Genomic DNA, 56,780 nt, shown 5'->3' with positions numbered 1-56,780 from the left:
GATAAGGAAAAGATAGAGTTGAGGGGTGTTTCTATTTCGGAAATGGATTTGGAGGATATGTTTTTAATTATAACCGGAGGTAATATACATGCGTAGTATCATGAAATTTATTAAATCATTTTTTTTAATGGAAATCCGAAATAGACAAGCAGTGATTACAGGAACTCTTTTGCCGATATTAATGCTTATTTTGATGGGAACGGCTGGTTCTTCGGAGAGCAGGGAGGGAATGTCCTACATGACATATATCCTTCCTGGTATCTTAGGTATGTCGTATGCTTCAACAGGTTTGATAGCATTTCCGATTATGTTATCGAGTTATAGAGAAAATGGATTTTTGAAATTTATAAAAGTAACTCCCGTCAAAATTTCAAAGATAATTTTTTCTTTAATCATAACTCAAATAATTTTGATGTTTTTGCAAACGTTACTGGTATTAGTTTTTTGTAATTATATTTTAAAATTAGGCCTAAAATATAGTTTTCCCAATATAATCTGGCTTTCTATAGTTCTTGTACTGAGTGCGATTTCTCTAGTATTGATAGGTTTGATTATAAGTATCCTATCTAAGAATGTAAAAAATACTTCGGTTTTTGGAAATTTAGGTAATCTACTTTCAACATTTTTAGGAGGAGCATTTTTTCCGACGGATGTCTGGCCACAATTTTTACAGCCATTAGTTAAAGTTAATCCTCTAACACATATGATTGCGATGTTAAGAAGTAGTTTAATTTATAATGATTTTGTGTTATCTGATATTTGGAACTATACGTTTTATCTAGTTCTTATGATTGTAGTATGCTTTGTTATTTCATTTAGATATTTTACTTATGAAGCTTAAGTAATTATGTATTTGTTTTTGACTCTTAGATAAAACAATGGCCTAGATATATAATAGATTTTTTATAAAAGAATTGTAGCAAGTTCGAAAGAACTTGCTTTTTTATTTATAGCATATGTCCTTGCTAAGATATCCTATCTTTAATGACAATGGGTATAACTGATTAGAAAAGTATTTTTTAATTGGTGAAACTATGATTAGCGGTGAGTACACCAATATATAATTGTTAATTGATTGTCTGAAATTTTGAAACAAAATCACTATATTTTCACTCTTATTAGTGAGGAGAAATTCTCGAGCTGAAAAATAAGTGAGAAATAGCTATGGTTGAGATAAGAAGCCCTCCATTTATGATACTTAAAAATAAATATAAGTGGAGGAATTAATGAAATATTGCATATTTGTTAGAGGTAAGAAGGTATCTGTTAGCGAGGAAGTGTATAAAGGTTATTGGAAACTTGTTAATCATCAAAAGTACTTGAATAGAAAAGATAGAAAATTCGGTGTATTGAAGCGATTATTTCACCAGACCAATTTGAACAAGTTGCTCGATTAAAAGCTAAGAAGGTTACCCATAAAAAACACTCTCAGCCTCCTAAAATTCCTAGTATTTTGACAGGCCTGATTCGTTGTGAACACTGTGACCATTCTTTAATTGGGCACTACAATCATCAAGGTTACCAATATTTTTCCTGTCGCTATTGTAAAGGACAAGGAGAAAAAATGAAGTCCTGCCGAGTAGATAGGATTGAACAATCAATCAAGGAGAAGCTTGGACAAGAGGTGGTTAAGTCCCGCCCAAAAGCTTCTAAGACTAGAGTTCTTAGAGAGATTGAGCGATTAAAGAGACAAAAACTATCCTTTTTCCAAGACTACAAGGATAGCCTGATGACTAGGGAGGATTACATTACTAAGAAAATGGTAATAGACAAAACTGTTAGGAATTTAGAAGAACAGCTGAAAGAAGTTAATACATTTCAGTTGTTGAGTAATGATAGGTTAACAAAAGAAATAGTTAGCACTCACATTGAAAAAGTAGTTGTTGACTGCCTCGGATTTTTTACAGTTATCTATAAATAGTTGAAGAGGAGACTTGAATCGTATCAAGTCTCTTTCTTGATAGGTTGATTTGTGATACAATTAGTGTGAAATCTAGTAAATAAATAGTGTCAGTTACTTGACATAAGAGGGTCATATTGAAGAAGGTGAAAATTTCCATGACTCTGTTGTTCGCGAAGTTGAGGAAGAAACGGGTTTGACCATTACAAATGCTCGCTTGGTTGGTGTCAAACATTGGCCTGACAAGGAAGGCCATCGCTATCTAGTTTTTCTTTATAAGGCAACGGAGTTCACTGGAACGCTACATTCAACGGAAGAGGGGGAAGTGCGGTGGGTCAAGAAATCGGACCTTCCTCAGATGAATTTGGCCTATGACTTGTTAGAAATCCTGAAGGTTATGGACAATCCTGAATTGTCTGAGTTCTTTTACACACAAAAAGGAAGCGATGGGGATTGGGATAGGAATTTTAGGTAGGGGTGCTTGATTTTTTGAGTTGACGAAGACTTGAATATAGTATATACTATACTTGTTAATATATAAAAGGCAAAGGGGCCTGTTGTTCGCAATGAAGCGGAAGTTTTGGAACAACGGGCTAACTTTGCCTTTTTATTTCTAATAGTATTTTAGGAAATTGAATTTCTCCTTTGACAATAGCTTGAGAGGATGATTGTATGGGACTTGAATCAAAAAAAATTATGTTTGTAGGTCCAGTAGGTGTTGGGAAAACGACACTGACACAACGTTTGAAGGGGCTTGATATCACCTATTTTAAAACACAAGCTATCCAATTTTATGATTCTATTATCGATACACCTGGTGAATTTTTACAACATCGGCGCTATTACAATGCTTTATCTGTAACAGCTGCAGAGGCGGAAGTGATAGGTTTACTAGCTTCGGCAACCGCTACTATGCAAACATTTCCTCAGGGGTTTTCATCTTTATTTAATAAACCAGTGATTGGCATTATCACCAAGGTTGATTTAGTAACAGACCCTAGCGGCCTTGAGAAAGCTAGAGCACAATTACGTGCAGCAGGTGCCAAGGAAATCTTTGAGGTATCTTTAGAGGATAATACAGGTATTGAAGCGATTCAAACCTATTTGACAAAGGAAAGTTGAGGTGATGGGATGAAGGTAGAACATGGAGGAAATATGAATCAGCTTGCCTCTGATTTTGGTTTTCGCCCAGAGGATTGCTTAGATTTTTCTGCCAATATCAATCCATTAGGTCTTTCAGAAAAAGTAAAATCAAAGATAATAGAAACTTTAGATAGCTTAGTTCACTACCCTGATGTGACCTACTCACAGTCCAAGGCAGCCTTGGCTGAATACCATTCTTGTCCGACCCAGCAAATCCTTCTATCGAACGGTGCGGTAGAAATCTTTTATGAATTGGCTAGGTATGTAAAGCCACAAAAGATATTGCTATTAAGTCCGACATTTATGGAGTATGAAAAAGCATTTCGGCAGCAAGGTTCTGAGATTATCTACCATATACTTGAGGGAACTTATTACAGTTGGACTTTTGAATCCATCTTACCTAACTTGGAAAAGCTGTCATTTGGAGATTTGGTATTGATTTGTAATCCAAACAACCCAACAGGGACCTTGGTACCAACGGCTACATTATTACTGGTAGCTGAATTTCTAAGGCAAAAAGGAGCCTATTTGGTCCTTGACGAAGCCTTTATGGATTTTCTTACTGATATTGATTCCTATTCCATGGTAGCTCATTTGAATGAGTATCAGAATGTCATTGTTGTTCGGTCTTTGACAAAATTTTATGCTATTCCAGGCTTGAGGTTGGGGTATGCCTTATCAAGTAATATTGATTTGATTGCTGCTATTGATGAAATGCGACCACCTTGGACCATCAATGCTTTGGCAGATTCTTTAGTACCTGTTATTCTCAAGGATGACCAGTATCACCGTGCCACAGATGAGTGGCTCAAGAGTGAGCAGGAATTCCTTTATAAAGAATTGACTGCTTTGCCCGATTTGAAAGTCTTGCCACCGACTGTCAATTACATTTTCTTTGAATACGAGGGAAATGACAGTCTGAGAGAGCTTTTAATACAAGAAAAAATATTTATTCGTTCCTGCCATAATTACCACCATCTAGATGACCACCATTATCGAGTAGCCATTCGGTCAAGGGAGGAAAATGAACGATTGATTCAAGCTCTGCAATCGGTTTTAAGAAGGTGTGATGGCCATGTCTAGGAGCCATTGGTATTCATGCCCAGGTTCATGCGGGGAGTTGTTTCAGGGTGTTAAGGATGGTCAGGAATTTCTATTAACCTACGGTATCAATCGTAAGTCTTATGCTAGACTTGTTAGAGAGGAGGAAGAAACGGATTGTTCACCAGGAGAGAAGGTTTGTAAGGTTTTGAAGCAATTTGCACCTTTAAAAGATGGGTGGAAGCTTGAAAAGAAATCTACTCTTCCAATTGGGAAGGGAATGTCCAGCAGTACAGCGGATATGCTTGTTGGTTTGCAAGCCTTGGCAGTCTTTCAAAATAGGTATTTGACCGCAGAAGAATTGACAACATTTTGTTGCCAGATAGAGCCAACGGATTCGATTGCCTTTGCTGATTGGACAGTCATCAATCCCTTGACTGGTCAGATACTGTTTCAGACAGATTGGAAACCAGAACTTTATGTCTATATTCTAGAACCTAGAAAGACTGAGTGGACAGTAGATTTGGCTAGAATGACAGAATGTCCTACTTATCCAGTCCAAGCATCAGAAGGATTATTGGAAATGTTTCAGCAGGTATGTCAGTCAAAAAATGAACTTCTTTTGGGTCAGATTGCGACAACAAGTGCCCTATTAAACAACACTCGGCTACCTAAGCCTTATTTGGCGGACATAATAAGCCTAGTGAATCAAATAGGGTTACTTGGAGTTAATGTTGCTCACAGCGGAACGGTAGTGGGAATATTGATGACAAAAAGTCAATTACCATTGATATCAGTTATCGAAGCAAATTTTTCTAAGGGAGAAATTGGTAAGTATTATGACCAACGCTATCTTTCAAGGATTTGTTTTGAAGGTGTTAAAAGGGTGAAAGGAGGTTAAGGTGGTAGACTTACATGAGATATTGAGGGAGATCAAGCCTCTAGATAAACATGCAATTGAGAAGGGGAAGAAGATTTGTGATCAATTAGCCAAGCCATTGGGTGCTCTTGGTAAAATGGAGACCATCTATGCGCGCTTATTTGCCATGTTTCATGGAGACATTGACCTTTCTAAACAGATTGTAATGGTCTATGTAGCTGATAATGGTGTGGTTGAAGAGGGAATTTCTGCCAACCCACAGGAAACGACCTATGTCGTAGCCCGTAATATGTTAGAGGGAAAAACAGGTTTATGCGCCATTTCAAGACATGTAGGTTCAGATGTCAAGGTAGTGGATATAGGGTGCATGAAAGATGTTCATACCGACCAAGCTTGTAAGGTCAGGAGAGGGACAGGCAATATCTTGAAAGAGCCGGCTTTGACTAGAGAGCAAGCTGTTGAAGCCATAATGGTTGGCTACAGGGAAACCCTATCCTGTATTCAGAAAGGCTACAAACTTTTTGGTACAGGAGAGATGGGAATTGGCAATACGACCACATCGGCAGCAGTGATTAGTGCTCTTTTGAATTTAGAAGCTAGTCAAGTTACGGGCTACGGTGCAGGGTTGACAGAAGGAATGAAATCCCATAAAACACAAGTGATTGCTTCAGCGGTTGCTCGCCATGCTCCCTACAAGGATGTTCTGGACATTGCTGCAAAAGTTGGTGGATTAGATATGCTAGGTATGGTAGGGACTTACTTGGCCTGTGCCCATCATCAACTTCCCTGTGTAGTTGATGGTCTAATCTCCATCACTGGTTTGCTAATTGCCAGTCAATTAAATAGTCATGTTTTAGATTATTGTTTTGCTTCCCACCTTTCCACAGAGCCAGCCTATCGTTTGGTTTGTGAGCATCTGGGACTAGAACCCATGCTCTTGATGGATATGAGATTGGGTGAGGGATCGGGTTGTCCTCTAGCCTTCTTTTTAATGAGCAATGCAGTTTATACTATTGAAGAAATGCCTACATTTTCTGAGGGAAAATTGAGTAGGGATGATTACATCGACATTCGTCAATCAAAATAGAAAGTGAGAATACAAATGCAGTTATATACAAAAACAGGTGACAAAGGACTAACTAAACTGGTTGGTGGTCAGAGTGTCGCAAAAGATGCGGAGCGTGTCAATGCTTACGGTACCATTGATGAGTTAAATTCTTGGATTGGTTATATCGTTACTAAAATGGACCCCGCAGATGCTTTGAAAGATGAATTGTTGCAACTCCAGCATTATCTTTTTGACTGTGGTTCGGATTTATCAACTCCGCATGGTGTCTATCCTTACAAGGTTGACAAAACCATGGTTGATTGGATTGAGGAGCGCATTGATACCTATGCGGATATCCCACCAGCGCTCGAAGTTTTTATCTTACCAGGAGGACATGAAATTGCAGCCATGATCCACATAGCACGCACTATTGCTAGACGTGCGGAGCGCCATATTGTAGGCACCATGTGGACAACGGAAATCAATAAGGAGGTCTTGGTCTTTGTAAACCGTCTTTCAGACTATTTCTTTGCCTTGGCGCGTGTGATCAATTTTACCCATCAGCAACCAGATATTGCCTATGAAAGAGGTGCAAAGGTCTTTCATAATATCACAAAAGCTGATGTGGAGCGTTGGGCTAAGGCTAGAGAAGAAAGATAAGAGCATATTTTGAAATCGTTTATATTTACATATTGACATAATGCTCTGGATAGTGTAGAATGATTTTGTAAATAAAATCATTTGACACAACGGCGTGTTAATATCAATAAATGTGAGCAACGGGGCTACAAAAAATAGTGATATTTTTTGTGGCCTTTTTATGTTTTAAAAAGGTGGCAATACATGAAACAATTTATGTTAGCAGGTGTTTCTAGTGGGGTTGGAAAAACAACAGTCACTCTAGGTATTTTAAAAGCCTTGACTGAGAAAGGCTTACGTGTGCAACCTTACAAGGTCGGTCCAGACTATATTGATACCGCTTATCATAGTCGAATAACGAAGAGGGTTTCTCGGAACTTAGACAGCTTTATGATTCCTGATAAGGCCGCCTTGGACTGGTCGTTTAGAAAGTGGCATAAAGATGCTGACATTGCCCTTGTTGAAGGGGTAATGGGTCTATTTGATGGTCTTGGTACGGATAAAGACTGTGCATCATCGGCTGCGATTGCTAAGAAATTAGATATCCCTGTTGTCTTGATTATCGATGGGAAAGCAACTTCAACATCGGCAGCGGCTATGGTTCATGGTTTCTCAACTTTTGATCAGGATTTGACAATTGCTGGAGTGATTGTCAATCGAGTTGCTTCACAAACTCATTATGAATTGATAAAAGGCGCTATTGAACGCTATACAGATGTGGAAGTATTGGGCTACTTTCCAAAAAATGTTCAGGTAGAATTGCCCTCGCGCCATTTGGGGCTAGTTCCAGATGTTGAAATGGAAAACTTGGAGAAACATTTTTCTATCTTAGGTCAATTGGCTCAAGACCATATTGACTTAGACCGCTTGCTTGAGAAGGTAGATATAGCAGGTGAAGAATCGTCAAATCCATTCAGCATTCCGAAACAATTCCCTCTAAAAATTGGCTATGCTCTTGATGATGCCTTTCATTTCTACTATGAGGATAATTTGGATTTGTTAAGGGAATATGGGGTGGACTTGATTCCCTTTAGTCCCCTTAATGACAAAGAATTACCTGAAGCAGACGCTTACTATTTTGGAGGAGGCTTTCCAGAGGTCTATGCAAAAGAGTTGATGGAAAATCATTCTTTCAGAAAGTCTGTTTTGCAGGCCCATCAAGAGAATAAATCTATCAACGCAGAATGTGGAGGTCTGATGTATCTAGGTAAAGAACTGCAAACTGGAGAGGGTTCTTATGACATGGTAGGGATATTTGATGGTATCAGTGTTATGACAGACCGGCTAAAAAGCTTTGGTTATTGTCAAGCTAAGACTCAGGTTAGGAGCTTGTTTGGTCCAAAGGATACGGTTGTCAGGGGTCATGAGTTTCACCATTCTGTATTTCAGACTAATGAACCGACCGTTTTGCAACTAGAAAAAGTTCGAGATGGCCAAGTTGTTTCTAGCTGGACAGGTGGCTATCAAACTGGTAAAACCTTTGCTAGCTATCTGCATGTTCATTTTTATCAAAATCAGGCTTTGTTGGAAAATTGGCTTCAAAGTATTTGTGAGGGATAGCTTATGTATTTACTAGCTATATTCATTGCGGTTCTGTTGGATTGGTTGCTGGGGGATCCATATAGTTGGCCTCATCCAGTCAAGCTAATTGGGAATTTTATTAGCCTATTTTTGAAAGTTCAGCCTAATAGTCCAAAAGGAAAATATGTATACGGGTTCTTCTTGTGGTTGGCTACGGTTGGTCTGACAGCAGGTATAAGTTACCTCTTGCTCAGAGCATCTGCTCGCTTTTCGCCAGTGCTTTACTGGGGAATTTGGATCTATCTAGCCTATACGACTTTATCGACAAGGTGTTTAGCAATGGAAGGCTTAAAGGTCTTAAAAACCTTGAAAACGGGGACTATCGAAGAGGCTCGTTATCAGGTCAGCATGATTGTTGGGCGAGATACTAGTCAACTGACAGCGGAGGAAATCAGCAAGGCCACCATTGAAACAGTGGCTGAAAATACCAGTGACGGCGTTATTGGACCATTGCTATGTTTGTTTATTGGTGGTCCAGTTTTGGCCATGGCTTATAAGGCAGTCAATACCTTGGATTCTATGGTTGGATATAAGACGGAAAAATACCGGCAAATTGGTTTTGTGTCAGCCAAGCTGGATGATCTAGCAAATCTGATACCTGCGAGGATCACGTGGATTTGCTTGATGATTGCTAGTCATATTCTAGAATTGGATAGTAAAAATGCATGTCTAATCGGCTTTAGGGATCGTTACCAACATGCCAGCCCTAATAGTGCCTTTTCAGAAGCTGTAGTGGCAGGTGCCTTGGGTATTCAACTTGGTGGCGCCCACATTTACCATGGTGAGTGGGTTGACAAGCCGACCATTGGTGATGCGGTTCGTCCTGTTGAGTTTACTGATATTCAAACGACGATTCAAATGCTCTATATGAGTACAACCGTTTCATTGTTGCTATTTAGTGCCGTATATTTGTTACTGACGATTATTTAGGAGACTTACATGACCTATATTCAAAATCCATCCTCTATTGAGGAAACAAGCTTTAAAATTATTCAATCGATTATTGATGAGGAGCATCCAGATTATCAATTTCAAACGGAGATGGAGGAGTCTATCATCAAGCGAGCAATTCACACTTCAGGCGATTTTGATTATCTCTATACTTTAAAATTTACTCATGATGTCAATCAAAAGATTGTAGAAGTATTGAAAAACAAGGGGACCTTGGTGCTGGATTCCAGTATTTCACTTAATGGGATAAACAAACGCGTTTTAGATCAAATGGGGGTGAATTATACCTGCTTGATCAACGATGAAGATGTTGCTCGACTGGCTAAAGAAAAAGGTATCACACGGGCCATGGCTGCTGTTGAAGTGGCAGCCAAAATTCCAGGTCAAAAAGTTTTTGCCTTTGGCGGTGCTCCAACAGCCCTATCCTACTTATTAGAATTGGTTGAGGCAGGGCAGATGGAAGTTGATGCAGTTATTGGTGTCCCAGTTGGCTTTATCAATGTTGAGGAATCTAAGTCAGACTTGCTTGCGTCACCTCTTCCTGCTATTGCGACCCTTGGTCGAAAGGGTGGTAGTACCATTGTTGTGGCTATAATAAATGCCATCATCTACCAGTTAAAAGAAGTCTTGACTGGTGATTATATTCGTTACTCAACACCGACAAGTAAATAGGAGATGACTATGGTCTATATAACAGATGCCCATAAAATTGAAGCAGCAAGTTACCAAAAAATTCAGGAAATCATCACTGAGCAACACTCTGGGGTTGTGTTCACAGACCCTTACCAGGAGGCAGTTTTAAAGCGAGTTGTTTTTACCAGTGCTGATTTTGATTACCTGTATAATATACAGTTTTCCAATCATGCCATTGAGGAAATAGTGAAGGTCTTGAAAAATAAGGGAACCATTTTCACTGATACGACTATGGTTTTGGGAGGTTTCAATAAAAAATTATTGGATAGGCTTGGTGTCGCTTATCGTTGCTTGGTGAATGAACCAGAGATTTTTAAAGAAGCCAAGGAAAAGGGAATTACGCGATCAATGGCTGCAGTAGAGCACGCGGCAAAAGTTGAAGGGCCGAAACTCTTTGTTTTTGGGAATGCTCCAACGTCTATATTTAAGGTCTTGGAAATGGTCGAGGCAGGTCAAATGGAGTCTGTTCCAGTCATCGGTGTTCCAGTTGGATTTGTTGGAGCTGCAGAGTCAAAATTGCAACTCCATGAAAGTTCCTTGCCGGCTATAGCAGCACTTGGTAGAAAGGGTGGCAGTACCATTGCAGCAGCAATCGTAAATGCTATTCTTTATCAGCTAAAATCTGAGGATAGAGAAGGGCAACTCTTCTCGCTTTCAGGAAATAGTTTTTGTCAAGGTAAGTAATATGGACGAATATGTATATGTTGATGGAAAAAAATTAAAAAGAGGCTTTACGACTGGGACCTGTGCAACAGCAGCAACAGTCGCAGCCTTGAACATGATTTTACAACAGGAAATCGAGGAGAAAGTTACTGTAAAAACAGCTTCAGGTGTCCAAGTTACTATGGATGTTCACAAGCCTTCCTTTGGTGAACAAACAGCTACGGCGGCTATTCAAAAAGATGGAGGCGATGATGCCGATGCAACCCATGGACTCTTGATTTTCTCAACAGTTACCTTATTGCCTCATCAGACAGAAATTGAAATTGATGGAGGTGAAGGTGTTGGCAGAGTTACAGAGGTTGGTTTGGCCAATGCAGTCGGTATGGCAGCGATAAACCCAACCCCGCGAAGGATGATTGAGGAGCATGTTCGTGACTTGATAGGTCCAGATTGCGGGGCTAAGGTCTTGATATTTGTTCCTGGAGGTGAGGAAGTTGCCAAGGCGACTTATAATTCGCGGCTAGGCATTCTGGGAGGTATTTCCATTTTAGGTACCACAGGGATTGTCAACCCCATGTCTGAAGATAGTTGGAAGGCTGCTATTACAGTCGAGTTGTCCATGCTTTATAATAAGGGTTATCGTTCTGTTGTCCTATCGCCTGGAAAATATGGTGAAGCCTTTGGAATGGATGGTTTAGGCCTACCCAAAGAGCAAATTGTCAATATGAGCAATTTTGTGGGGCATGTTCTCAAAGAAGTTCAGAGAATTGGCTTTACAAAGGTGCTGATGGTTGGGCATATGGGCAAGTTAGTCAAGGTTGCATCGGGAACCATGTCTACGCATAGTAAGGATTCTGATGGACGTATTGATACCTTAATAGCTAATTTAGCCCTCATGGGTGCTCCTTTGGAAATGTTGCAGAAGGTCAATGCTTGTTTGACAACATATGCAGCAGCGACCATTATCAAAGAATATGGATATGAAGGTATTTATCAGATTCTAGCAGACAAGATTAAGGCTAAGACAGAACGCTTGCTCAAGTACCGTCAACCTGCGGTGACCATTGATGTAGTCTTATTTGGTACGGAAGATGGCTACCTAGCTTCAACCAAAAGCTTAGCGGAAATTCAGGAGGAGTGGTCATGATAGATGTGATTGGCATTGGACCAGGAAATCCGGCCTATTGTCTGGTTGGTCAATTGGAGCGTTGTGAGCAGGCAGACTATATTTTGGGGAGTGAACGTCATTTAGAAGTCCTTCCTGATAGGCTCAAGGAGAAAGGGGTTATAGCTCCTAAAAAACTGAAGGACTTAGAAGCCTTATTAGCAACATATCCCGTAGAAGCTTCTATTGTTTACTTGGTTTCAGGAGATCCCTTGATTTACGGTTTGGGCAAGTGGATGTCTGAAAAATTTCCTGGTCGTGTTAGGATATTGTCAGGGATTAGCTCCATGCAATACTTAGCTAGCAAGGTATGTTTGCCTATGAATGATGCTTATTTGACTAGTAGCCATGCTAAACTTCCAAACTTTGATTTGATCATGAGTTTGCCCAAGGTCTTCATGGTGACAGATGCCCATGTTGGTCCCTATCAAATTGCTCAGGAGGTCCTCAAAAGGGGACTTAAACGGAAAATCATTATCGGTGAACATCTGAGCTACGAAGATGAGGAAATCAGTATTCTAGCAGCGGAAGATGTTGTTGACCGTGATTATAAAATGAATGTGGTGGTAATTGTAGATGAAGGATAGTGAATTTATTCGAACCAAGGTCCCTATGACCAAATCAGAGATTCGCGCCATTAGCATTGATAAACTAGATTTAACACATGCTAAACGGATGCTGGATGTAGGATCTGGGACTGGGAGTGTCACGATTCAAGCGGCTTGTAGTTACCCTCAGTTAGAGGTGGTAGCTGTGGAGCAAAATCCTGATGCCTTGGCCCTAACCAGACAGAATATTGAAAAGTTTCAGTGCCAAAACATCACTCTGCATGAAGGGAAGGCACCGATTGAACTACAGGGTCCATTTGATGCCATTTTTGTCGGAGGGACTGGTGGAAACATGCAGGAAATTTTTGACTGGTGTCAGAAACTTCTCCTTCCTGGAGGCAGGTTAGTCTTGAATTTTATACTTTTGGAAAATGCCTTAGAGGCAGCCCAGATTGCTGAAACAATGGATTGGGAAGACCTAGAGCTCACCTCAGTACAGGTTGGCAACTGGACCAGTTTAGGAAAAGGTCATTATTTTAAACCACAGAATCCAACAATTGTGGTTTCTTGTCAAAAAGCTATAAAGGAGTAAGTAGAATGTCGAAGGTACATTTTGTTGGTGCAGGTCCTGGTGATGTGGAACTGATTACCTTGAAGGGTTATAAGCAGTTATCACAGGCAGATGTTGTGATTTATGCAGGTTCCTTGGTTAATCCAGCTCTCCTGGATTACTGCAAGGAAGGTGCAGAAATTTATGACAGTGCTGGGATGCATTTGTTGGAAATTATTGATGTCATGGAAGCAGGCGTTAAGGCAGGCAAGGAGGTTGTCCGATTACAGACTGGCGATTTCTCTATTTATGGCTCTATCCGTGAACAGATTGAGGAGATGAAGAAGCGAGGGATTGCATTTGATTGTACCCCAGGTGTCAGTTCCTTCTTAGGAGCTGCTTCAAGTATTGGAACAGAATACACAGTGCCTGAGGTCTCTCAAAGTGTCATCATTACCCGTATGGCAGGTCGGACACCTGTTCCGGAACGTGAATCTTTACGAAGCTATGCCCAGCATCGTACTTCAATGGCTATTTTCCTGTCTATTCAAGGCATTGAAAAAGTGGTGGAAGAATTGGTTCAAGGTGGCTATCCTACCACTACACCTGTTGCGGTCATCTATAAGGCGACTTGGCCAGAGGAGAAAAAGGTTTTTGGCACACTCGAAACGATTGCAGAGAAGGTCAAAGAAGCGGATATCAGTAAGACGGCGCTGATTCTGGTTGGAGATTTTCTAGGTCAGGAATTCTATTATTCAAAACTTTACCATGAAGAATTTGAACACGAGTATCGCCATGGGAAAAGTAGCCATGCCCAGTAAGGTTGCCCTTGTTGCCCTAACAGAAACTGGCAAAGAAACGGCTCTAAGGTTGAAAAGCAAGTGGGCACGTCCCTGTCATATCTATAGCCTAGCTAAATTGGCAGATAATCAGGTGACAGGTTTTGATAAGCGTCCTACTCAGGCAATAGCAGAGCTCTTTCAACAAGTGGACGTTCTGGTCTGTATCATGGCGACCGGAATTGTTGTCCGTGCCATTGCCCCTGTTGTTCAGGACAAAGCAGCAGACCCAGCCGTCATAGTCCTAGATGAAAATGCGACAAATGTCATTAGTCTACTAAGTGGTCATCTGGGTGGAGCCAATGAAGTGACTAGGGAAATCGCTACTCTTCTGGAAGCTAATCCAGTCATTACAACGGCAACGGATGTTCAAAATGTTGTTGCCCTGGATACCCTTGCCAAATCCGTCAATGGTTGGCGATCTGACCTACGCCCCTTGGTTAAGGAATTTAATGGCTTGTTAGCAAATCGGGAAAGGGTCTATTTTTACCAAGAAAAACCTTGGATAGAAGATGTGCGGGGCTTAAGCCTTCTTGAAGCCAATCAAGTGGAAGAAGTCCTAGCTGGAGATGCCCCTCTTATTCTCTTGCAGACAAAGGAAATGACCAGCAAACGTGAACATCTTGCTGTCATTTATCCTAAGCCCTATGTACTTGGAGTTGGGGCACGAAAAAATGTATCCTCTGAGATTTTTTATCGGAACTTTCAAGCATTTTGTCAGGAACAAGGAATTGAGCAAACCGAAATTGCGAGGATTGTCAGTATTGATGTCAAGAAGGATGAAGAGGCCATTTTGGATTTAGCAGAACGACTATCTTGTCCTTTTGATGTATATAGCAAGGAGGACTTAGAGAAGGTTGCTGACAAGTATCCTTGTTCGGATTTCGTGAAAAAAACAGTTGGGGTAGGAAGTGTGGCGCTTGCTAGTGCAGACCTTGCCAGCGATGGCCAGGTTCTAACAAATCGATTTGCAAAAGATGGGTGTACCTTTGCTTTAGGTAAAGTCCCTGTAAACTAATAGATATAAAGGAGAATGCTATGCTCTATGTGATTGGCTTAGGTCCAGGTAAAGAGGAACTAATGTCTGGAGAAGCCCTCAAGGCTATCGAGGATTGCGAAATTATTGTTGGTTATTCAACCTACATGCGTTTGATTTTGCATTTGGTAGAAGGTAAGGAATTAGTGGCGACAGGTATGCGGAAAGAAATTGAACGCTGCCAAAAAGCGATTGATTTGGCTTTGGAAACAGGTAAGAATGTCGGTGTTGTATCCAGTGGTGATGCAGGTGTCTATGGCATGGCTGGTTTGATTTTAGAGTTGATTGGAGAAGATTCTGACTTGGAAGTCAAGGTGATTCCAGGTATTACAGCTAGCTTGGGTGCTGCAGCAATTATGGGGGCTCCTTTGATGAATGACTTTTGTCATATCAGTCTCAGTGACTTGATGACCCCCATGCCTGTCATCGAAAAACGTCTCCATGCTGCAGCTCAGGGAGATTTCGTCATCTGTCTCTACAATCCCCGTAGTAAGGGGCGGCCAGACCACTTGTCCAAGGCTCTTTCAATCATTGCAGAGTACAAATCACCAGATACCATTGTGGGCATTGGTAAGGACATCGGTCGAAAGAAAGAGGAGTATATCTTAACGACGATTAAAGATTTAGATGAGTCCTTGGTTGATATGACAACCATTGTCATCGTTGGAAACAAAGAAACCTATATTAAAAATGACCGTATGGTTACACCTAGAGGATACACTCTATGATGAAATTACTTTTGGGAGGGACTTCGGACAGCACAGAAATTTTGGCTCTGCTAAATGATCTAGGTATCGAGGTAACAACTTCAGTAGTGACCGACTATGGGAAGCATCTAGCTTCAAAATTTGGTCAACCTGTCATTCAGGGTCGATTGACTGCAGAGGATATGGTCCGCTTTGTCCAAGAACACAAAGTGGATGAAATCATTGATGCCACCCACCCTTTTGCAGATTTGGTTTCCAAGGAGGCGATGAGAGCAGCAGAGCTTGCTGGCATTTCTTACTTGCGGTATGAGCGGAAGGAAACTGGTGACTTGACAGGAGCACTAGTGGTACATTCCACAGAAGAAGCTATATCCCTGATAAAAGAAAAAGGTTACCCTACTGTTTATCTAGGAACTGGAAGTAAAACCTTGCCACTCTTTGTTAAGGGTTTACCTGATGTGCGAATTGTGGCCCGTGTTCTTCCAACTTCTGAGGTTTTGCTGGCTTGCGAGCGATTGGGCATGGTTGCGGATCAAATTGATGCCATCAAGGCACCCTTTTCTAAGGAATGCAACAAGGAACTGATTTTACGGTCCAAGGCTCAAGCCTTTGTCTCCAAAGAAAGTGGCAGTATTGGTGGTATTCGTGAGAAAATCACAGGTTGTCAAGAATTGGGTGTTGATTGCATTATCATCGCAAGGCCTAAGGTGGATTATCCTAAGAAGGTGTCTTCCGTAGAAGAACTAAAAGATTATTTACAAATAGAAGCATTTCAAAACGAATGCCCAATAGTTTAACAGTGAAAGGAGTTAGAATGACAGGATTTGTAAGTTTGCTAGGTGCGGGACCTGGTGATGTTGAACTGATAACGGTCAAGGGGGCTAGAAGATTGCGAGAAGCAGATGTTTTGGTTTATGACCGTCTAGTCAATCAGGATTTGTTTTCCTATCTATCAGATAAGTGTCAGCTGATTGATGTTGGAAAAAAACCAGGAATGCCTTGTATTCGGCAGGAAGAAATTGAGAAGATTCTCATTGAGCAAGCTAGGGAAAATAAGCGGGTTGTCCGACTGAAAAGTGGAGATCCTTATATCTTTGGGCGAGGTGGTGAGGAAGCGCAAGCCTTGGTAGAGGCTGGAATTCCTTTTGAAATAGTTCCAGGAGTGACATCAGCCATTGCAGGTGCCACTTATGCTGGAATCCCAATGACTTTTAGGGATAAGGCAACCAGCTTCCATGTCTTTACAGGTCACTTGCAGGATGAAATGGAAAGTCTAAACTGGGCAGCCATTAGTCAGCTCAAAGGTACTTTAGTCTTCTTAATGGGAATGAAACATCTGTCAGTCATCACACGAGAACTTGTTCATCATGGATTTTCCAAGGATACACCTGTAGCGATAGTAGAATGGGCAACCCATCCAAGCCAGCGTTCGATAGACGGAACCTTGGCTACCATTGAAGAACTGGCCCTGAAAGAAGATATGAAGGCACCATCTATCATTGTAGTTGGGGATGTAGTTTCATTTAGAAAGGAATTGAATTTCTATGAACATCTTCCTTTGCATGGTAAACGAATCTTTTTACAGGATTCAACAACCGGGAAATTGCCAGTCTACTTAAAAGATGATGGAGCGACCTTGGTTAAATTCCCAAGTCGTACACAGGTTAATAAGCTTTCCTTTGATTTGCCAGATTGGTCTAAAGTTGATGGAATGGTATTTACTGATACGCAGAGCTGGATTTTATTCTTATCTCGTTTGAGGGAGGATGGAATTGACTTACGCAGCCTTTCCCATATTCAGTTTGCAGCCATTGGTCACCATACGGCTAAGACATTGGAAGAAGCAGGGATTTTATTGGTAGCAAAAGGAACACAAAGTAAGGATCCTTCTATTAAGGACTTACTGGAAAAGACTGATGCTTCTTGGTATTTGGTGGCTCCAGAACACAAGCTGGCAGATTTGAGAAGCTTATATGACTACCCTGTTCTTGTCACCCATAGTCTTGCATTTGATAAGGAATTAAGACCTCAAGATTGGACCAATCTTGACTGTGTTTGCTTGCCAAATTCAGTTGCTGCGGCTAATTTTGTGACTCTTGTGGAAGAAACAGGATTAGACCTTCAAGAACTGCCAATTATCGTTATGGGAGAAACAACACGAGATAAACTGGTGGAAGCTGGCTATTCAAATATTGTTGAAACGGACCAGCCGACTATTTTGGCGATTCGAGACAAGTGCCGTGACATTCTGATAAAGGAGAATCTATGACAAAAGCTATTTTATTGGTGAGTTTTGGTACAACTCATCCAGAAACTAGACAAAAAACGATTGGAGCTTGTGAACAGGCCATCAAGGAGGCCTTTCCGCAGTATGCGGTTTATCAGGCTTATACTTCTACAGTCGTTTTGAGACGTATCAAGGAAAATGAGGGACTAGAGATTCCAACTGTTAAACAAGCTCTGGAACAAATGAAAGACGAAGGAATTCGTGAAGTTTACATTCAGCCATTACACATTATTGCGGGGTCTGAATTTGAAAAAATCTTGAATCAATCAAAAGAATTTCAATCTTATTTTGACATCATAAAAGTTGGTCAGCCCTTGCTCCACAGTGAAGATGACTATCAGCAAGTCAAGCAAGTTCTGATGGACCAGTACGGCCATTTTGGTGAAAAAGCAGCTACTGTTTTAATGGGCCATGGAAGCCAACACAATGCCTTTGTGGCCTATGCGGCATTAGATCATATGTTGACTGGTAGTCAGGTGCACATTGGTTGTGTGGAAAGCTATCCTCCTGTTGAGCAGATTGAGGAGAAATTAAAATCTAAGGGAATCAAAGAAGTTCATTTGGCCCCCTTCATGCTGGTAGCTGGTGAACATGCGACCAATGATATGGTGTCAGATGATGAAGATTCTTGGAATACCTATTTCAGTCAACGGGGTTATCAAGTGATTCCACATTTGATTGGTCTAGGAGAGTATCCAGCCATTCAAGATATGTATATCCAACATCTACACAAAATCATTGACTAGGAGTAGATTATGGCACGATTTTATGGAATTGGGATTGGTCCTGGTGATAGTGAGTTGGTAACAGTAAAAGCCAGTCGTATCCTTGGAGAGCTTGATATTCTTTATACTCCCGAAGCCAAGAAAGGCACCAAAAGTTTAGCACTAGAAATTGCAAGTCCCTATGTTAGTGAAGACTTGACCATCAAGCAACGGCATTTTCCAATGGTAAGGGATAAGTCACATAAAGAAGGTCAGTGGCTAGAAATCGCTGAGGAAATTGTTGAAGATGTTCGAGCAGGTAAGAATGTAGGCTTTATCACTCTCGGTGATCCCATGGTTTTCAGCACCTATAGTTATCTATTAGATATTATCGGAAACCGTATTGAAACCAAGACCATACCTGGAATAACCTCTTATAACAGTATCGCTGCAGAAGTAGGCTTGCCCTTGGTCATGGATGAGGAATCCTTTGCAGTTGTTCCAGCAACTGCCGGTGTTCACCACTTAGAGGCTGTATTAGCAACACATGAAACGGTTGTTATCATGAAGGTGGCCAATCATCTTGCTGAAGTGCTTCCCTTGTTAAAACAGTTTGATCTGCTTGAAAAAACGATTCTTGTTAGTCGTTCTAGTACAGAACAACAAGAGATTCGTCGTGGCATTGCCAATCTTTCTCAGGATGAAACATTATCCTATTTCTCAACTATGTTAGTCAAAAAACATTAAAAAATTAAAGGAGAATAACATGAAAAAGTTATTGAATCTTTTAGCACTTGTTGCTTTGTTGACCCTAGTTACAGCTACGCCAGTAGCAGCCATGCACATTATGGAAGGTTATTTACCTCCTGCTCATGCCTTGCTCTGGTTTGCTATCTTCGCTCCATTCTTCCTATATGGATTGTACCAACTAAAAAAATCGGTTCAGAGCAATCCTGAAAGCAAGGTTGGCTTGGCTTTGTCAGGTGCCTTTGTCTTTATTCTGTCAGCCCTGAAAATTCCATCTGTAACAGGTTCAACATCTCATCCAACAGGTGTCGGCTTTGGTACAGCTATGTTTGGTCCAAGTGTCATGGTAGTTTTAGGAACAATCTGTTTGCTTTTCCAAGCTCTTTTCTTGGCTCACGGTGGTTTGACAACTCTGGGAGCAAATGGATTTTCAATGGCAGTCGTAGGCCCATTTGTCGGTTACTTTGTCTATAAATTAGCTCTGTCTATGAAAGTCAATAAGCGCGTGGCTATTTTCCTCTGTGCCTTTGTAGCTGACTTGGCAACGTATTTAACTACTTCGCTACAATTATCATTGGCCTTTCCAGATGCACAAGCAGGTGTCGTTGGTGCTGCAATGAAATTTATGGGTGTCTTCATGGTTACACAGATTCCAATCGCTATCATTGAAGGTCTTTTGTCAGTAGTATTGTATAACTTGGTTGTAGCCAATGCTAAAAAAGAAGAAGTAGGGGTATTCTAAGATGAAAAAGCAAAATATTTTCTTGTTATTGACCTGTGTCTTAATTGCTGTTGGTGCCTTCTTCTTAGCGCCTAAAGACGCCGAGTTTGGGGGTTCGGATGGCGGTGCTGAAGTAGCCATTACAGAGGTTAATCCAGATTATGAACCATGGTTCGCTTCAATTTATGAACCAGCTAGTGGTGAGATTGAGAGCTTACTCTTCACTCTACAAGGTAGCATTGGTGTGGGTATTATTACCTATGTATTGGGTTATCACAAGGGAAAGAAATATGTTAATCATTGATCAATACGCCTACCAGAATCGATTGGTAGGGCTATCTCCCAAAGTAAAATTAGGGATTTACCTATTGTTGCTAGGAATTTCTTTTACAGGAATTCCTAGCCTGCAATGGGCCCTTATTGCTGGTCTATTTCCAGTAACCTGTTATGTAGCTAAGTTAAGCTGGAAAACATATGCAAAATGGCTCTGCTTAACCCTGCCTTTTGTTTTTATCAGTTTAGTAACCATGGCCGTGAGTTTTCAAGAATCTCCATCAAAGGATCTTATTCTAGCCTTACCTTTGTGGAAGGGCTATGCAGTTATCACTCGTGCTAGTCTAGATCAAACCATTACTGTGTTTGTGAGAAGTTATGCTTGTTTGATGTCTACCTACTTTTTTGTTCTCACTGTACCATTTAGACAGTTGATTGACTTGTTAAGAAGTTTTCGTATTCCAAATGAATTGTTGGAAGTAATTGTCTTTATGTATCGCTTTATCTTCATGTTTTTGGAAGAATTTCTTGTCATGCGAGATACACTTGATTTGAAATTTGGTTTTGGAACAGTCAAGCAGAGCTATCAAACTATGGGTTTGTTGGCTAGTCAATTATTTACTAGATTGATGAGAGCAAATCGACAGATCAATGATATGTTAGAATTTCGCTTTGATCCTTAGGAGGTTATCATGCTAAGTGTGGAGAATATCAGTTACACCTATAATCTAGACTTTGGAAAGGTCCTCGAAGATGTAACTATGGACTTTGATAAGGGGCAAATCGTCGGTGTTTTAGGAGCAAATGGCTCTGGTAAGTCTACTCTGATGAAAGTTATCATGGGCCTCTACCAACCACAAGATGGAAGGGTGTATTACCAACAGAAATCGCTTGTCTATTCTAAAAAAGCACTGTATGCCTATCGCCAAGAGGTCGGAATTGTTTTTCAAGACCCTGAACAACAGTTGTTTTACTCAGTGGTGGAAGATGATGTGGCCCTGGCCCTTCGTAATCTCTCCTATCCAGAGCCAGAAATAAAGGAGCGTGTGGATAAGGCGTTAAAAGATATGCATATCGAACATTTGCGAAATCGCCCTGTTCACTATTTGAGTTTTGGTCAGAAGAAAAAGGTGGCGATTGCAGGTGTTTTAGCCTTACAACCCAAGTATTTACTTCTGGATGAACCGACTGCAGGGCTGGATCCGCGTGGTCGGAATCATATGATGTTTCTGATGAAAAAATTGGCCAAGCAAGGAACAAAAATTATCTTGACCAGTCATGATATGGATTTGATGTATGATTGCTGCGACTACGTTTATCTACTTGATAAGGGGAAATTAGTCTTGGAAGGCGAAGTAGGCAGTGTCTTTTTAGAGGAGGAAATCTTAGAGAAGGCACGCCTATCTTTACCTTGGCTAGTAAAATTACATCTAGCAATGGGCCTCCCATTGGCAGAGAATGAACAGGATTTTTTTGAAAGGTTAGGAAAAGACTATGGCAAAATCATTGATGATTCAAGGAACAGCTTCGGATGCCGGTAAGAGTATTATCGTAGCAGGGCTATGTCGTATTTTTAAGCAGGATGGTCTGCGGGTTGTGCCCTTTAAATCACAGAATATGGCCCTTAATTCTTATATCACCAAAACAGGTCAAGAAATGGGACGGGCCCAGGTCTTTCAAGCGGAGGCTGCTCAGGTTGAACCAGATGTTCGGATGAACCCTGTTCTTCTCAAACCGACCTCAGACCGAAAATCTCAGGTTGTTTTCATGGGCCAGGTCCTAACGGATATGGATGCGGTCGAGTACCATGAATTTAAGCAGGAGCTACTTCCCAAGATCAAAGAAGTTTATGAGGAACTGAGTGCTGAAAATGATATAATATTGCTTGAGGGAGCAGGTAGCCCAGCTGAGATCAATTTGAACGACCGAGATATTGTTAATATGGGTATGGCTAGATTGGTTGATGCACCGGTTATCTTGGTAGCGGATATTGATAAGGGTGGTGTCTTTGCTTCGATTTATGGGACAATCATGCTCATGCCAGAGGAAGATCGCCAACGAATCAAGGGAGTAATTATCAATAAATTCCGAGGTGACGTTGCCCTGCTTCAGTCAGGAATCGACATGATTGAGGACTTGACTAAGGTTCCTGTTTTGGGTGTGGTCCCCTATGCCCAGATCAACATCGATAGTGAAGATAGTGTTGCCCTAGTTCAAAAAAGCCGGAAATATAATCCTCAAAAAGACTTGGATATTGCCATTATCAATCTGAATAGGATGTCCAATTTTACAGATTTTAATAGTCTAGAAATGCAGCCTGACGTGTCTGTTCGCTATGTCAGACCAGGTGATGAGCTTGGTCACCCAGATCTCGTGATTTTACCAGGAAGTAAGAATACCATTGAAGATATGGTCTATTTGGTCGAGTCGGGCTTGGATAAAGAAATTCATCGTTGTTTCCAAGAAGGAAGTGCTATTTTTGGTATTTGTGGTGGCTACCAGTTATTAGGTCAGCAACTCTCCGATCCACTTGGTGTGGAGTCTAGCATTGGGGAAATGGCAGGTCTAGGACTATTGGAAACAACTACCATCTTCCAAGCCAATAAGTGCACCACTCAAGTCCAAGCTAAGCAGGGGGACTACTGCTTAGAAGGCTATGAAATTCACATGGGGGAAACCTATTTGGCTGACGGTGTCCAACCATTTTCAACCATTGTCCTCCAAAATGGAGAAGAGACGGAACGCCAGGACGGAGCTATTGGACATGGTGGTCAGGTTCAAGGGACCTATCTACATGGTATTTTCGACAATCTGGCATGGACCCGTGATTACCTAAATCAATTAAGAATTAGAAAAGGCTTGCCAGCTCTTGATCAGCAAGTAGAAGCCATTCAGACCATAAAGGATAGAGAATATGATAAGTTAGCAACTATTTTGAGAGAATCTTTGGACATGGTAGCTATCTATGATATCTTAGCTTGACCGTTAGGAAGGGAAAATGTATGCGAATTTATACCGGATATGGAGATAGCGGGAAAACCCGCCTTTATGGTGGTGACCGAGTTTCCAAGACCCATGAGCGCGTGGAAGCCTACGGGACTATGGATGAACTATGTTCCCTGCTTGGAAGAATTGTTGCGGAGATGAGGGAATACGCAGAACTGGACGACCTTCGACTGGAGTGCGAGCAAATCCAGCAGCAGCTCTTTGATTGTGGCAGTGACCTAGCTACACCGAGGGAATTGCGGCCCTACAAGCAGGAAGAAGCTACTGTAAATTGGCTGGAAGAACGTATGGATGCCTATATGCACCAGCCACCTCAGTTAGAGAAGTTCATTATACCAGGTGGGCATTTGATTGCCAGTTCTCTTCACATGGCAAGAACGCTTACCAGAAGGCTTGAACGTCGGATGGTAGCCTTAATGGAGATAGAAGAAAAGGTAAATCCAGTCGGTCTGGTCTATATCAACCGTCTATCAGATTACTTTTTTGTCCTAGCTCGCCTGGTTAATTTTAGACTAGGGGTAGCTGATACGGTTTATGAACGCAGCTCTAAGATTTTTCGAAGTCGGAAAAAGGAGGCATGAGCATGTATCCTGTTATGATTAACATAAAGGGAAAAAAGGTTGTTGTAGTAGGTGGAGGCAAGGTTGCCTCCAGAAAAATCAAGGGCTTACTAGATGAGGGAGCCCTGGTCACAGTGATTAGCCCGGACCTACATTCCAGTATTGATGTAAGTCAAGTGATCTGGCTTGCCAGGCCCTATCAAAAAGGAGATTTAGAGGGTGCAAGATTAGCCTTTGCCTGTACCGACCAAGCCAGTGTCAATCTGCAAGTGATGGAGGATGCTGGACCTAGTCAACTGGTCAACAATACTGGTGACAAGAACCATTCAGATTTTTACAATGTAGCAATGGCCAAGGGAAAAGGTTTTTCTGTCATGATTTCAACAAATGGTGCTTCAGCTGCTTATTCAAAGGCTATCCGCCAGAAAATAGAAGCATTGTTAGAAGAGTTAGAATGAAAAGGTTAGTACGTTATGGACCTATTATATGTTGGATTGACCCATCAAAATACGCCATTTAGTTTGCTGGAGAGGGCACATTTTTCCGATGATGAAGTAAATCAGGCCTTACAAGCACTGAATCAAGAGAAAAGTATTTTTGAAACGGTCATTGTATCGACCTGTAATCGAACAGAGCTGTATCTAGTGGTGGACCAGCTCCATACGGGGCGCTATTACGCCAAACGCTTTTTATTGAATTGGTTCCAGCTAGAAGCGGAAGAATTGGAATCCTGTCTTATCTTTAAAGAAGGTACTCAGGTTTTAGAACACCTGTTGAGAGTGTCCATTGGCCTGGAATCGAAGATTTTAGGAGAAACTCAAATTCTAGGTCAGTTGAAACGGGCCTTTGCCAGAGCTCAGACAGTTGGGACGACTGGAGTTATCTTAAACCAAGTCTTTAAGCAGGTCATGACCTTTGCCAAACGAATGCATGAAGAATACCGCATCAATGCTCGACCGATTTCCATAGGCTTAACAGCGGTACAAATGCTGGAGCAGACGGATTTTGACTATTCTGGAAAAAGGGTAGCGGTTATCGGCCTGGGTGAAATCGGCCAATTGGTGACCAAGTATTTGCTGAAAAAACCATTTGAGCAGATTCGATTGGTCAATCGGACGGTTTCCAAAGCCCAGTATTTTCTGCAGGACCAACGTGTGCAGGCTTTTGGATGGGACCAGCTGGAAGAAGCGGTTGCGGTTGCGGATGTTGTATTTTCAGCTGTAAAAGTAGGTGGCTACATTCTCTTTCCAACCATGCTAAAAGAAAGTGTTATCGCCTTTGACCTTTGTCTACCTAGGACCGTTCATCCCAGTGAACAGATGACCCTCTATACCATCGAGAATCTCAGCAATCAACTGGAAGTCTATCATGAAGAAAGAAGAGAAATTGCTGAACGGATTGTTGATGAAATTGAGGGAGAATTGGTCAAATACCAAGAGTGGCAAGCGCAGTTGGGGATTGTTCCGCTTATTCGTGAATTGAGGGAAAAAGCCTTGCAGATTCATGCCACAACCTTAGAAAGCATCAATCGGAAGATACCTGATTTGACCGAAAGGGAACAGAAACAAATTTCCAAACACATGAAGGGAATTGTTAATCAGTTGATTCGAGAGCCCATTTTACAACTCAAGGAAATGTCTGTCGGAGAAACTTCAGACTATGACATTGCTTTGGTTTGTAAACTTTTTGGCTTAAAAGCAGACAGATTAGGAGAAGATTATGACAAAAATTAGAGTGGGAACTCGGCAAAGCCAGCTAGCACTAACTCAGACCAATATGGTTGTAGATGCCCTTAAGGCCTTACACCCCGATGTTGAGTTTGAACTGGTTCCCTACAAGACGACAGGTGACAAGCTGGTCCATGTCAGTCTTCAGAAAATCGGTGGAAAAGGTGTTTTTGTTAAAGATATTGAGAAGGCACTGGTGGAAAAAGAGATTGACATTGCAGTCCATAGCTTGAAAGATGTTCCTGGGCTACTAGCTGAGGGATGTGTGATTGGGGCCAGTCCTGAGCGTGAGGATGTGCGTGATTGTTTGATTTTCAAAGAAGCTGGTGTGACCTTGGCTAACTTGCCAGCTGGATCAGTAGTGGGGACTAGTAGTCTTCGCCGTCAAGTTCAGCTTGAGGCTGTTCGGCCTGACCTAGTCTACAAGTCTCTTCGTGGAAATATCGATAGCCGTATCCAAAAGGTCCGAGACGGCCAGTATGACGCCATTGTCTTAGCAGTTGCGGGAATCAATCGGCTTGGCTGGACCAGCCAGGCTGACTTGGATATTGAATATTTGGACGAATCCATTTATCTTCCTGCTATTGCCCAGGCAGCTCTGGGAATTGAATGCCGAGCGGATGACCAGCAAGTCTTGGATATCTTATCAGGCATAAACCATCCTGAGACCGAAAGCTGTGTCGGTATTGAGCGAGAATTTTTACGAGGAATGGGTGCCGATTGCACCTTTCCAATTGCTGCCTTGGCCAAGCAAGTTGGAGCCGACTATCAGTTAGAAGTCATGCTGGCCGACAGTGAGAAGATCTGCCACCGAATCAAACTCTCTGGTTCAGACGGCTTCCAGTTGGCCAAAGAGGCCGTGGAGAAACTCAATCAGCTAGGGGTTGAGCCAGCAAGATGACAGCGACGATTGTAGTAACAAGAGATGGGGCTATAGATGTGGACTTGCAAGCAGCTTTTGAAAATGCTGGCTTCCAGCTAGTAATTGTTCCTCTGATAGCTTTTCAGGCCCATCCTCTGCCTCAACAAGTCCAGCAAGAGTTGGAAAATTCTGATTGGCTGTTCTGCACCAGTGCGACAGCTTTTGAGTGCTTTCTGCCTTATCTCCCCTCTGCCATACAGATTGCCAGTATTGGCGAGCAGACCAGTCGTTCCATCAGGGAAGCAGGACGGCAAGTGACTTTTGAGTCCACTAGTCAGTATGGAAAAGATTTTGTAGAGGAGTGGCTGGCCCTTGGCTTAGAAAGGCAAACGATCTTGCTGCCTCAGAGTCATTTGGCCAATCCTCGTATCGCAGAGCGTTTGAGGCAAGAAGGGCATTCTGTGCTGGCTTGGGAGATGTATGACACGGTTGCCCATCAGGCAGGTCAGGCTCAGCTGGCTACTTATCTGAATACGGATAGGGTTATCTGGACCTTTGCTAGTCCATCTGCCTGGCACAGTTTTACAGAGGTAGTAAAAAAGCTCCCTGCCAGCCATAAAATAGCAGTCATTGGAAGGACAACAGCTCAGGCAGTGATGGACTCTGGCTATGAGGTAGACCTAATGCCAGACAGGCCTTCTATCACTGCCATGCTAGAAACCATAATGGATAAGGAGAAACGATATGGTATTTTTTAGACACAGACGTCTGAGAAGGACAGAAGGGATTCGCGATTTAGTAAGGGAAACCCAACTACTGACCACAGACTTGATTTATCCTATTTTTGTGAAAGAAGGTCTTGAAGACAAGCAGGAAGTAGCATCCATGCCAGGAGTTTATCAATTCCCCTTGCATCAGTTAGTGGATGAAGTAGCAGAAGTAGAAAAATTAGGGCTAAAGAGTATCATTCTATTTGGCATTCCCAAGGAAAAAGATGAGATTGGTAGCCAGGCCTCTTGTGAAACAGGCATTGTTCAGGAAGCGATTCGCCTAATCAAAGAACACTTCCCTCAACTTGTTGTGATCGCAGATACTTGTCTGTGTGAATTTACCAGTCATGGACATTGTGGTTTGTTAAAAGGTCAGGAGGTGGACAATGATGCTTCCTTGACACGCTTGGCAGAAGTTGCTATTAGTCAAGCAAGAGCGGGGGCGGATATCATTGCTCCCTCCAACGCCATGGACGGCTATGTCCAGGCTATTCGTCAGGGACTGGATCAGGCAGGTTTTGAAGATATTCCCATCATGTCCTATGCCATTAAGTTTGCCTCTAGCTTTTACGGACCGTTTCGCGATGCTGGTGAGAGTGCTCCAAAGTTCGGCAATCGGAAGACCTACCAAATGGATCCAGCCAATCGTTTAGAAGCCTTGAGAGAAGCCTTGAGCGATGAGAAAGAGGGGGCTGACTTCCTTATGGTCAAACCAGGTCTAGCCTTCTTGGATATACTGCGGGAATTACGGCAGGAAACAAAACTTCCCTTAGTTGCCTACAATGTCAGTGGAGAATACGCCATGATTAAAGCTGCAGCTCAAAATGGCTGGATTGATGAGAAGGCAGTTGTCCTTGAGACCTTGACAGGATTTAAGCGGGCAGGTGCAGACTTGATCATCACCTACTTTGCCAAAGACGTAGCCCGCTACTTAAAAGAGGAAGGATAAGATGATGCAGACTCAACAATCTAAGTTCGCATTCGAACAAGCCCAAGCCGTTTTTCCAGGCGGAGTCAATAGTCCAGTTCGAGCCTTTAAGGCCGTGGAGGGAAATCCAGTATTTATTGACAGGGCCAAGGGTGCCTATCTCTATGATGTGGATGGAAATCGCTATATTGACTATGTCCTGTCCTGGGGACCAATGATTCTAGGTCATGCAGAAGATAGAGTTATTGAAGCGGTCAAGTCAGCCGTGGAATGCGGTACCAGTTTTGGAGCTCCAAGTCCCTTGGAAACTCGTTTGGGCCAGCACCTGCAGGAGAGAATTCCCTATTTGGAACGGCTGAGAATGGTCAGTTCGGGGACGGAAGCTACCATGAGTGCTATTCGATTGGCACGTGGAGTAACCCAGAGGGATAAAATCGTTAAATTTGTCGGCTGTTACCATGGTCACAGTGATTCCTTCCTCGTTCAAGCAGGGTCTGGGGTTGCCACCTTTGGCTTGCCAAATTCCCCTGGCGTGACAGAAGCAACTGCTCAAGATACTATTACGTTACCTTATAATGATAAGGCTAGCCTTCAGGCCTGTTTTGAAGAAATGGGCTCAGAAATCGCCTGTGTCATTATCGAAGCTGTGGCGGGAAATATGGGGTTGATTCAGGCAGACAAGGCCTTTATTCAAGCCATTCGTGAGCTCACCAGTCAATACGGTGCCTTGTTTATTATTGATGAGGTGATGACAGGTTTTAGGGCTAGTTATGCTGGAGCTACGGGTTTGTATGGTGTGGAGCCAGACTTGTTGTGCTTTGGTAAGGTTGTTGGCGGAGGATTCCCAATGGCACTCTTTGGAGGTAAGAAGAAATACATGGACTATATCGCTCCCATGGGGGCGGTCTATCAGGCAGGTACCTTGTCAGGAAATCCAATTGCTATGACAGCTGGCTATGAAACCTTGGTGTCCTTGACACCGGACATCTTTAAGGATATGGAAGAACGAACTAGTCAGCTTTGCCAAGGCTTGAAAGATTTGGCTGTCAAGTATCGGATTCCCTTACAGGTTGTACAAGTTGGCACCATGTTTGGCTTTTTCTTTAACGAGTATCCTGTTCGGAATTTTGAAGATTCCAAAGCTAGCGACCAGGAAGTCTTTGCTCGTGTCCATGCAGGCTTACTCAAACAGGGGATTTACCTAGCACCTTCCCAGTATGAATCCAATTTCATGTCCGCAGCTCATACCAAGGAAGATATTGATCACACCTTGCAGGCCTTTGATACTGTTTTTGGAGAAATATATGGGTAAAATTGTCTTGGTAACTGGAGGAGCTCGAAGTGGCAAATCGCAGTTCACTGAAGAGCAGCTCTGGAAGAAAGATCGTGTTTGTTATATAGCGACAGGAATGAGTTCAGGCACCGACAGTGAATGGCAGGAGCGAGTCCGACTTCACCAAGAACGCCGGCCAGCGTCCTGGACGACACATGAACAGTTTGCTGATCTTGGATCCTGGTTGAAAGACCAAACCTACGACTACTACTTGCTGGACTGTGCCACCATGTTGACCACCAATCTCCTCTTTCAGCTGGTTGAAACTTACTTTCCTGAGAAAATAGCCATGGAGGATGCCAACTTCCTAAGCAAGGAAGAACAGGCTTTTATCAGCCAGCAAATCCATGCTCAATGGCAGGACATCCTACTTGCTCATGGGGCAACAGAGAGTCAGCTCTACATTGTCACCAACGAAATTGGACTGGGTATCGTTCCAGATACCAAGTTGGGACGGTATTTCCGCGATCTACTTGGACAGGTAAATCAGTTTTTAGCGAAGGAGGCGAGTGAGGTTTATCTGGTGATTTGTGGCCTTGCTCAACGCTTAAAATGATAAATGCACTGATTATTTACACACAATTTTTTAGCCGAATTCCTATCAACAAGGAAGTGGATATTGCTCATATCCAAAAAGGAGTTCCCTATCTGACCCTATTTGGTCTCTTGCTAGGTAGTATAACAGGACTGTTTTATTTTCTAGCTCAGCTAGTTTTACCAGGGATAGTCGCATGGTGTCTTAGCTTTCTCTTTGATGTCTTGCTGACGGGAGGATTTCACTTAGATGGCTTGGCAGATACTGCAGATGGACTTTTTTCCTCGCGAAAAAAGGATAGAATGCTGGAAATCATGAAGGATAGTCGTATCGGTAGCAATGGTGTCCTGGCCTTGATTCTTTACTATGCTCTGATGCTGGTGGTCTATCCCTATCTTCCTGAGCCGACCTGGTTTATAGTGGCAGCCTTGGCGATGATTGGGAAGGCTGGCCTAACCCTGCAACTTTATCACATGCGCTATGCACGGGCTGAAGGTGGTACGGGTAATTTTTTCTCAGGTACGACAAGTGGTCAAATTTTCCTTTCTCAGCTCTTACCACTAGTCAGCCTGGTTTATGTCTTTAGTTATAAAGGCTTGCTTGCATATGGACTCGTCTTGTTTGGTTCCCAGGTCTATCGGCGATTTGTCTATCAAAAAATAGACGGCCACACGGGTGATACTTTAGGAGCCTTTGTAGAAGTGGCTCAACTCCTATTTATTATTGGGTTAATCATATGAAAATCTACCTTATGCGTCACGGTGAAACCGATTTGAACAAAAAAAGATGTTTTTACGGAAGCTTGGATGTTTCCATCAATCAAAGGGGGAAAGAGCAGGCTCAGATCTTACATACTCTGATGCAGGATATTCCTGTTGACAAGGTCTATGTCAGCTCTTTAAGGCGCAGTCATGAGACAGCCCAACTTGTCTTTCCGGCTAGTATTCCAATTCCATTAAAAAACTTTGATGAAAAAGGTTTCGGATTGTGGGAAGGCTTGACTGCTGACCAGATTCAAGAACAATTTCCGCTGGAATGGGAGGCCTGGTTAGCTGCACCATTTACCTACAAACCGCCAGAAGCGGAAGCTTTTGGGGAATTTCAAGACCGTGTTTGGAATGAAGTTGACAGATTGGTTAATGAACACCCAAGGCACTCACTGGCTCTTGTTGCTCACTTAGGTGTTTTAAGGCTGATTTACCAACGTTTAGTAGATCCATCGGCATTATTTTGGGATATCGATTTCCCACAAGGGACTGTGACAGTTGTAGAAAAAGAAGAAACAGATGTTACTGCATATCTTTTAGAAAAGAGGTTGTAGATGATAAAAACAATTCATGATTCTGTACAGCTGACAGATCAGCTGTACACTAGAAATCGAGTGGTACTGGCTCCAATGACCTTGAGTGTCTGTCAACCGGGAGGCTATGTATCACAAGACGATATTGACTTTTACACTCGTCGTTCTGGCCAAGTAGGCATGGTCATTACAGGTAGTGCCTATGTCCATACGCAAGGGCAGGCGTTCAGGGATAGCTTTAGCGTCGCGGAAGATGATAAGATTGACGGCTTGGCCCGCTTGGCTCAAGCTATCAAAGACCAAGGAGCTTTGGCGGTCTTGCAAATTTATCATGGAGGCCGCATGGTTCCTCCAGTTCTAATTGAAGGAAAACCAGTAGCCCCTAGTGCTGTTATTGGCTCGCACGGCAATGTTGTGGAGCCACGTTCTCTGAAGAATCTGGAAGTAGATGAAATCTTACAAGCCTTCCTTGATGCAACCAGAAGAGCCATCAAAGCTGGTTTTGATGGAGTGGAGCTACATGGGGCCAATACTTATTTAATCCAGCAATTCCTTTCACCTCATTCCAATCGACGGCAGGATAAGTGGGGAGGCAGTCTGAATAACCGTATGCGGTTTGCCAAGACTCTGGTTAAACAAGTGAAAAAACTAGTCAAAGAAGAGGCGGATAGACCATTTTTGGTTGGTTATCGTTTCTCCCCAGAAGAGATTGAAGATCCAGGTATTGACTTATGGGATAGTTTACAGCTGATAGAGCAACTGATTTTGTTGGGCGTTGACTATTTACATCTGTCATTAAGTCATGTTTTTCGACCTTCTCTTCGCAATCCTAAGGCAGCGGAGCCTATTATTTACTCGGTCATAAAAAAAATCAATGGGCGAGTTCCATTGATTGCAGTTGGCGGTATTCAGACCCGTCAAGATGTGGAAAGGATTCTCGCAGAAGATATACCGCTCTTCTCTGTAGGTAAGGCCATGCTCTTAGACCCAGACTGGCCTATCAAAATTTCTCAAGGACGAGAACAAGAAGTCATAACCCGCTATCGAGATGATCTACAAGAAGAATTGAAGCTCCCGACAGCATTTGTCAATTCCCTACGAGATTATTTGGAAGGGAAACAATAATTTCAAGAAATAAGCAGCATAGAGGAGAAAAAGGTGAAGAAAACGTTTGAAACACGCAAGTTATATTTTGGCTTTCCAGTATTCTTTCTGGGGTATAAAGATGATGTGCACGGCTATAATATGACGACCTCCAGTTCAGTCTATTCCTTGGGGAGCATGATGGTTATTGGCATGAGAACAAAGGGAAATGCAGTGACTGAAATCAGCAAACATGGTCACTTTACTGTTAATATTCCTAGAGAAAACTTGATTGAACAAGTAGAAATTGCGGGTTTTAATAGTCGAAAAGATAAATTTTCTTTGACAGGCTTGACCTATTCCATTGGAGAAACTGTCGATGCTCCCTTGGTAAACGAATGCCCCATTTCAATCGAATGTGAAGTCGTTGAATTGGTGGAGTGTGGCAAATTGACCAATATCATCGGAAAAGTAACACGTAGAGTGGTAGAAGAAGATCTACTTGATGAAAATGGTGATTTTAAGGGCCATGAGTTTTCACCTATCAGCTATATCGGTGATGGTTCAGGTCGACACTATCGCTACTATAGTGAAGATTCCTTAAGGATGGGGACTCTGATCAAAAAACGAAGAGAAGCAGAAGCAAAGTTGGATTAGAACAAGAAAAAACCACCTTTGAAAAATCAAGGGTGGTTTGTAGTTTATGTTAAGAAAGCATTTATACATCCTTGTATAGTCTGTTAAGCATCATTGATTAACTGTGGCTTTCCCGATTATCGGCCCTGCTCCATTGCAGTAAGGTAGTTTTTCTACCTTTAGAAAATGAAAGGTACTTCACGTAGAGCCAATAATGGAACATGCCGCAGTCAATGCGCTCTCCAAACTGACAACACACCTTACATCGAGGCGTGACATCTACTAAAATTTGAAACCAAAGACCTGACTTAAAGCAAAGCTTATCACAGTGGCGGGACCGCGTTGGATTTGCACCAAACTTCCATGCTTTCAAAAGTACTAAAATCAATTTCTAGCATTATTATTATAACCTATCTTCGCCAGTTTGACAACAAATTTGTATCAAAATGATGGAAATTGAGAAGCTCTATCCATCCATAACTCGCTTTGCTATAGGAGAGCATTTTGTCATTCATCAAGGCAGATTTTGATGGAAATATAAAAAGAAGATGAATGCTGGGTAGCTTGAAAACTAGTCATAGATAGAAGTACTGAACGAGGGGCACAGGTTCATAGGTAGTCATTTAGGTAAGGGTGCAAGGAGCAAAAAAAGTTAATAAAAATACCAAGAAAAATCATTATTTCTATTGATATGTTAATGGCTTTATGTTATAATTTTTTCGTGGTACAAAGGCGTACTTATCAATAAGCAATGTAGCTATATGAAATGACTATGACTTAATGGAGAGTTCTAGTCTTGTTTTCATATGGCTTATTTTTATGGAAAAGTTACATAGAAAGGAGAAGAAATGTACAAGATTTTCTATAAAACAGAATTGTGCATAGGAGAGGGTGCTCTAGAACAGCTAAGAAGTTATAAGAATGAGCACATCTTAGTTGTTGCAGATCCCTTCCTAAAACAAACTGGTCAGTTGGATAGTGTATTAAGTTATCTGGATTCAAGCAATCAGAGTCATGTTTTTGATGATATTGTACCAGATCCACCGATTGAAACCATTATTGCTGGGATTCAGTCTGTGGGAGGTCAAAAAATCAGTATCATCCTTGCGATTGGCGGTGGTTCGGCTCTTGATGCAGCTAAGGCTATTTACTATTTCGGTAAAAAAATGGCTGTGTTTACAGATGTGACTTTAATTGCTATCCCAACAACCAGCGGTACTGGTTCGGAAGTGACGGAATTTGCCGTCATTACTGACAGGCAAAAAGAAATCAAGTATCCCTTGGTTTCTAGGGAAATATTACCAGATGTAGCTATTTTAGATTCCTGTCTAGTATCATCTCTACCAGGAAACATTACAGCAGATACGGGGATGGATGTCCTGACCCACGCTATTGAAGCCTATGTGTCAACGAATGCTACAGATTTCTCAGACGCTCTTGCAGAAAAGGCCATTAAATTAGTTTTCCAATACCTACCTCAAGCCTACCAAAATGGAAACGATTCAGTGGCACGTGAGAAAATGCATGTTGCGTCAACTCTGGCAGGAATGGCCTTTAATACAGCTTCCTTAGGACTGAATCATGGTTTAGCCCATGCGACAGGTGCAAAATTTCATATCCCTCATGGCCGAGTAAATAGCATTCTAATGCCATATGTCATTCAGTATAATGCCAATATTAGTGCTCGTGGACTAGGTGACGGTGATAGAGCAACAGCTATCCGATACCAAGAAATTGCAAAACTAATTGGTTGCAGTGCTACAAGTCCTGTTTTAGGTGTACGACAGCTGATTGATGCGGTAAAAAGATTGCAACGGAAGCTTGATTTACCGATGACCTTGAGAGAATATGGAGTGACTATTAGTGACTTCAATCAATACAAGAAAGAAATCGCTGCAGCATCTATAGTTGACAAGTGTACAGCGACAAATCCACGACAACCGAGCACGGAAGAAGCTTTGGCAGTTTTGGAAAATGCTTTCTAGAATTATGTTGATAATTACCCTACTTCGTGTTATAATATACTAACTAGGACGTTATCGGAACTTCTACTTGAAAGAAGGTGGACGAACTGGAAGAAAAACAGAGAATGATACAAGAGTATGTTCCGGGGAAGCAGATAACCTTGGCCCATCTCATTGCGAATCCTGATGAAGTTATTTATGAAAAACTTGGTTTGCTAGTCGATAAAAAAGGAGCCATTGGCATACTGACAATTACTCCGAGCGAAGCTTCCATCATTGCAGTAGATCTTGCGACCAAAGCAGCGGATGTACAGATAGGTTTTGTCGATCGATTTAGTGGCTCTGTTGTTATGACAGGAGATGTTTCTTCTGTGGAGGCAGCCCTAGTAGCTGTGTTACAAGGCTTGGAGGAGATTCTTCATTTTTCAAGTACAGTTGTAACACGGACATAAGTTGTCAGAAGAGGTAGGTATGAAAGGTAGAATACTAATAGCAGACAATGATCCAATGGTTAGACGTGATGTCAGACAAATATTGGAAAAGGCTGATTTTGAAGTTGTTGCAGAGGCTAGCGACGGTTTCGAGGCAATTGAATTAAGTCAAAAATACCGATCGGATTTAGTTGTGATGGCTATCCAACTGCCTCTTTTGGATGGATTAACAGCCTGTAAAAAAATATTGGATGATAATCTGGCCTATAGTGTTCTCTTGTTAACTACCCAAAGTGATGAACAGTATATCGAGAAAGCCAAAAGATATGGTGTTAGTGGTTATTTAGTAAAACCTCTTGATGCTAAATCATTGATTCCTATGGTTGAAGTATGTATTGCAAAAGGCAGACAATTTCAGCACTTGACCAATGAAATGGCTAAATTGACGAAGAAAATCAATGACCGTATCATCATTGAAAAAGCAAAAGGCTTATTGATGTCCCGTGATCATCTATCAGAATCAGCAGCCTTTAAGCATATTCGAACCATCAGTATGCAAAAGCGAGTTCCTATGGTGGAAATTGCTAAATTGTTGGTTATGCATGATGATTTTTAATAATAGATATACAATACAGTGAACCAAGTCCTGTGATAGTAAGCAGTGTTACAGGATGCTAATCGAATAGAAGAGGCTGACAATGATGTAAGCCTAAAAGCAATGACGCTTGAAGAGTGATAATAGACGAGTTCTATTAGCATTTCTTTAAGTGTCTTTTTTTGGAGGTAAGGTGATGTCCGATAAGATTTTAAGTGTTGGCATTGATATTGGTACTGCTACGACCCAACTGGTGTTATCTGAATTGACTGTGGAGAATATTGCCTCCGTTTTCACTATTCCACGTGTCTATATAACAGATAAGAAGGTTCTATATAGGAGTGAAATTATCTTTACTCCCATCTTTGAAAATCTTTTGATAGATGTTGAGTCTATAAAAGAATTTGTCCGCTTGGAATACCAAAAAGCAGGTATTTCTAAAGATATGATTCAGATGGGGGCTGTCATCATAACGGGTGAAACAGCTAGAAAGGATAATGCTAGTCAAGTCTTAGAGGCTTTGAGTGGCTATGCTGGTGATTTTGTTGTTGCTACTGCCGGTCCAGACTTAGAGAGTATTATCTCTGGAAAGGGAGCTGGTAGCTATCAGTACTCTCAGGAACATCACACTTCTGTAGCAAATATTGATATTGGTGGTGGAACATCCAATATCTCTGTTTACCGAGAGGGTGATTTGATTGATACAGCGTGCTTTGATATTGGTGGCAGGCTTGTGAAAATTGAACCTAATAGTCACAAAATTATCTATATTGCTCCAAAACTCCAAGAAATTATTAGCCAAGAAAAATTACAATTGGCAGTAGGGGCTCAACTTAATGGTCCAGATCTAGAACGCTTAATAGATATTTTGGTATCTGTACTGGAACAAAGTTTGGGTCTAGATACAAATAGTCCATACTATGAGTTACTTCAGACTAATCATGGGTTGAAACTGGATTATCCTGTCAAGTGTGTTTCGTTCTCAGGGGGAGTTGCTGATGCAATTTTCCAAGCGGATCCTTCTGTTAGTGATTTTCACTATGGTGATATAGGGATACTACTTGGAAAAGCGCTAGCACAATCGAAAATCTTTTCAGACAAGAAGGTAATTGAGTCAGTTGAAACCATTCGGGCTACAGTAGTTGGTGCTGGAAGCCATACGACAGAGGTAAGTGGTAGTACGATTACATATATTTCAAAAATTTTGCCAATCAAGAATATCCCAGTTTTAAAATTATCTAGTCAAGATGAGATGGGGTCGCAGCAAATGCTGGCAGAGGCCATTAAGGAAAAAAGCCGTTGGTTCATGCTTGAAAATGAAGTGCAGGAATTAGCGCTGGCCTTAGATGGTATAAAGAGTCCAAGTTTTGTAAGAGTACAAGAATATGCTCAGGCTATTCTGGAAGGGATGAAAGATAGTATTGACCGAGGAATTCCTTTGTTGGTTGTTGTCAAGGAAGACATGGCAAAGGTACTTGGTCAAAGCTTGTTTGCATTGTTGCCTAAAGATTATCCTTTTGTTTGTATCGATTCAGTTGATGTGCAAAATGGAGATTACATTGATATTGGCAATCCGCTAATCGAAGGATCGGTTTTACCAGTCGTTGTAAAAACCCTCGTATTTAGTTAAGTAGTCAATATCAAAAGGAGGATAAATTTAATGATATTAAAAACGAAGTTATTTGGTCGAGTCTATGAATTTCATTCTGTTAAAGAAGTCTTGGCCAAGGCTAATGAATTCAAATCAGGAGATCATTTGGCTGGCGTTGCTGCAGAGTCTGCAGAAGAACGTGTAGCAGCTAAGGTTGTTTTGGCGCAGCTTAAACTTTCTGATTTGTTTAATAACCCAGTTGTTCCTTATGAAGAGGATGAAGTGACGCGCATTATCATTGACGATGTTAATCTTCGAACCTATGAAAAAATCAAAAACTGGACGGTTGAAGAACTGCGTGAGTGGATTCTTGATAATAAAACAACAAATATTGATATTCAATGGTTGTCACGTGGTTTAACTTCAGAAATGGTTGCAGCTGTTGCTAAGCTCATGACAAACTTAGACTTGATTGTAGCAGCGCAAAAGATTGTCATTACTAAGACTGCAAATACTACCATTGGTGTTCCAGGTACCTTCTCATCTCGCTTGCAGCCTAACCACACAACGGATGATCCTGATGGAATCATGGCTTCAACCATGGAAGGCTTTGCTTATGGCTGTGGAGATGCCTTACTTGGTTTGAACCCAGTAGATGATTCGGTAGAAAGTACCAAACGGATTTTGCATAAGTTCAATGACTTCATTGAAGAGTATAAAATCCCAACTCAGCACTGTGTGCTGGCCCATGTAACGACACAAATTGAGGCCATGAATCAGGGAGCTCCGACAGGATTGGTCTTCCAGTCTATTGCTGGATCTGAGAAAGGAAATACAGCATTTGGTTTTGATGCTAAAATCATTCAAGAGGCTCGTGATACAGCCTTGAAAGTCGGAACTGCAGCAGGTCCAAACGTCATGTACTTTGAAACTGGTCAGGGATCAGAGTTGTCTTCAGATGCCCATCATGGAGCTGACCAAGTAACTATGGAAGCACGTTGTTATGGTTTTGCCAAACGTTTTGATCCTTTCCTTGTCAATACCGTAGTTGGTTTCATTGGTCCAGAGTACCTTTACGATTCCAAACAAGTTATTCGTGCAGGTTTAGAAGACCACTTCATGGGTAAATTGACAGGTATTTCAATGGGTTGTGATATCTGTTACACCAACCATATGAAAGCCGATCAAAACGATGCTGAAAACCTACTTGTTCTCCTTGGTGCAGCAGGTGTCAACTATATCATGGCTATTCCACATGGTGATGATATCATGTTGAACTACCAAACAACTGGCTATCATGAAACCGCTACCATGCGCGACTTGTTAGGCAAGCGACCAATCAAGGAATTTGAAATTTGGATGGAAAATATGGGCTTAATGAAAGATGGTCATCTGACTGAAATTGGTGGTGATGGCTCAGTCTTTATGAAGTCAAAACTATAGGAGGAAGTTACTGTGAATGAACTAGAATTAAAAGAAATGATTCGTTCCATTTTGAGTGAAATAACTGAAACTCCAGTTGTACCAGAAAAAATGGACACGTCTTCCTCTTCAAATCTACCAAAGCAAGAAGATAGCCAAATTGAAGATGGAATCATTCCTGATATTACCGAGGTGGATATTCAGAAACAATTCCTTATTCCAAACGCAATCAATGAAGAGGCTTATCGCAAGATTAAACAATTCACGCCAGCTCGTTTAGGTTTGTGGAGAGCAGGTAATCGCTATAAAACACAAACAATTCTGCGCTTTAGAGCAGACCATGCTGCAGCTCAAGACGCAGTATTCTCCTATGTCTCAGAAGATTTTGTCAAAGAGATGGGCTTTATTCCTGTCCATACCAAGGCTTCTTCTAAGGATGAGTACCTAACTCGACCTGATTTGGGAAGAATTTTCCCAGTAGATCAACAAGAAATTATCAAAAATAGCTGTAAGAAAAATGCCAAAGTTCAAATCGTTGTTGGAGATGGATTGAGCTCATCAGCCATTGAAGCAAACGTAAGAGATTTCCTTCCAGCTTTGAAGCAAGGTTTGAAAATGTTTGGTCTAGAATTTGATGAAGTACTCTTTATCAAACACTCTCGTGTTGGAGCTATGGATCACATTGCAGAATTGACAGGTGCAGAAGTTGTTTGTATCTTGATTGGCGAACGTCCAGGATTGGTAACAGCAGAATCGATGAGTGCCTACTTGGCCTATAGACCAACGATGGGGATGCCCGAATCACGTCGGACTGTTGTATCCAATATTCACAAAGGTGGAACTCCTGCGGTAGAGGCAGGGGCATATGTTGCGGAAATCATTAAAAAGATTTTGGACAATAAAAAATCAGGTGTTGATTTGAAATAAAAAGGAGGTCCTATTGTGATAAACGAACGTTTGGGAGCATCTGTTCTTAGTGCTCTACTTATTTCCAATGTTGATGCCAGTCTGGCTGCTTCTTTGGAGTTAAAACCTCATCATCGAAGTTTGGGAATTATTACTTCAGATTGTGATGACGTAACCTATGTTGCACTGGATGAAGCAACCAAGTCTGCAGATGTTGAAGTGGTTTACGCTAGAAGTATGTACGCGGGTGCTGGGAATGCATCAACTAAATTGGCTGGTGAAGTCATTGGTATCTTAGCAGGTCCAACTCCGGAAGAAGTTCGGAGTGGCTTGGATGTTGCCATTTATGAAATTGAAAATGGCGCAAGCTTCTATAGTGCTAATGATGACAATACTATCCCATATTTTGCTCATTGTGTTTCCCGTGCGGGTTCATATCTTTCACAAGGTGCAAATGCAGATGAAGGAACCGCCATTGCCTACTTGATTGCACCACCAGCAGAAGCCATGGTTGGTCTAGATGCGGCTCTAAAAGCTTCCGATGTAACCATTGGTGCCTTCTATGGTCCGCCAAGCGAAACAAACTTTGCTGGAGGTCTATTGGTGGGTTCTCAATCAGCTTGTAGGGCTGCCTGTGATGCCTTTGCAAGAACAGTTATCTCTATTGCAAGCAATCCTAAGAATTATTAAAAGGGGGATTAGATGGCTAAAAGAGCACTAGGACTAATTGAAGTAAGAGGGTATCTAGGTGCTGTTGTAGCTGCCGATATAGCTGTAAAAGCAGCCAATGTCTCCATTATCAATATTGAGAAAATCAAATCTGGTTTGAATACCGTACATATCACAGGAGATGTTGGCGCTGTAAAAGCAGCAGTAGCTGCTGCAGTCGCAGAACTCGAAAATAAATCTTTTTATCGTGGTAGCCATGTCATTGCTAGCATGGATGAGCAAACTGAAAAGCTGATTAGGGCTGAGAAGAAACTCAAAAAAGAAGAGCCTCTTCCAGTCGAAGAGCGAGCTATTGCCGTAGAGCAAGCTGTGCCTCTCGCACAATCGAAGGAAGAGGTTGCTGTTTCTGCAAATCTTGTAGCTAGCCCTGAGCCATCAGAAAGGACAGAGCTAGTTAATGAAGAAGCTACTGAAACTACGGAAGTAGCGGAAATACCTACAAGCATAGAAGAGGAAGCGGTTGAAACACCTTTTGTTCCTAAGTTTTCACAAACAGAGCTGGAAAAATTAAAAGTTGTCAAACTCAGAAGTATAGCCTACCGTGAAAAAGATATTCAATTAAGCAAAAAAGAAATAAAATTTGCTAACAAGCGTCAGCTTGTCCAAGCCTTGATGGAACTCTCTAGAAAGGAGTAATACTGAATGTACTTAGAAGATAAGGATTTAGTATCAATACAGGAAGTTCGCAACCTTGTTCGCCAAGCAAAAATTGCTCAACGTGAACTAGCGCAGATGTCCCAAGAACAGATTGATACGATTGTCAAAGTCGTCGCAAAAGCCTGTTATGACGAGCGTGAGCGACTGGCTAAGATGGCTGTTGAAGAAACTGGATTTGGTCGCTGGCAGGATAAAGTTATCAAAAATACAGTGGCTTCAAAGGTGCTTCTGGAGCATATCAAGAATATGAAGACTGTAGGTATCTTGCGCGAAGATACAGAGAAAAAGATTATCGAAGTTGGTGTACCAGTTGGTGTGATTGCTGGTCTGATTCCTTCGACAAACCCGACCTCTACTGTCATGTATAAAGCCCTCATCTCCTTGAAGGCTGGAAACAGTATTGTATTTTCTCCACACCCAAGCGCCTTGAAGTGTATTGTTGAAACTGTTGAGATTATTAAACGCGCTGCTAAAACAGCTGGCTGTCCAGATGGAGCTATCAGTGTTATCCAAAAAACTTCCATTGCGGCAACTAATGAGCTCATGCGCCACAAAGATACAAATCTTATTTTGGCAACGGGTGGTACAGCCATGGTTAAGGCTGCCTATTCATCCGGAACACCAGCGATTGGCGTAGGACCAGGTAACGGTCCAGCCTTTATCGAACGCAGTGCAGATGTCCCAACTGCGGTACGTCATATAATTGAATCTAAAACCTTTGATAATGGTGTGATTTGTGCCTCTGAGCAATCTGTCATTGTTGAAGAGGACATGAAAGACATTGTTATCGCAGAATTTAAAAAGCAAGGTGCTTACTTCTTACCACCTGCTGATGCTAAAAAATTGGGAGAGTTTATCATCCTTCCAAGCGGTGCAATGAATCCGAAAATGGTTGGTAAGACACCACAAATTGTTGCTGAGCGAGCAGGTATCTCTGTACCAGCAGACGCAAGAGTCTTGATTGCAGAAGAGTGTAGAGTTGGAAAAGATGCACCATATTCTATGGAAAAATTGGCTCCAATTCTTGGTTTCTATACGGTAAAAACATGGGAAGAAGCCTGTGATTTAAGTATTAAAATTCTGCATCATGAAGGGGTTGGACATACCTTATCCATCCACTCTAAGAATGATGACATTATCCGTCAGTTCGCTTTGAAAAAACCAGTATCACGCTTGCTTGTGAATACGCCAGCGGCGCTTGGAGGTGTCGGAGGTACAACAGGTCTTTTCCCAGCCTTTACATTAGGTTGTGGTGCAGTTGGAGGCAGTGCTACATCTGATAACGTGAGCCCACATAACCTTTATAATATCCGTCGTGTTGCTTACGGAACATCTGAATACACAGATTTCTTAAAAGCTGAAAATCTAATGGATAGTTATAGAGGGACAACAACTGATACAAATATAAGCTCAGGTCCAACTTCAAGTACCAACGAAGATGAGCTTGTTGAATTACTTGTAAAACAAGTATTAGCTAAATTAAGTCATTAAAAAATAATTTTTGGAGGTCATAACAATGGCAAGTGCAAACGCATTAGGAATGGTAGAAACACGCGGCTTGGTTGGCGCAATCGAGGCAGCAGATGCAATGGTCAAAGCAGCTAACGTTACCCTTGTTGGTAAAGAACAAGTTGGTGGTGGCTTGGTGACCGTATTGGTTCGTGGAGATGTTGGTGCGGTTAAAGCTGCGACAGATGCAGGTGCAGCAGCAGCAGAAAATGTAGGTGAACTTGTATCTGTACACGTTATCCCACGTCCACATTCAGAAGTAGAAGTAATTTTACCTCAAGCTAAAAAAGAAGAAGAATAAAAAATCGGAGGAAATAACAATGGCAAACGCAAATGCACTAGGAATGGTAGAAACACGCGGCTTGGTTGGCGCGATTGAGGCAGCAGATGCAATGGTCAAAGCAGCTAACGTTACCCTTGTTGGTAAAGAACAAGTTGGTGGCGGCTTGGTGACTGTCTTGGTTCGCGGAGATGTTGGTGCGGTTAAAGCTGCGACAGATGCAGGTGCAGCAGCAGCAGAAAATGTAGGTGAACTAGTATCTGTACACGTTATCCCACGTCCACATTCAGAAGTAGAAGTTATTTTACCAAAATAGCGAATAAGTGTACTGGCTACCCATTTGAGTAGGTTCTCTGTGGGTAGCCAGTTGATAAAAAATCGTTAAAGGATGTGAGTGTATGTCGGTTTTTACAGAAGTAAAGATTAGAAAGCTACTCAAGGAGCTTTCTATTGCTGACGGAGGAGTTTTCCAGCTAGGTGAACATGAAAAACTGACTCCATCAGCAAGAAGTTACTTGAATGACCATCATATTCGAGTGGTCCAAACGCGTTCCAATAATCAGCAACTTACGACATCTCCACAAGCGATACATCAAAAAGTAACTACTTTAGAGGATTCAGCAATCTATCCACTATTGTTTCGTCTAACGACACTATATCCACATTTTCTTAAAAGTAAACGTGAACTCTATCTTTCATTTGAACAATCAAAATTTGAGAAAGTCAGCAAAGTATTGACAATGATTGAAGGTATGGTATCTGGTCAGATACTGGATGAACTTCACGATTATGATGAACTACTACCGTCGGTGACAGAACTGGATGAATATAGTCAGCAAAGGGAACTGGATTTTACAAAGCTTTCCTTAACCTGTGCTGTAACTAACTGGAAACTAGCTCTGTACGAAACTTACATAGCCTTAGCTACGCTTGAGCAGGAGCTATCGCTGATAGGTTCTCGAGAAAATGATGTATATTTGGCTAAGCTAACTCATTTATTGCATTCTACTCAGATTTTCCTATGGATGACAATGGATGAGTGAAAGGTAAGGTGTGATTAGAATGGAAATAAAAGAGCTAATTGATAAGATTGCTACAAGAGTTCAGGATGAGTTAGAAGGAAGTTTTGAAATTGAGGCGAGTGGACGCCATATCCACCTTTCTCAAGAAGATTTAGAAACCTTATTTGGAAAAGATTATTCTCTAACCAAAGCCAAAGATTTATCCCAACCAGGACAATTTGCTTGTAAAGAACGTTTGACAATTTTAGGTCCAAAAGGTTCCTTCCAAAATGTGGTGATACTCGGTCCTGTTCGTGGTGCTACACAAGTTGAAGTATCGTTGACAGATTGCTTGAAGCTAGGTGTCAATGCGCCTATTCGAGAGAGCGGACAGATTGAGGATACTCCAGGGATTGTCTTGATAAATGGAAGTAAGGTAGTATCTCTGGATAAGGGGTTAATTGTTGCTAAACGTCATATTCATATGACCCCAGAAGATGCTGCTAAAGCCAATGTAGTGAATAAGGAAATTGTGCAAGTAAAAGTAGGTGGAGAACGAGGACTAATTTTTGATGATGTAGTCATTCGAGTTCACCCTAAGTTTGCGACCTTTATGCACATTGACTATGATGAAGCCAATGCTTGCGGATTTAAAAAAGGAATGCGTGGTCGCATTATCAAAAAAGGATAGAGATGGTTTAGAAAGGATTAAAAATGGATAACTTAGAATTTTTAGTTCAAGAGATTACCAATCGCCTTCTAGACCGTCTGAATAGTAGTTCCCATCAAATCAGTCTGTATCTTATCGGTGATAAAACAGTAGGCGGTTTCTTAGATGGAGAGTATCGTATTGTAGAAGGTATTGATGAGGCAGAGCATATCATTGCAAATGGTCTATCTTTAGATTCACTGTTAAGGATTTCTCAGCTTTGTCCCAATAGTTCAGAGGAGATGGAAGTTGTTACTAGTTTGTTAGCAGGTAGAAAGGTCTTGGTTTCAAAGGAATCATTTGCCATAGACTGCTATAAACAGTCAGCTAAGAACTTGCTCTTCCAAGAACTACTTCAAAGAAAATTGAAACTGGAACAATATGGTGTGCAGTTTTACTCACAGAAAGACTTGCCTGCCTTATTGAAACAGGGACCTATTGAGGTTCAACCCATTCAGCAAACTCCTGAGAAAAATATTTCAAAGAAGGTCAAACTCATTACAGAATCTAGGCTGAGAGCTTTAGAATTGGAAGATGATGGAGTATTTCATATTGAAAAGGGAACCATTATAACAGCCTTGGCGCGCGACTATCTAAATCGTCGTAGAATAACAATCATAGAATAAGAGGAGAGAGAGTATGTTTGTTGGAACAGTAAAAGGGAGTCTTTGGGCTACTAGAAAAGATGAGAACTTAAATGGATTGAAGTTTTTAGTGGTCGAGCGCCAACTAAATGAACAACAAACAGATCCATCTTTGGTTGTTGTCGCAGATTGCATCGGTGCTGGGGAAGGTGATCAGGTAATGGTGACTACAGGTAGTGCAGCTAGAGTTAGCTTGAATAGAGAAAATGTTCCTGTTGATATGGTCGTTGTCGCAATTATCGATAAAGTTGAGTACACAGCTGATGCAGAATAAATTCACTAGAAAGTGAGAAGGGGAATTATGAGTATAAATGAAATCATCATCTACATCATGGTCCTATTTATGTTGGCCGGTGCAGTTGATAAATGTATCGGAGGGAAATTAGGACTTAGTGAAAAATTTGAGGAAGGTATCATGGCCATGGGGGCTTTGGCCCTTTCGATGGCCGGTATTATGGTTGTTGCACCATTATTAGCGGATATTCTCAAACCAATTATTGTCCCCCTATACGGCATGGTTGGAGCAGACCCATCTATTTTTGCTACAACATTCATTGCTAACGATATGGGTGGAGCACCATTAGCTCTTAGTCTAGCAGATGATCCTGTAGTTGGAAACTTTGCTGCCTATGTACTAGGATCGATGATGGGACCAACGATTGTATTTACCATCCCGGTTGCATTGGGAATCATTGAAAAAGATGATCGTCCATTACTGGCTAGAGGTATTTTATACGGCTTAGTAACAGTTCCAATTGGCTGTTTAGTAGGAGGATTCTTGGTTCCTGGCTTACCTGTAGGGACATTGATGATTAACCTCATTCCAATAGTGATTGTTTCTGCATTGATTTTTATCGGTCTTTTATTAGCACCAAATGGAATGATAAAAGGATTCGAGATTTTTGGTCATATCATTGTAGTGATTGCAACTCTCGGTTTGGCTTTCGGTGCAGCACAGCTATTGACAGGTAATGAATGGTTAAATAGCCTCTACCCGAGTGGAGCTGAAACTCTTATGGAAGCCTTTGGTGTAGTTGGTTCTATTGCAGTAACATTGGCAGGGGCCTTCGGTTTAGTAGCAATCTTCACCAAGGTTGCCAACAAGCCACTTTCAGCGATTGGTAAATCCCTTGGAATGAACGAAGTCGGTGCAGCAGGCCTTGTAGCATCTTTAGCAAATAATATTGCTATGTTCCAGATGATGAAAGATATGGACAAGCGAGGTAAGATACTCAACGTTGCCTTTGCTGTATCAGCATCCTTTGTTATCGGAGACCACTTGGGCTTCACGGCTGGTCAAAATCCAGATATGATTCTTCCGATGATGGTCGGAAAATTGGTTGGTGGTGTAACAGCTGTCCTACTCGCCTTTGTTCTTACCAAGAAAGAATCCTAATTGATGGAGGTAGTCTATGAGTGACATCAATCGTAGCCAGCTAGAAGAACTTGTTAGAAAGATTTTGCTAGAAAGTTTGGGAGCAGGCAAGTCATGTAAAGCAGCTAGCTCGACAGGAATCATTTCCCTCAATCTGCCCCGGATGGATGTCAGACCTGAGGATCGTTTAGATACAGGTAATGATACTGACTCAGTTTATACCCGTGACTTACTAACTCTGGAAGAAAGTCCTCGTTTGGGACTCGGCTTGATGACCATGGAAAAAACAACCTTCCCATGGCATCTTGATTATGATGAAGTGGATTACGTCATAGAAGGACGATTGGATATTATTACTGGCAATGAGGTTATGTCCGCAGGACCAGGTGAAATTCTCTTTATTCCTAAGGGAAGTGATATTCAATTTTCTGTCAAAGATAAGGCAAGGTTTATCTATGTAACCTATCCTGCAGATTGGCAAAATCAGTAAATTTTTTTAAAACAAAATGTAAGCGTTATCGCATTAGGCGATGTAAATGAAAACAAAAAATAGAGGAAGATTATTATGGCAAACAAATGTAATGTTACCGAATTTATTGGTTCAAACCCTATTGGTGATACTATTGGATTGGTGATTGCAAATGTCGATCAACAAGTACTCAGTGCGATGAAGTTGGAAAAATCTTACCGTTCACTTGGTGTGGTAGGTGCTCGTACTGGTGCTGGTCCTCACATTATGGCTGCAGATGAAGCAGTAAAAGCAACCAACACAGAAATTGTTAAAATTGAATTACCACGTGATACCAAAGGTGGTGCTGGTCACGGTAGCTTGATTATCTTTGGTGGCGACGATGTTTCAGACGTGAAACGAGCAGTAGAAGTGACTCTTGGGGATATCGCACGTACCTTTGGTGATGTTTATGCCAATGAAGCAGGCCATATTGAATTACAGTATACAGCACGTGCAAGCCATGCCTGCCAGGCTGCTTTTGGTGCAGAAGTTGGTCGTGCATTTGGTTTAATTGTAGGAGCACCAGCTGCCATTGGTGTTGTTATGGCTGACACAGCTGTAAAAGCAGCAGATGTTGATGTGATTGGTTATGCCTCTCCAGGTGACGGCACTAGCTATTCAAATGAAACTATTCTTTTCATCAGTGGTGATTCTGGTGCTGTTCGTCAAGCTGTTATCTCTGCCCGTGAAATTGGTAAAGAATTATTAGGAACGCTTGGAGATACTCCAGTTAACTCTCAACCTTCATACATCTGATAGATAGGGAGAAAGAAATATGAAATCAAAACGTTTTGAGGCATTAAGTAACCGCCCAATCAACCAAGACGGATTTGTAACAGAGTGGGTTGAAGAAGGTCTTATTGCAATGGAAAGCCCCAACGATCCAAAACCAAGTATCAAAATTGTAAATGGTAAAGTGGTTGAATTGGATGGCAAACCAAAAGAAGAATTTGACTTGATTGACCAGTTTATTGCAAACTACGGTATTGATTTGGCTCATGCAGAAGAAGTCGTGAAGATGGACTCAAAAGAGATTGCCAATATGATTTTGACTCCTTCTGTACCTCGTTCTGAAATTGTTAAATTGACCAAGGCTATGACTCCAGCCAAAATCGTTGAAGTCGTGAGCCACATGAACGTCGTAGAAATTATGATGGCTGTTCAGAAAATGCGTACCCGCAAACAGACAGCTACTCAATCACACGTTACCAACGTAAACGATAACCCTGTTCAAATTGCAGCGGATGCAGCAGAAGGAGCTCTTCGTGGTTTCGCAGAGCAAGAAACAACAGTTGCGGTTGCTCGTTATGCCCCATTCAACGCCCTAGGGATTATGATTGGTTCTCAAGTTGGTCGTCCGGGCGTATTGACCCAATGTGCCCTGGAAGAAGCAACTGAGCTGGACCTTGGTATGAGAGGATTTACAGCCTACGCTGAAACCATTTCTGTCTATGGTACTGAGGATGTCTTTACAGATGGTGATGATACCCCTTGGTCTAAAGCCTTCTTGGCATCTGCCTATGCTTCTCGTGGTCTGAAGATGCGTTTCACATCAGGTACTGGTGCTGAGGTGCAGATGGGACAAGCAGAAGGCAAATCAATGCTCTATCTTGAAGCTCGTTGCTTGTATATCACAAAAGCAGCTGGTGTACAAGGTACCCAAAACGGTTCTGTATCTTGTATCGGTATTCCTGCGGCCGTTCCAAGTGGTATCCGTGCAGTCATTGCTGAAAACTTGATTGCTACCATGCTTGACTTGGAATGTGCTTCTTCAAATGACCAAACCTTCACTCACTCAGACCTTCGTCGCTCTGTCCGCACCTTGATGCAATTGGCACCAGGTACAGACTTCATCAACTCAGGTTACTCTTCTACACCAAACTACGACAATATGTTTGCTGGCTCTAACTGGGATGCAGAAGACTATGATGATTACAATATCTTGCAACGTGACTTGCGTGTTGATGGTGGTTTGCGTCCAGCTCGCGAAGAGGAAGTTGTTCAAGTTCGCCGTAAAGCAGCCAAAGTTATGCAAGCCCTCTTCAAAGGTCTTGGTTTGCCAGCTATTACAGATGAGGAAGTTGAAGCAGCTACCTACGCCCATGGTTCAAAAGATATGCCAGAACGTGACAAGGTTGAAGACATCAAGGCAGCTGTTAACCTCTTAGAACGCGGTGTACAAGGCGTAGACCTCATTAAAGCCCTTGCCAATAATGGTTTCCCAGATGTTGCCAATGAGCTTGTAAATCTCTTCAAACAACGTGTTGCTGGAGATTTCTTGCAAACATCTGCTATCTTTGACCGCAATTGGAATGTTATCTCTGCTATCAACTCACCAAATGACTATGTCGGTGTCGGCACAGGCCATCGTCTAGTTGGTGAAGAGTGGGAAAAAGTGAAGAACATTCCAAATGCTATTGATCCACGTGATATCTAGGAGGTAATCATTATGACAACCATCAATGAGGACGTACTACGTTCCATTATTGCAGAAGTAATCAAGGAAGTTGGTCTAACCAACCCTGCTCCTGCAGCTCAAACTACTACAACTACCAAGAAAGAAGTCCTGCCAGAAAAGGCAGTTGTTCGCACAGTCGGTGTTGCCAAACCAAGTCAATCTGTTGATGAAGTGGTTATTGCAGTTGGTCCTGCTTTTGGCACACAACAAACCAAGACCATGGTTGATATTCCCCATACCGAAGTGTTACGGCAAGTGATTGCAGGTATTGAAGAAGAAGGCTTGAAAGCCCGTGTTGTCAAAGTTTATCGTTCATCAGACGTTGCCTTTGTGGCAGTAGAAGGCGACCACCTATCTGGTTCAGGTATTTCAATCGGTATTCAGTCTAAGGGAACAACCGTTATTCACCAAAGAGATTTACCACCATTGAGTAACCTAGAACTCTTCCCACAAGCACCACTGCTGACAGCAGATACCTATCGTTTAATTGGTAAAAATGCTGCTAAATATGCCAAAGGTGAAACACCCAACCCTGTTCCAACCTTGAATGACCAAATGGCTCGTCCTAAGTACCAAGCCTATTCAGCCTTGCTTCATATCAAAGAAACCAAGCTTGTTGAAAAAGGTCGTCCAGCTGATGAAATTGAATTGATTTAAGAAAATCTTCAAGGAGAAATCGAAATGAGTGAATCAGTAGAACTATTAGTAAGAAAAATCTTAGAAGAGATGAATGGACACGACAAACCTGTAACCAGTGGTCTACCAAAAGGTACAGAAGCTACTGCAGCAGACTATCCGATTGCCCAAAAACACCCAGACTGGATTGTTGTTGGTGATAACAAGAAATTTGAAGACATTACCTTGGAAAATATTGTCAATGGTAGTATCACTTCAAAAGACTTGCGGATTAAGCCAGAAATCCTCTTAAAACAAGGAGAAATCGCGCGTAATGCTGGTCGTGAAGCTATCGAATACAATTTCTCACGCGCGGCAGAATTGACCAAGGTACCAGATGAACGTGTATTGGAAATCTATAATGCCCTTCGTCCTTACCGTTCTTCTAAGCAAGAACTATTGGACATCGCAAATGAACTTGAAAATGTCTATGGCGCGAAAATCTGTTCAGGATTTGTCCGTGAAGCAGCAGAACACTATGAACGCCGTAAGAAACTAAAAGGTGATAACTAATCTGAAAATCGAAAGGAGGAAGAAGGAATGAAGTATATTATCGGTATTGACATTGGAAATTCATCAACTGAGTCTGCCTTAGCTCAGCTATACGATAATGGAACCGTCCAGTTTCTGTCCTCTGCGATTGCAGATACAACTGGTATCAAGGGAACAAAAGAAAATGTTCATGGCATATATCAGTCCCTGAAATTACTCTTAGAACCAACCAATCTTAGTATCAAAGATATTTCTTTGATCCGTATCAACGAAGCAACTCCCGTAATTGGAGATGTTGCTATGGAAACCATTACGGAAACTGTCATTACAGAATCTACCATGATTGGCCACAACCCAAGGACACCAGGTGGACTTGGGTTGGGGGTTGGTTATACCGTTGACATCTTGGACTTGATCAATAAGCCAATGACAGATAGCTATATCGTTGTGGCTTCTAAGCAAGTGGATTTCGATGCGGTGGCCCAACTTATCAATGCCTATGTTTCAAGAGGATATAAGATTGTCGGTGCGGTCTTGCAGGCTGATGACGGTGTCTTAGTTAATAATCGCTTAGAGAAAAAGATACCGATTGTAGATGAAATTTCCTATATAGATAAGGTGCCTTTAGGGATGTTGGCGGCGGTTGAGGTTGCAGAAGTTGGTAAAGTCATTTCCCAACTCTCCAATCCTTATGGTATTGCGACGGTCTTTCAGTTGGATGCACAAGATACCAAGCAGGTCGTTCCGATTGCCCGTGCCCTGATTGGAAATCGTTCAGCCGTTGTCATCAAAACACCAAAAGGAGATGTTCAAGCAAGGACAATTCCTGCTGGAACTATCAAGATTATTGGTCAGCAACAGAACACCAGCGTTGATATTTCAAAAGGTGCAGAAGCCATTATGGACCATGTCTCCCGTATTCAACATATCGAAAATGTTCTTGGAGAAGCGGGAACCAATGTGGGTGGTATGCTTGAGAAAGTCCGGCTTACCATGGCAAATTTAACTGAGAAACAACTGGATCAGATTAAGATTCAGGATATTCTGGCAGTGGATACTTTTGCTCCTATCACCGTAAAAGGTGGTCTTGCCGGAGAATTTTCTATGGAGCAGGCCGTTGGAATTGCCTCCATGGTTAACTCTGACAGATTACAGATGTCCCTTATTGCTCAGGAAGTTGAAAAGGAATTGGGTGTACCTGTTGAAATCGGGGGAGCTGAGGCCCACTCAGCTATTCTTGGAGCTTTAACAACACCAGGTACTAGTCAACCAATGGCTATTCTAGACCTTGGGGCTGGTTCCACAGATGCCTCCATTATTAACCAAAAAGGGGATATCCAAGCTGTTCACCTAGCTGGTGCTGGTGATATGGTCACCATGCTCATCAATACGGAGTTAGGTCTTGAAGATAGGCATTTGGCAGAGGATATTAAAAAATACCCCCTTGCCAAGGTAGAAAGTATTTTCCATATTCGCCATGAGGATGGCAGTGTCCAATTCTTTGACAAACCTCTGAGCGGAGATTTATTTGCCCGAGTAGTCATCGTCAAAGACACTGGAGAATTAGTACCGCTTGATACAGACTATTCTATCGAAAAAATCAAGATTGTTCGCCAGACAGCCAAAGAAAGAGTATTTGTGACCAATGCCATTCGGGCCTTAAAGACGGTCAGTCCAACTCAAGACATCAGGGACATTCCATTTGTGGTTATCGTAGGCGGGTCAGCCTTAGACTTTGAAGTACCGCAGTTGATAACCGATGCCCTATCTCAGAGCAATATCGTGGCAGGTCGAGGAAATATCCGAGGAACTTCTGGACCAAGAAATGCAGTAGCAACAGGTTTGGTACTTTCATACTGTAAAGAAGAGTGGGGTGATGCTTATGTTCTATCAAGCAACTAAGCCAGTTATTCTTATTTACAAGTTGGGAAAGGTGCCTGAAGACAAGTTGATTCAGTTAGAGCTTGGTATGGAGGAAGAAGGAATTCCATTTTTAAAAGAAACTATAGAACTTTCTTCGGAAAGTATCGTTTCTCTGGCCCATCAAGCTGCTCAGTCCTCACCACTCTCAGTTGGTTTAGCTATCAATGAAAGAGAAATTGTTCTCCATTATCGAAATTTACAAACGGAACAGTTTTTCTATCGTTTAAGTGACTATCCAAACCAGTCTAATCGTGTCTTAAGGATTTTAGGGACTAATGCAGCTAAACTTGTTAAAGGAACTCCATTGATACAGGATTCTGCCTTGGAAACATCCTTTTAGAAATAGGTAATCGGAGAGAAAAGATGACACAAAATCAAATCGATGAAATCCTGCTTCAAAGAATCATTCAAAAATGTCAAGAGCTCTTAGACAAAAAAGATGATTTACACAGCATAAATCTCTATGACCTAGCTTTTGATATTGTAAATCGTGCCAGAGAAAAAGCACAGGAATTGAAAGTACCTGTTGTGATTACCCTGGTGGATGCAGGTGCTCATGTAATCCTATCCTATCGCATGGAAGATTCTCTTTTGGTTAGCTACGATATGGCCTATAAAAAAGCCTACACAGCTGTTGGCATGAAAATGCAGTCAAAAGACCTAGCTCTATTAACAAAACCCAATCATTGGCTCTTTCAACTAGAAACAATGTCAGAAGGTCAGATTGTTAGTTTAGCAGGTGGAATTCCTATTTATTCCAAGGGACGGATTATCGGAGCAATTGGTATCAGTGGCGGCAACGCTATAGAAGATCAAACAATTGCCGAGTATGCAATTGAAGAAATAAATATAAAATAATATTAGAAGGAGATTCTCACGATGGAGAAATACATTGGTGAATTTTTAGGAACAATGGTTCTGATAGCCTTTGGTACAGGCTTTGGTTCCTCAATTAGTTTAAAACACGCCCTATCCAAAAATATGTCCCCTAGTTTCCTAACTGTAATCTTTGCCTGGGGCTTTGCTGTAATGTGCGGTGTTTATGTAGCGGGTTTCTTTGAAACAGGTGGGCACCTAAATCCCGCAGTCACAATCGCTTTTGCCTTAGGTGGCTTGTTTGATTGGAGTATGGTGGCAGGTTACATCATTGCACAAATTCTCGGTGCCTTTACTGGTGCAGCAATCGTTGTTTTGCATTACTATCCACATTTCCAAGCAACAACAGCTGAGGAAGGGAATTCAGTCGGTATTTTTGCCACTGGTCCAGCTATTCCAAACACAACCTTTAACTTCTTGAGTGAAGTAATCGCGACCTTCTTCTTCATTTTCGTTTTGTTATTGATGAATACTGCAGGTTTTGCAGTAGGACTTGCTCCTGTTGTAGTTGCTTTCCTAGTTATGGCCATCGGGTTGTCATTCGGTTCAACAACGGGTTATGCCATCAACCCTGCGCGTGATTTCGGTCCTCGTTTGGCCTATGCCCTCTTACCTATTCCAAATAAGGGCGGAGCGAATTGGGGCTATGCTTGGATTCCAATTGTTGCACCAACTGTTGGTGCAACTCTAGCTGTATTCGTATTTAAAGCCTTGGGAATGGGCTAATCCCTCTCTCATTGCAGAATGTGTTTGAAGAAAGGACGAGTAATGAGGAAAATTTTTGCAATCAATGCTGGTAGTTCATCTTTAAAATTTCAATTATTAGCCATGCCTGATGAGGAAATCATCGCTAAAGGTATATTTGAAAGAATTGGAGAACCGGAATCGGCATTTACTTTGGTTTACAAAGGACAAAAGGAGACAGAAAAACTAGTTCTTTCAAGCTATAAAGAGGCAGTAAACTATCTGTTAAAAAGATTAGATGAAAAAGGGATTATACAATCCTTAGCAGATATTGCTGGGATTGGGCATCGTGTGGCCCATGGTGGTGATTATTTTAAGGCATCTGCTTTGGTTGATGAACGTGCTCTCACTAAGATTGATGAATTTTCATTCCTTGCTCCTAGCCATAACCCTGCAAATTTAGAAGTCATCAAAGCCTTCAAGGAGCTTTTGCCAAATACTCCAAATGTGGCAGTTTTTGATACAGCTTTTCATCAAACCTTAAGCGAGGAATACTATCTTTACCCTCTGCCTAGAAAGTATTATGACAAATACCGTTTACGCAAATACGGTTTCCATGGCACCAGCCATAAATACATTTCTTTAATTACCAAGGAAGTATATAAACAGCAAGGTCTTGGTACGGATCAGTTGAAGGTCATCAGTTGTCATCTTGGCAATGGAGCAAGTATCTGTGCCATTAAGGGACAACAATCCATCAACACTTCTATGGGATTTACCCCCTTGGCAGGCTTAATGATGGGATCCAGAAGTGGTGATATTGACCCAGCCATTCTTCCTTTCCTAATGGAAGAAGAAGGCTTGACCCCTAGTCAAATCACAGCCATTCTGAATAAAGAGTCTGGCCTATTAGCTGTTTCCGAAATTAGTAATGATTTGCGAGATATCGAGGAAGCGTATCATAAAGGCTATTCTCAAGCCATCACAGCAATTGAAATGTTTACCAATCGTATCGCTCACACTATTGCGACCTATATGGTAGATTTAGGTGGAGTAGATGCCATTGTTTTCACAGCAGGAATCGGAGAAAATTCCAGATTGATACGTGAGAAAGTCGCAGAAAAACTTTCTGTGTTTGGTATAAAACTTGACCGTGAGTCAAATCAAAGCAATAAAAAATTGATTAGTTCAGAGGATTCGAATATCAAGCTATTTGTTCTTCCAACAAATGAAGAACTTATGATAGCGAGAGATACTATGGAATTGATTCAATAGAATAGTATATTTCCTCCATTCATTCTAGCCCTGTAGTAAGGGCTAGAATTTTTTTGTTTGAATAAAAAAAAAAAAAATCGCATAAAAATACAAAATAACTATTGACAATTGTATAAAATTACTATATACTAGACATATCTTTTGAAAAGAGGAAGAAAATATGGAGAAAATTACTTTCAAGGTCCGATGATTCATTAGGAAAAATGACATCGTTTTAATAAAAAAGGAAAAAGAGGATAAAAAATGAAAAAACTATTTACTTTAGCAGCTACCTTGTTAGCAGGATTTACATTGGCAGCTTGTTCTTCAACTAGCTCATCTTCAAGCCAATCAACACTCGAGAAAATTAAAGAAAAAGGAACCTTGGTTGTAGCGACAAGTCCTGACTATGCACCATTTGAATTTCAAACGCTTGTAGATGGCAAAAACGAAGTTGTTGGAGCAGATATTATGCTAGCACAAAAAATTGCGGATGAGCTCGGTGTGAAGTTGGAAGTATCAGCCATGAGTTTTGACAACGTTCTGAACAGCGTCCAATCTGGCAAGGCTGACATTGCAATCGCTGGTCTATCTTACTCTGAAGAACGTGCAAAAGTTTTTGACTTCTCAGAAAGCTATTACCAAATTGCTGACGTTCTACTTGTTAAGAAAGAAAATGCGGAAACCATCTCAAGTGTTGATGCACTTGCAGGAAAATCCTTGGCTGTTCAAAAAGGTTCTACCCAAGAAACCTATGCCAAAGAAAAAATGGCAGATGCGAAAATTATTTCATTGACACAAATGGGTGAAGCAGTTAATGAATTGAAGACAGGTAAGGTAGAAGCTGTCTTGATGGATTCACCAGTAGCAGCAGGCTATGTTTCACAAAACAGTGACCTTGCAATTGCATCAGCACAGTTTCCAACTATTGACGAGAATTCAAAAGTTATCGCCCTTCCAAAAGGAAGTGCAGAGCTAAAAGCTGAGATTGACAAGGTCATCGCTCAAGTGAAAGCAAGTGGCGAATTTGATATCTTCCTTGAAAAAGCAGCAACTTATACAGCTGTTGAATAAGTCGGACAAACAATCATCGGAAACGGTGGTTGTTTTTTCATGCAAAAAAGAATGAAGTTTTTGAACTTCATTCTTCAGACTGAAGACAAAGTCCTTAGAATTTATTTTCTAAGGGCTTTTCTTCGTATTTAGGAGTATAATATAATAAAAAGGACTTGTGAGGT

66 protein-coding genes, 1 pseudogene and 1 riboswitch (1 of these 68 running past the window's edge) are annotated in these 56,780 nt (G+C 41.6%); all 67 genes and pseudogenes read left to right on the top strand.

The features are described from left to right. Nucleotides 1-96 carry the 3' end of an ABC transporter ATP-binding protein gene (locus RFK25_RS04680; protein WP_043029129.1) on the top strand. The gene continues 840 nt to the left of window position 1, outside the view, so only the last 96 of its 936 coding nucleotides appear in the window; the start codon falls outside the window, past its left edge; the stop codon is at nt 94-96. Then, on the top strand, nt 89-841 hold the full coding sequence (locus RFK25_RS04675) for an ABC transporter permease (RefSeq protein WP_043029130.1): 753 nt from the start codon (nt 89-91) through the stop codon (nt 839-841). Before RFK25_RS04680 ends, RFK25_RS04675 begins: the two co-directional genes overlap by 8 nt. Before the next feature lie 612 nt (nt 842-1,453). Next, on the top strand, nt 1,454-1,921 hold the full coding sequence (locus tag RFK25_RS04660; RefSeq protein ID WP_443035551.1) for a zinc ribbon domain-containing protein: 468 nt from the start codon (nt 1,454-1,456) through the stop codon (nt 1,919-1,921). A 109-nt stretch (nt 1,922-2,030) separates the two neighbouring features. Continuing rightward, nucleotides 2,031-2,375 (top strand): annotated as a pseudogene (locus tag RFK25_RS04655) (8-oxo-dGTP diphosphatase); the annotation flags it as partial. 197 nt (nt 2,376-2,572) lie between these two features. Then, the gene (locus RFK25_RS04650; protein ID WP_248033395.1) at nt 2,573-3,022 is read left to right on the top strand and encodes a EutP/PduV family microcompartment system protein; all 450 of its coding nucleotides are present in this window, start codon (nt 2,573-2,575) and stop codon (nt 3,020-3,022) included. Nucleotides 3,023-3,031: 9 nt separating this feature from the next. Further along, on the top strand, nt 3,032-4,126 hold the full coding sequence (gene cobD, locus RFK25_RS04645) for a threonine-phosphate decarboxylase CobD (protein WP_332411842.1): 1,095 nt from the start codon (nt 3,032-3,034) through the stop codon (nt 4,124-4,126). Further along, nucleotides 4,119-4,985: a GHMP family kinase ATP-binding protein gene (locus tag RFK25_RS04640; protein ID WP_332411841.1), complete on the top strand. Its 867-nt coding sequence runs from the start codon at nt 4,119-4,121 to the stop codon at nt 4,983-4,985. The genes cobD and RFK25_RS04640 overlap by 8 nt, the downstream gene beginning before the upstream one ends. A 1-nt stretch (nt 4,986) precedes the next feature. Continuing rightward, nucleotides 4,987-6,051, top strand: a complete 1,065-nt coding sequence (cobT, locus tag RFK25_RS04635; RefSeq protein WP_332411840.1) for a nicotinate-nucleotide--dimethylbenzimidazole phosphoribosyltransferase — start codon at nt 4,987-4,989, stop codon at nt 6,049-6,051. A gap of 15 nt (nt 6,052-6,066) precedes the next feature. Beyond that, a complete protein-coding gene (locus RFK25_RS04630; protein ID WP_332411838.1) occupies nt 6,067-6,672 on the top strand; it encodes a cob(I)yrinic acid a,c-diamide adenosyltransferase in 606 nt (201 codons plus the stop codon). A 183-nt stretch (nt 6,673-6,855) separates the two neighbouring features. Further along, entirely contained in the window at nt 6,856-8,211 is a 1,356-nt protein-coding gene (locus tag RFK25_RS04625; protein ID WP_332411836.1) for a cobyrinate a,c-diamide synthase, read from the top strand. Between the two features lie 3 nt (nt 8,212-8,214). Next, a complete protein-coding gene (cbiB, locus tag RFK25_RS04620) occupies nt 8,215-9,162 on the top strand; it encodes an adenosylcobinamide-phosphate synthase CbiB (protein WP_332411835.1) in 948 nt (315 codons plus the stop codon). A 9-nt stretch (nt 9,163-9,171) separates the two neighbouring features. Continuing rightward, the gene (locus RFK25_RS04615; protein WP_332411833.1) at nt 9,172-9,855 is read left to right on the top strand and encodes a cobalt-precorrin-8 methylmutase; all 684 of its coding nucleotides are present in this window, start codon (nt 9,172-9,174) and stop codon (nt 9,853-9,855) included. 9 nt (nt 9,856-9,864) lie between these two features. Continuing rightward, entirely contained in the window at nt 9,865-10,560 is a 696-nt protein-coding gene (locus RFK25_RS04610; protein WP_172023168.1) for a cobalt-precorrin-8 methylmutase, read from the top strand. 1 nt (nt 10,561) lies between these two features. Beyond that, nucleotides 10,562-11,686, top strand: coding sequence for a cobalt-precorrin-5B (C(1))-methyltransferase CbiD (gene cbiD / locus RFK25_RS04605; RefSeq protein WP_332411830.1), 1,125 nt, complete (start codon nt 10,562-10,564; stop codon nt 11,684-11,686). Continuing rightward, nucleotides 11,677-12,291, top strand: a complete 615-nt coding sequence (locus tag RFK25_RS04600; protein WP_029694331.1) for a cobalt-precorrin-7 (C(5))-methyltransferase — start codon at nt 11,677-11,679, stop codon at nt 12,289-12,291. The genes cbiD and RFK25_RS04600 overlap by 10 nt, the downstream gene beginning before the upstream one ends. Next, nucleotides 12,281-12,844: a decarboxylating cobalt-precorrin-6B (C(15))-methyltransferase gene (locus tag RFK25_RS04595; RefSeq protein WP_332411827.1), complete on the top strand. Its 564-nt coding sequence runs from the start codon at nt 12,281-12,283 to the stop codon at nt 12,842-12,844. The genes RFK25_RS04600 and RFK25_RS04595 overlap by 11 nt, the downstream gene beginning before the upstream one ends. Nucleotides 12,845-12,849: 5 nt before the next feature. Continuing rightward, complete coding sequence (locus tag RFK25_RS04590) at nt 12,850-13,623, top strand: cobalt-precorrin-4 methyltransferase (protein WP_024380922.1); 774 nt, start codon at nt 12,850-12,852, stop codon at nt 13,621-13,623. Further along, complete coding sequence (locus tag RFK25_RS04585; protein WP_443035550.1) at nt 13,571-14,659, top strand: cobalt-precorrin 5A hydrolase; 1,089 nt, start codon at nt 13,571-13,573, stop codon at nt 14,657-14,659. The genes RFK25_RS04590 and RFK25_RS04585 overlap by 53 nt, the downstream gene beginning before the upstream one ends. 20 nt (nt 14,660-14,679) lie before the next feature. Beyond that, entirely contained in the window at nt 14,680-15,405 is a 726-nt protein-coding gene (gene cobJ, locus RFK25_RS04580) for a precorrin-3B C(17)-methyltransferase (protein ID WP_332411826.1), read from the top strand. Beyond that, nucleotides 15,402-16,181, top strand: a complete 780-nt coding sequence (gene cobK / locus RFK25_RS04575) for a precorrin-6A reductase (RefSeq protein WP_248033381.1) — start codon at nt 15,402-15,404, stop codon at nt 16,179-16,181. Before cobJ ends, cobK begins: the two co-directional genes overlap by 4 nt. Before the next feature lie 17 nt (nt 16,182-16,198). Next, a complete protein-coding gene (gene cobA, locus RFK25_RS04570; RefSeq protein ID WP_332411822.1) occupies nt 16,199-17,653 on the top strand; it encodes a uroporphyrinogen-III C-methyltransferase in 1,455 nt (484 codons plus the stop codon). Beyond that, nucleotides 17,650-18,417: a sirohydrochlorin cobaltochelatase gene (locus RFK25_RS04565; protein WP_248033378.1), complete on the top strand. Its 768-nt coding sequence runs from the start codon at nt 17,650-17,652 to the stop codon at nt 18,415-18,417. Before cobA ends, RFK25_RS04565 begins: the two co-directional genes overlap by 4 nt. A 9-nt stretch (nt 18,418-18,426) precedes the next feature. Further along, complete coding sequence (locus tag RFK25_RS04560; protein WP_332411818.1) at nt 18,427-19,122, top strand: cobalt-factor II C(20)-methyltransferase; 696 nt, start codon at nt 18,427-18,429, stop codon at nt 19,120-19,122. 19 nt (nt 19,123-19,141) lie between these two features. Next, on the top strand, nt 19,142-19,864 hold the full coding sequence (locus RFK25_RS04555) for an energy-coupling factor ABC transporter permease (protein WP_332411816.1): 723 nt from the start codon (nt 19,142-19,144) through the stop codon (nt 19,862-19,864). Between the two features lies 1 nt (nt 19,865). After that, complete coding sequence (locus RFK25_RS04550; RefSeq protein WP_105116866.1) at nt 19,866-20,147, top strand: energy-coupling factor ABC transporter substrate-binding protein; 282 nt, start codon at nt 19,866-19,868, stop codon at nt 20,145-20,147. Continuing rightward, entirely contained in the window at nt 20,134-20,799 is a 666-nt protein-coding gene (gene cbiQ / locus RFK25_RS04545) for a cobalt ECF transporter T component CbiQ (protein WP_332411812.1), read from the top strand. Before RFK25_RS04550 ends, cbiQ begins: the two co-directional genes overlap by 14 nt. 9 nt (nt 20,800-20,808) lie before the next feature. Then, nucleotides 20,809-21,657 carry an energy-coupling factor ABC transporter ATP-binding protein gene (locus RFK25_RS04540; RefSeq protein ID WP_332411810.1) on the top strand — a complete coding sequence of 283 codons (849 nt, stop codon included), beginning with the start codon at nt 20,809-20,811 and terminating at the stop codon, nt 21,655-21,657. After that, a complete protein-coding gene (locus RFK25_RS04535) occupies nt 21,611-23,098 on the top strand; it encodes a cobyric acid synthase (protein ID WP_332411809.1) in 1,488 nt (495 codons plus the stop codon). The genes RFK25_RS04540 and RFK25_RS04535 overlap by 47 nt, the downstream gene beginning before the upstream one ends. Nucleotides 23,099-23,118: 20 nt before the next feature. Beyond that, a complete protein-coding gene (locus RFK25_RS04530; RefSeq protein WP_332411808.1) occupies nt 23,119-23,703 on the top strand; it encodes a cob(I)yrinic acid a,c-diamide adenosyltransferase in 585 nt (194 codons plus the stop codon). A gap of 2 nt (nt 23,704-23,705) precedes the next feature. Next, entirely contained in the window at nt 23,706-24,140 is a 435-nt protein-coding gene (locus RFK25_RS04525; protein ID WP_332411807.1) for a precorrin-2 dehydrogenase/sirohydrochlorin ferrochelatase family protein, read from the top strand. 15 nt (nt 24,141-24,155) lie between these two features. Further along, complete coding sequence (gene hemA, locus RFK25_RS04520; protein ID WP_332411806.1) at nt 24,156-25,415, top strand: glutamyl-tRNA reductase; 1,260 nt, start codon at nt 24,156-24,158, stop codon at nt 25,413-25,415. Beyond that, nucleotides 25,402-26,310 (top strand): hydroxymethylbilane synthase, encoded by a 909-nt coding sequence (gene hemC, locus RFK25_RS04515; protein WP_332411805.1) that lies wholly within the window; start codon nt 25,402-25,404, stop codon nt 26,308-26,310. Before hemA ends, hemC begins: the two co-directional genes overlap by 14 nt. Continuing rightward, nucleotides 26,307-27,029 carry a uroporphyrinogen-III synthase gene (locus RFK25_RS04510; RefSeq protein WP_332411804.1) on the top strand — a complete coding sequence of 241 codons (723 nt, stop codon included), beginning with the start codon at nt 26,307-26,309 and terminating at the stop codon, nt 27,027-27,029. Before hemC ends, RFK25_RS04510 begins: the two co-directional genes overlap by 4 nt. Next, nucleotides 27,016-27,990: a porphobilinogen synthase gene (gene hemB, locus RFK25_RS04505; protein ID WP_332411803.1), complete on the top strand. Its 975-nt coding sequence runs from the start codon at nt 27,016-27,018 to the stop codon at nt 27,988-27,990. Before RFK25_RS04510 ends, hemB begins: the two co-directional genes overlap by 14 nt. Nucleotides 27,991-27,994: 4 nt before the next feature. Then, nucleotides 27,995-29,281, top strand: a complete 1,287-nt coding sequence (hemL, locus tag RFK25_RS04500) for a glutamate-1-semialdehyde 2,1-aminomutase (protein WP_332411860.1) — start codon at nt 27,995-27,997, stop codon at nt 29,279-29,281. Beyond that, a complete protein-coding gene (cobU, locus tag RFK25_RS04495; protein WP_332411802.1) occupies nt 29,274-29,858 on the top strand; it encodes a bifunctional adenosylcobinamide kinase/adenosylcobinamide-phosphate guanylyltransferase in 585 nt (194 codons plus the stop codon). The genes hemL and cobU overlap by 8 nt, the downstream gene beginning before the upstream one ends. Beyond that, on the top strand, nt 29,855-30,577 hold the full coding sequence (gene cobS, locus RFK25_RS04490; RefSeq protein WP_332411800.1) for an adenosylcobinamide-GDP ribazoletransferase: 723 nt from the start codon (nt 29,855-29,857) through the stop codon (nt 30,575-30,577). Before cobU ends, cobS begins: the two co-directional genes overlap by 4 nt. Beyond that, the gene (locus RFK25_RS04485) at nt 30,574-31,158 is read left to right on the top strand and encodes a histidine phosphatase family protein (RefSeq protein WP_332411799.1); all 585 of its coding nucleotides are present in this window, start codon (nt 30,574-30,576) and stop codon (nt 31,156-31,158) included. Before cobS ends, RFK25_RS04485 begins: the two co-directional genes overlap by 4 nt. Continuing rightward, nucleotides 31,159-32,262 carry an NADH-dependent flavin oxidoreductase gene (locus RFK25_RS04480; protein WP_332411796.1) on the top strand — a complete coding sequence of 368 codons (1,104 nt, stop codon included), beginning with the start codon at nt 31,159-31,161 and terminating at the stop codon, nt 32,260-32,262. Nucleotides 32,263-32,295: 33 nt separating this feature from the next. Next, entirely contained in the window at nt 32,296-32,877 is a 582-nt protein-coding gene (locus tag RFK25_RS04475) for a flavin reductase family protein (RefSeq protein ID WP_332411794.1), read from the top strand. 224 nt (nt 32,878-33,101) lie between these two features. Next, nucleotides 33,102-33,246: riboswitch (adenosylcobalamin (AdoCbl) riboswitch) on the bottom strand. 458 nt (nt 33,247-33,704) lie between these two features. Next, a complete protein-coding gene (locus RFK25_RS04470) occupies nt 33,705-34,841 on the top strand; it encodes a 1-propanol dehydrogenase PduQ (protein ID WP_332411791.1) in 1,137 nt (378 codons plus the stop codon). An 86-nt stretch (nt 34,842-34,927) separates the two neighbouring features. Next, nucleotides 34,928-35,272, top strand: coding sequence for an ethanolamine utilization microcompartment protein EutS (gene eutS / locus RFK25_RS04465; RefSeq protein WP_024380898.1), 345 nt, complete (start codon nt 34,928-34,930; stop codon nt 35,270-35,272). Between the two features lie 19 nt (nt 35,273-35,291). Beyond that, the gene (locus tag RFK25_RS04460; RefSeq protein ID WP_332411790.1) at nt 35,292-35,867 is read left to right on the top strand and encodes an ANTAR domain-containing response regulator; all 576 of its coding nucleotides are present in this window, start codon (nt 35,292-35,294) and stop codon (nt 35,865-35,867) included. A gap of 175 nt (nt 35,868-36,042) precedes the next feature. Further along, a complete protein-coding gene (eutA, locus tag RFK25_RS04455; protein WP_332411788.1) occupies nt 36,043-37,476 on the top strand; it encodes an ethanolamine ammonia-lyase reactivating factor EutA in 1,434 nt (477 codons plus the stop codon). 30 nt (nt 37,477-37,506) lie between these two features. After that, nucleotides 37,507-38,880, top strand: coding sequence for an ethanolamine ammonia-lyase subunit EutB (locus RFK25_RS04450; RefSeq protein WP_332411787.1), 1,374 nt, complete (start codon nt 37,507-37,509; stop codon nt 38,878-38,880). Nucleotides 38,881-38,892: 12 nt separating this feature from the next. Beyond that, nucleotides 38,893-39,786, top strand: coding sequence for an ethanolamine ammonia-lyase subunit EutC (gene eutC / locus RFK25_RS04445; protein WP_332411785.1), 894 nt, complete (start codon nt 38,893-38,895; stop codon nt 39,784-39,786). 15 nt (nt 39,787-39,801) lie between these two features. Continuing rightward, the gene (gene eutL / locus RFK25_RS04440) at nt 39,802-40,455 is read left to right on the top strand and encodes an ethanolamine utilization microcompartment protein EutL (protein ID WP_024380893.1); all 654 of its coding nucleotides are present in this window, start codon (nt 39,802-39,804) and stop codon (nt 40,453-40,455) included. Nucleotides 40,456-40,467: 12 nt separating this feature from the next. Next, nucleotides 40,468-41,130 (top strand): BMC domain-containing protein, encoded by a 663-nt coding sequence (locus RFK25_RS04435; protein ID WP_332411784.1) that lies wholly within the window; start codon nt 40,468-40,470, stop codon nt 41,128-41,130. 6 nt (nt 41,131-41,136) lie between these two features. Then, entirely contained in the window at nt 41,137-42,642 is a 1,506-nt protein-coding gene (locus RFK25_RS04430; RefSeq protein ID WP_332411783.1) for an acetaldehyde dehydrogenase (acetylating), read from the top strand. Between the two features lie 25 nt (nt 42,643-42,667). Next, complete coding sequence (gene eutM / locus RFK25_RS04425) at nt 42,668-42,961, top strand: ethanolamine utilization microcompartment protein EutM (RefSeq protein WP_024380890.1); 294 nt, start codon at nt 42,668-42,670, stop codon at nt 42,959-42,961. 19 nt (nt 42,962-42,980) lie between these two features. Beyond that, complete coding sequence (pduA, locus tag RFK25_RS04420) at nt 42,981-43,256, top strand: propanediol utilization microcompartment protein PduA (RefSeq protein ID WP_024380889.1); 276 nt, start codon at nt 42,981-42,983, stop codon at nt 43,254-43,256. 82 nt (nt 43,257-43,338) lie between these two features. Beyond that, a complete protein-coding gene (locus RFK25_RS04415) occupies nt 43,339-43,983 on the top strand; it encodes a hypothetical protein (RefSeq protein ID WP_332411782.1) in 645 nt (214 codons plus the stop codon). Between the two features lie 19 nt (nt 43,984-44,002). Continuing rightward, nucleotides 44,003-44,632: an ethanolamine utilization phosphate acetyltransferase EutD gene (gene eutD, locus RFK25_RS04410; protein WP_248050852.1), complete on the top strand. Its 630-nt coding sequence runs from the start codon at nt 44,003-44,005 to the stop codon at nt 44,630-44,632. 23 nt (nt 44,633-44,655) lie between these two features. Beyond that, nucleotides 44,656-45,276: an ethanolamine utilization protein gene (locus tag RFK25_RS04405; RefSeq protein WP_332411781.1), complete on the top strand. Its 621-nt coding sequence runs from the start codon at nt 44,656-44,658 to the stop codon at nt 45,274-45,276. Between the two features lie 13 nt (nt 45,277-45,289). Beyond that, the gene (locus tag RFK25_RS04400; RefSeq protein WP_024380885.1) at nt 45,290-45,568 is read left to right on the top strand and encodes a EutN/CcmL family microcompartment protein; all 279 of its coding nucleotides are present in this window, start codon (nt 45,290-45,292) and stop codon (nt 45,566-45,568) included. A 27-nt stretch (nt 45,569-45,595) separates the two neighbouring features. Then, nucleotides 45,596-46,690 (top strand): ethanolamine utilization protein EutH, encoded by a 1,095-nt coding sequence (locus tag RFK25_RS04395; protein WP_332411779.1) that lies wholly within the window; start codon nt 45,596-45,598, stop codon nt 46,688-46,690. 16 nt (nt 46,691-46,706) lie between these two features. After that, a complete protein-coding gene (locus RFK25_RS04390; protein ID WP_332411777.1) occupies nt 46,707-47,159 on the top strand; it encodes a cupin domain-containing protein in 453 nt (150 codons plus the stop codon). Nucleotides 47,160-47,234: 75 nt separating this feature from the next. After that, nucleotides 47,235-47,936 (top strand): propanediol utilization microcompartment protein PduB, encoded by a 702-nt coding sequence (gene pduB / locus RFK25_RS04385; protein WP_332411775.1) that lies wholly within the window; start codon nt 47,235-47,237, stop codon nt 47,934-47,936. Nucleotides 47,937-47,955: 19 nt separating this feature from the next. Next, nucleotides 47,956-49,617 carry a propanediol/glycerol family dehydratase large subunit gene (locus RFK25_RS04380; protein WP_024380881.1) on the top strand — a complete coding sequence of 554 codons (1,662 nt, stop codon included), beginning with the start codon at nt 47,956-47,958 and terminating at the stop codon, nt 49,615-49,617. A 12-nt stretch (nt 49,618-49,629) separates the two neighbouring features. Next, nucleotides 49,630-50,295: a propanediol/glycerol family dehydratase medium subunit gene (locus RFK25_RS04375; protein WP_332411773.1), complete on the top strand. Its 666-nt coding sequence runs from the start codon at nt 49,630-49,632 to the stop codon at nt 50,293-50,295. A 24-nt stretch (nt 50,296-50,319) separates the two neighbouring features. Continuing rightward, a complete protein-coding gene (locus RFK25_RS04370) occupies nt 50,320-50,826 on the top strand; it encodes a diol dehydratase small subunit (protein WP_024380879.1) in 507 nt (168 codons plus the stop codon). Nucleotides 50,827-50,853: 27 nt separating this feature from the next. Continuing rightward, the gene (locus RFK25_RS04365; RefSeq protein ID WP_024380878.1) at nt 50,854-52,707 is read left to right on the top strand and encodes a diol dehydratase reactivase subunit alpha; all 1,854 of its coding nucleotides are present in this window, start codon (nt 50,854-50,856) and stop codon (nt 52,705-52,707) included. Further along, the gene (locus RFK25_RS04360) at nt 52,688-53,068 is read left to right on the top strand and encodes a glycerol dehydratase reactivase beta/small subunit family protein (RefSeq protein WP_332411770.1); all 381 of its coding nucleotides are present in this window, start codon (nt 52,688-52,690) and stop codon (nt 53,066-53,068) included. Before RFK25_RS04365 ends, RFK25_RS04360 begins: the two co-directional genes overlap by 20 nt. A 23-nt stretch (nt 53,069-53,091) precedes the next feature. Next, entirely contained in the window at nt 53,092-53,586 is a 495-nt protein-coding gene (locus RFK25_RS04355; RefSeq protein ID WP_332411769.1) for a GlcG/HbpS family heme-binding protein, read from the top strand. Nucleotides 53,587-53,607: 21 nt separating this feature from the next. After that, nucleotides 53,608-54,330 (top strand): MIP/aquaporin family protein, encoded by a 723-nt coding sequence (locus RFK25_RS04350; protein ID WP_024380875.1) that lies wholly within the window; start codon nt 53,608-53,610, stop codon nt 54,328-54,330. A gap of 42 nt (nt 54,331-54,372) precedes the next feature. Beyond that, nucleotides 54,373-55,563, top strand: coding sequence for an acetate/propionate family kinase (locus RFK25_RS04345; RefSeq protein ID WP_332411766.1), 1,191 nt, complete (start codon nt 54,373-54,375; stop codon nt 55,561-55,563). A gap of 243 nt (nt 55,564-55,806) precedes the next feature. Next, on the top strand, nt 55,807-56,616 hold the full coding sequence (locus RFK25_RS04340; RefSeq protein WP_332411765.1) for a transporter substrate-binding domain-containing protein: 810 nt from the start codon (nt 55,807-55,809) through the stop codon (nt 56,614-56,616). The last annotated feature ends 164 nt before the right edge of the window (nt 56,617-56,780 follow it).

Origin of the sequence: Streptococcus sp. SS-4456, assembly GCF_036680365.1 — a bacterium.
Lineage (GTDB): Bacteria > Bacillota > Bacilli > Lactobacillales > Streptococcaceae > Streptococcus.
This window is presented reverse-complemented; position numbering and strand designations above follow the sequence as displayed.

Bases quoted from the DNA above. Each gene is read 5' to 3' on its own strand.
- eutA (WP_332411788.1), top strand. From the start codon at position 36,043: ATGTCCGATAAGATTTTAAGTGTTGGCATTGATATTGGTACTGCTACG.
- hemL (WP_332411860.1), top strand. From the start codon at position 27,995: ATGCAGACTCAACAATCTAAGTTCGCATTCGAACAAGCCCAAGCCGTT.
- RFK25_RS04595 (WP_332411827.1), top strand. From the start codon at position 12,281: ATGAAGGATAGTGAATTTATTCGAACCAAGGTCCCTATGACCAAATCA.
- RFK25_RS04340 (WP_332411765.1), top strand. From the start codon at position 55,807: ATGAAAAAACTATTTACTTTAGCAGCTACCTTGTTAGCAGGATTTACA.
- RFK25_RS04585 (WP_443035550.1), top strand. From the start codon at position 13,571: ATGAAGAATTTGAACACGAGTATCGCCATGGGAAAAGTAGCCATGCCC.
- RFK25_RS04485 (WP_332411799.1), top strand. From the start codon at position 30,574: ATGAAAATCTACCTTATGCGTCACGGTGAAACCGATTTGAACAAAAAA.
- RFK25_RS04370 (WP_024380879.1), top strand. From the start codon at position 50,320: ATGAGTGAATCAGTAGAACTATTAGTAAGAAAAATCTTAGAAGAGATG.
- hemA (WP_332411806.1), top strand. From the start codon at position 24,156: ATGGACCTATTATATGTTGGATTGACCCATCAAAATACGCCATTTAGT.
- RFK25_RS04480 (WP_332411796.1), top strand. From the start codon at position 31,159: ATGATAAAAACAATTCATGATTCTGTACAGCTGACAGATCAGCTGTAC.
- RFK25_RS04430 (WP_332411783.1), top strand. From the start codon at position 41,137: ATGTACTTAGAAGATAAGGATTTAGTATCAATACAGGAAGTTCGCAAC.
- cobU (WP_332411802.1), top strand. From the start codon at position 29,274: ATGGGTAAAATTGTCTTGGTAACTGGAGGAGCTCGAAGTGGCAAATCG.
- cobD (WP_332411842.1), top strand. From the start codon at position 3,032: ATGAAGGTAGAACATGGAGGAAATATGAATCAGCTTGCCTCTGATTTT.
- hemB (WP_332411803.1), top strand. From the start codon at position 27,016: ATGGTATTTTTTAGACACAGACGTCTGAGAAGGACAGAAGGGATTCGC.
- RFK25_RS04345 (WP_332411766.1), top strand. From the start codon at position 54,373: ATGAGGAAAATTTTTGCAATCAATGCTGGTAGTTCATCTTTAAAATTT.
- cobK (WP_248033381.1), top strand. From the start codon at position 15,402: ATGATGAAATTACTTTTGGGAGGGACTTCGGACAGCACAGAAATTTTG.
- RFK25_RS04610 (WP_172023168.1), top strand. From the start codon at position 9,865: ATGGTCTATATAACAGATGCCCATAAAATTGAAGCAGCAAGTTACCAA.
- RFK25_RS04395 (WP_332411779.1), top strand. From the start codon at position 45,596: ATGAGTATAAATGAAATCATCATCTACATCATGGTCCTATTTATGTTG.
- RFK25_RS04450 (WP_332411787.1), top strand. From the start codon at position 37,507: ATGATATTAAAAACGAAGTTATTTGGTCGAGTCTATGAATTTCATTCT.
- pduB (WP_332411775.1), top strand. From the start codon at position 47,235: ATGGCAAACAAATGTAATGTTACCGAATTTATTGGTTCAAACCCTATT.
- RFK25_RS04510 (WP_332411804.1), top strand. From the start codon at position 26,307: ATGACAGCGACGATTGTAGTAACAAGAGATGGGGCTATAGATGTGGAC.
- cbiD (WP_332411830.1), top strand. From the start codon at position 10,562: ATGGACGAATATGTATATGTTGATGGAAAAAAATTAAAAAGAGGCTTT.
- pduA (WP_024380889.1), top strand. From the start codon at position 42,981: ATGGCAAACGCAAATGCACTAGGAATGGTAGAAACACGCGGCTTGGTT.
- RFK25_RS04460 (WP_332411790.1), top strand. From the start codon at position 35,292: ATGAAAGGTAGAATACTAATAGCAGACAATGATCCAATGGTTAGACGT.
- RFK25_RS04535 (WP_332411809.1), top strand. From the start codon at position 21,611: ATGGCAAAATCATTGATGATTCAAGGAACAGCTTCGGATGCCGGTAAG.
- RFK25_RS04380 (WP_024380881.1), top strand. From the start codon at position 47,956: ATGAAATCAAAACGTTTTGAGGCATTAAGTAACCGCCCAATCAACCAA.
- eutM (WP_024380890.1), top strand. From the start codon at position 42,668: ATGGCAAGTGCAAACGCATTAGGAATGGTAGAAACACGCGGCTTGGTT.
- RFK25_RS04675 (WP_043029130.1), top strand. From the start codon at position 89: ATGCGTAGTATCATGAAATTTATTAAATCATTTTTTTTAATGGAAATC.
- cobA (WP_332411822.1), top strand. From the start codon at position 16,199: ATGACAGGATTTGTAAGTTTGCTAGGTGCGGGACCTGGTGATGTTGAA.
- RFK25_RS04630 (WP_332411838.1), top strand. From the start codon at position 6,067: ATGCAGTTATATACAAAAACAGGTGACAAAGGACTAACTAAACTGGTT.
- cbiQ (WP_332411812.1), top strand. From the start codon at position 20,134: ATGTTAATCATTGATCAATACGCCTACCAGAATCGATTGGTAGGGCTA.
- RFK25_RS04470 (WP_332411791.1), top strand. From the start codon at position 33,705: ATGTACAAGATTTTCTATAAAACAGAATTGTGCATAGGAGAGGGTGCT.
- RFK25_RS04565 (WP_248033378.1), top strand. From the start codon at position 17,650: ATGACAAAAGCTATTTTATTGGTGAGTTTTGGTACAACTCATCCAGAA.
- cbiB (WP_332411835.1), top strand. From the start codon at position 8,215: ATGTATTTACTAGCTATATTCATTGCGGTTCTGTTGGATTGGTTGCTG.
- cobJ (WP_332411826.1), top strand. From the start codon at position 14,680: ATGCTCTATGTGATTGGCTTAGGTCCAGGTAAAGAGGAACTAATGTCT.
- RFK25_RS04355 (WP_332411769.1), top strand. From the start codon at position 53,092: ATGACACAAAATCAAATCGATGAAATCCTGCTTCAAAGAATCATTCAA.
- eutD (WP_248050852.1), top strand. From the start codon at position 44,003: ATGGAAATAAAAGAGCTAATTGATAAGATTGCTACAAGAGTTCAGGAT.
- RFK25_RS04415 (WP_332411782.1), top strand. From the start codon at position 43,339: ATGTCGGTTTTTACAGAAGTAAAGATTAGAAAGCTACTCAAGGAGCTT.
- hemC (WP_332411805.1), top strand. From the start codon at position 25,402: ATGACAAAAATTAGAGTGGGAACTCGGCAAAGCCAGCTAGCACTAACT.
- RFK25_RS04625 (WP_332411836.1), top strand. From the start codon at position 6,856: ATGAAACAATTTATGTTAGCAGGTGTTTCTAGTGGGGTTGGAAAAACA.
- RFK25_RS04590 (WP_024380922.1), top strand. From the start codon at position 12,850: ATGTCGAAGGTACATTTTGTTGGTGCAGGTCCTGGTGATGTGGAACTG.
- RFK25_RS04350 (WP_024380875.1), top strand. From the start codon at position 53,608: ATGGAGAAATACATTGGTGAATTTTTAGGAACAATGGTTCTGATAGCC.
- RFK25_RS04435 (WP_332411784.1), top strand. From the start codon at position 40,468: ATGGCTAAAAGAGCACTAGGACTAATTGAAGTAAGAGGGTATCTAGGT.
- cobS (WP_332411800.1), top strand. From the start codon at position 29,855: ATGATAAATGCACTGATTATTTACACACAATTTTTTAGCCGAATTCCT.
- RFK25_RS04650 (WP_248033395.1), top strand. From the start codon at position 2,573: ATGGGACTTGAATCAAAAAAAATTATGTTTGTAGGTCCAGTAGGTGTT.
- RFK25_RS04530 (WP_332411808.1), top strand. From the start codon at position 23,119: ATGCGAATTTATACCGGATATGGAGATAGCGGGAAAACCCGCCTTTAT.
- RFK25_RS04560 (WP_332411818.1), top strand. From the start codon at position 18,427: ATGGCACGATTTTATGGAATTGGGATTGGTCCTGGTGATAGTGAGTTG.
- RFK25_RS04405 (WP_332411781.1), top strand. From the start codon at position 44,656: ATGGATAACTTAGAATTTTTAGTTCAAGAGATTACCAATCGCCTTCTA.
- RFK25_RS04550 (WP_105116866.1), top strand. From the start codon at position 19,866: ATGAAAAAGCAAAATATTTTCTTGTTATTGACCTGTGTCTTAATTGCT.
- RFK25_RS04540 (WP_332411810.1), top strand. From the start codon at position 20,809: ATGCTAAGTGTGGAGAATATCAGTTACACCTATAATCTAGACTTTGGA.
- RFK25_RS04525 (WP_332411807.1), top strand. From the start codon at position 23,706: ATGTATCCTGTTATGATTAACATAAAGGGAAAAAAGGTTGTTGTAGTA.
- RFK25_RS04375 (WP_332411773.1), top strand. From the start codon at position 49,630: ATGACAACCATCAATGAGGACGTACTACGTTCCATTATTGCAGAAGTA.
- RFK25_RS04360 (WP_332411770.1), top strand. From the start codon at position 52,688: ATGTTCTATCAAGCAACTAAGCCAGTTATTCTTATTTACAAGTTGGGA.
- RFK25_RS04390 (WP_332411777.1), top strand. From the start codon at position 46,707: ATGAGTGACATCAATCGTAGCCAGCTAGAAGAACTTGTTAGAAAGATT.
- RFK25_RS04615 (WP_332411833.1), top strand. From the start codon at position 9,172: ATGACCTATATTCAAAATCCATCCTCTATTGAGGAAACAAGCTTTAAA.
- RFK25_RS04555 (WP_332411816.1), top strand. From the start codon at position 19,142: ATGAAAAAGTTATTGAATCTTTTAGCACTTGTTGCTTTGTTGACCCTA.
- RFK25_RS04400 (WP_024380885.1), top strand. From the start codon at position 45,290: ATGTTTGTTGGAACAGTAAAAGGGAGTCTTTGGGCTACTAGAAAAGAT.
- RFK25_RS04365 (WP_024380878.1), top strand. From the start codon at position 50,854: ATGAAGTATATTATCGGTATTGACATTGGAAATTCATCAACTGAGTCT.
- RFK25_RS04640 (WP_332411841.1), top strand. From the start codon at position 4,119: ATGTCTAGGAGCCATTGGTATTCATGCCCAGGTTCATGCGGGGAGTTG.